Below are 53,826 nucleotides of genomic sequence, written 5' to 3' on the forward strand. Positions count from 1 at the left end.
CGAGGAGCCGAGCCAGGAGCCGAGCGAGGAGCCCAGCCAGGAGCCGAGCGAGGAGCCCAGCCAGGAGCCGAGCGAGGAGCCCAGCGCGCCGGTCGACGGCGAGGGTGAGGCGGCCGAGGACGACAGTGGGCAGGAGGAACTGGACGAGCTGGACGGGATGGATCACGTGGTGATCCGCGACCTGACCCTGTCGTTCAACCATGTCCGCCTGCGGGCCCGCAATCAGCAGGGCCCCGGCGTGCCGACCACCGCCAGGGTCTACCCCGGCCAGATCGTCGAGCCTGGCGTTCCCATGGATGTGGGGATCGAGTCGGCCGACAAGCAGCTCACGGTCACCTTCCTTCCGAGCCCGCAGCCGGCCGACGGCTTCGAGGTGCAACTGGCGGACGAGGGCCCTTGGATGCCGCTGACCCTGGACGGCGCCAAGCGCGGCGGACGGCTGGGCGGAGTCGTCGGCAACCTGGTCAACGGCACCGCCTATGCGGTACGGGTCCGCGGCTTCAACAAGATCGGACCCGGCGAGGCGACCGAGCCGGCGACCGGCATTCCCGCGCGCCCGCCGTCCGCGCCGAGCCAGCTGGAAGCCACGGCCGACGCCACCTCGGCCGTGCTGAGCTTCCGGCCGTCGGCCGACGACGGCGACGACCCGGACCATCTGACGTACGAGATCAGCTTCGACGGCGGCGAGGATTGGACGCCGCTGACCACCACACTGGGCAACGACGGCGTCCTGGTCGCGACGGTGTCCGACCTGACGGTCGAGGACAGCTTCGGGCTCCTGCTGCGGGCCCGCAACGGCGGCGGCGCGAGCGACTACCTCTCCGTCACCGTCACCGTCACGCCGGCAACCGCCGCACCGACCAGCCGGCCCACCGAGACGCCGACGACGCCGGCCACGACCGCCCCGACTTCTGCGCCGACCACGACGCCGCCGACCACGACACCGCCGACCACCGAGCCGACCACACCGGCCCCGACGGCCGCGCCGCCGACGACGGACCCGACCACCGCGCCGCCCACGACAGCCCCACCGACTACGCCCGCGCCGACCACGCCCGCGCCGAGCTCCGCGCCCACCTCGGCCGCACCCACAAGCGCGCCGACCAGCGCCGCCCCGATCGTTCCGAACGCGCCCACCGGTGTCACCGCCACGGCCGGCCTGAACTCGATCACCGTGTCGTGGACCCCGTCCGCCGACAACGGCGCCGTGATCACCGGCTACCGCGCGACGGCCACACCCGGCGGCGCCAGCTGCACGACCACGGGCACGAGCTGCGTAGTCGGCGGCGAAACGCGCAGCGCCTACACCTTCCGGGTGGTGGCCCTCTCGGCCGCCGGCGAATCCCGGAACTCGATGTCGTCGAACCCCGTGACCCCGAACGAGCTGACCGTGCCCACCGCCCCACCCGTCACCGACCTGCCGCTCGAGATGCCCGACGGCCCAGTCACCTCGGCGGCGCCGGGCGGACGGCTGAAGATGGCCGGCAAGGGCTACGCGCCGTTCTCCGTGATCACCTTGGCGGTGTACTCGGAGCCCACGATCCTCGGCACGGTCACGGCCGACGCCGACGGGGCCTTCGAGACGGAGATCGACGTGCCGGACAACCTGAGCCTCGGCACCCACTCGTTCGTCGCCGCCGGCGTCGACAAGAACGGCAAGTTCCGGGCCCTGCGCCTCGACCTGACCGTCGCCGAGCCCGCCGACACCGGCGCGACCCTGCCGGTCACCGGATCGGCCGTGCTCTGGCTGGCCGCCGCCGGCTTCGCGAGCGTGGTGACCGGCATGGCCGCGCGGAGGCTCGCCAGGCCGCCGGCCTGACGCGCCGGCGCCAAGGGGATCACGGCCGTCTCAACGAACGGCGGAGGCGGGGGACAGGATCGGGACGCGGCGCAGGTGGAGGGACAGGAGGCCGCTGACGGTGACGAACAAGGAGGCCAGCAGAACGACGCCCGGCCAGGCGCCCAAGGACCAGGCGGTGCCGGCCAGGCTGCCGAACAGCGACGAACCCGCGTAATAGGCGAACAGGTAGAACGACGCGGCCTGGGCCGGGGCCACGTCGCCCGCGTGGGCCCGGACCGGGACCCAGCCGCTGGCCACGCCGTGGACGCAGAAGAAGCCGGCGGTCATCACGGCCAGGCCGGCGACCACGACGAGCAGCGCGCCGGAGAGGGTGAGCAGCAGGCCCAGGGCGGTGAGCGCGCAGCCGAACGGCATGACCGCGCGGCGGCCGTAGCGGTCGGCCAGCCGTCCGGAGAGCGTCGAGCTGAGGGAGCCGACCGGGTAGACCAGGAAGACGGCCGCGGCGGCGCCCACGCCCAGGCCGAAGTCGGAGGTCAGGCGGAAGCCCATGGCGTTGTAGACGGCCACGAACGCACCCATCGCGCAGGCGCCGATCGCGTACAGGCTGAGCAGCGCGGGGTCGGTGAGGGCGCGCCGGGTGACGAGGGCGGACGGGCGCGGCACGAAGTTGCGGGAGCGGGGGAGCAGCACGGCGGCCAGCGCGGCGCACAGCAGACCGAGCACGGCCACCGCGGCCAGAGCGACCCTCCACCCGTACGCCTCGGAGAGCGCCCCGGTGAGGAGGCGCCCGGCCATGCCGCCGAGCGCGGTGCCGCCGATGTAGAGACCGGCGGCCCGGGCCTGGACCGTCGAGTCGAGTTCCTCGCGCAGGTAGGCGGTGGCGACCGCCGGCAGGCCGGCCAGCGCGACGCCCTGCAGCAGCCGCAACCCGAGCAGCGCGGGCCAGCCGGGTGCGACCGCGCAGGCCAGGCCGACCAGCGCGGACAGGGTCAGGGACAGGTGGATGAGACGCGTACGCCCGGCCTTCTCCGACAGCGGGCCGGTGATCAGCAGCGTTGCGCCGAGGCCGATCGTGGCCATGGACAGCGACCACGAGCTCTGCGCCGGGGTCACGTCGAAGGCGGCAGCCAGCTCGGGCAACAGCGCCTGCGTGCTGTAGAGCGCGGCGAACGTGGCCACGCCGGCCGCGAACAAGGCCAGGCAGACGCGGCGGTATCCCGGCTCCCCGGCCCGATATCCGGTTTCCATGCCCCCACTGTTCGCCGCGCATCTCCATGCGTCCAATGCATAGACATTATCGATGTGATGCGCTGACCGTATGATGAGCGTCGTGCAGATCGAGGATCTCCGGGCCGTCATCGCGCTGGGTGACCACGAACACGTCACCGAGGCGGCCGCGGCGCTCGGCACGACCCAGCCCACGCTGTCGCGGCTGCTTTCGCGGGTCGAGGCCGAGCTCGGTGTCCGGCTGTTCGAGCGGGACGCCCGGGGAGTGCATCCCAACCCGTACGGGGAAATGGCCTTGACCGCCGCCCGTGAGCTGGTCGACCGGCACGATCGTCTGCGCCGGGACCTGGCCGGGCTGCTCGACCCCGAATCCGGCACCGTCCGGCTGGCCTTTCTCGATTCGATGGCGACGTCGCTGGTGCCCAGGATCCTGCGCGCGGTCCGCCGGGACGCCCCGCACCTGCGCATCGAGCTGCGCCAGGAGCCGGCCCACGAGATCATGCGCGACGTCGACTCGGGCGCGGCCGAGCTTGCCCTGGTCTCCCCGCGGCCCGACGGCCCGTACGGATGGCTGCCCCTGCAACGGCAAGGTCTGTCGCTGATCGTGCCGCCCGGTCACCGCCTGGCCGCCCGCCGCCGGGCCCGGCTCGCCGAGGTGGCGGGCGAGGACCTGGTCACGGTTCCGTCCGGGTTCGGGTTCCGGCGGCTGGTCGACGACCTGTTCGCCGCGGCCGGGGTGAGTGTGCGCGTCGCGCTGGAGATCGGCGATCTGGCCACGGTCGAGGGGCTGGTCGGGGCCGGTCTGGGCGTGGCCGTGGTGCCCGACCAGTTCGTCGGCGCCACCGGCACGCACGGGCTGCCGCTGTCCGCGCCCGGCGCCGAGCGTGTCGTCGGCCTGGCCTGGCGTTCCGACCGCCGACCGGCCCCGGCCGCCGAACGTTTCCGCGTGCTGGTCGAGCAGTCCGGCCCGTACGACTGAAGCGTGCTGGTCGAGCAGTCCGGCCCGTACGACTGAAGCGTGCTGGTCGAGCAGTCCGGCCCGTACGACTGAAGCCGGCTTTTCGGGGGTAAGGCAGGCGTTGTGACAGAGCGTCGAATTGCCGTGGTGACCGGGGGAACCGCCGGTGTGGGCCGAGCCGTCGTGCGTGAGCTGGCGGCCAACGGGTGGGATGTGGCCGTCCTGGCCCGGGGCCGCGCCGGTCTGGACGCGGCCACCGATGAGGTCGCGGCGGCCGGGGGCCGGGGCCTGGGGATCGAGACCGACGTCGCCGAGCCGAAGCAGGTGAGCCGGGCCGCCGAACGCGTCGAGCAGGAGCTGGGCCCGATCGCGCTGTGGGTCAACAACGCGTTCGCCGGTGACCTGCGGTATTTCTGGGACATCCCGGAGGACGAATACCAGCGGATCACCGAGGTCACCTACCTGGGACAGGTGAACGGCACCCGCGCCGCCCTCGAGCACATGCGTCCGCGCGACCGCGGTGTGATCGTGCAGGTCGGCAGCGCGCTCGCCTTCCGCGGCATCCCGCTGCAGGCGGCCTATTGCGGTGCCAAGCATGCGGCCAAGGGGTTCACCGAGAGTGTGATCGCCGAGCTGAAGCACACCGGGAGTTCCGTACGGGTGTGCATGGTGCAGTTGCCGGGTGTGAACACCGTGCAGTTCGACTGGAACGCCACCGACTACGACGAGCACCCGCAGCCGGTGCCGCCGATCTTCCAGCCCGAGATCGCCGCCCGGGCGGTGCGGTTCCTGGCCGATCATCCGCGCCGCAACATGTGGGTGGGGTTCTCGACGGCCAAGACGATCCTCGGCAACCGGATCGCGCCCTCGTTCCTCGACTGGTATCTGGCCCGCAAGGTGGTGGACGGGCAGCTCTCCGATCAGGACGGGCCGCGTTACGGCAGCAACGTCTTCGAGCCGCAGGACGACCGGGCCGATCGCGGGTCGCACGGCATGTTCGACGACCAGGCCAAGACGCGCGACGCCTGGTCGTGGGCGTCGATGCATCGGTGGGCGTTGACCGGGGTAGCGCTGGGCGCGGTGGCCGGTGCGGCCGTGGTGGGCCGGCTCCGGAAGTGAAGCGTCAGGACCAGGCCAGGCCGGCCCGAGTCGTCCAGTAACGGTCGGGGGTCTCGGCCAGAGCGCTCAGGCGGTCGAGATGCTCCGGCACAAGATGCAACTGGGCGGCTTGCAGGTTCGAGGCCAGCTGGGCCCGGGTGGCCGCGCCGGAGAGGACGATCGTCGCCCACGGCTGGTGCAGGGCCGCGGCCAGCGCCAGGGCGTCGGGTGTGGTGGACAATTCGCCGGTCAGGGCCAGCGGGTGGGTGGCCAGGCGGCCGTTGGCCATGGCCTCCTTGACGATGACGGCGCACCCCGCGTCGCGGGCCTCGGCCAGCGCGGGACCGGCGCTGGTCTCCAGCAGGTTCCAGGTCGACTGCACGCTGCGGAACAGGCGGGCGCCGTCCACCTCGATCTCCAGGGCGGCGCGGATGGCGTCGGCCTGGCGGGGGCCGCTCGTGGAGAAGCCGACGGGCACGCCCAGGCCGGCCAGGCGCCAGTGCAGTTCCGTGTCGGTCAGGGCCGGGCTGCCGGGGGTCACCGAGTGGATCTGATAGAGGCCGAGGCGGTCACCGAGCAGGGCGCGGGTTTCGAGGATCTGCCGGTCGAACGTGGCCACGCTGTGGTCCTTCACCTCGTGCACGCCGGCGGTCACCGTCCAGCCGGCCGTGTAGGTGTAGCCCCACTTGCTGCCGGTGATCGCGCCGTCGTGACCGGGAAGCCAGGAGGCCAGGAACTCCTCGGCCCGGCCGTACGAGCGGGCCACGTCGAAGTAGCGCACCCCGGCCGTCCACGCCGCGGTGAGCAGGGTGTGCGCCCGCTCCCGCAGGGCCCCGACGCTGCGCTCGGCCGGCAGATCGGCGCCGCGCCCGAGGTTGATGTAGCCGGGGCGGCCCACGGCGGCCAGGCCGAGCCCGATGCGTGCGGTTCCGGTCAGGCCGTCGAAGAGCTCCATGGGCCCATCCAAACAGGTCACGCCGGCGGGGCCGGAGAGGCCTTCGATGGCGGCCGAGGGCCTCTCCGGCGTTCCGCCGTGGGGCGGCGGCGCGTCCACGGGCAGGAATCTGAGGGAGCCGCGCCCCGCCCACCGAACCGGCGGGCCGGGCGCGGACCCTGTGGGGGAGGGTTCGTTCCCGCCAGCCATGCTGCTGGGGCCCGATGGCGAACGGCCTCCGGGCATGTGACGGTTGCGTGACGAAACCCCGGTTTCCCACCACAGCCGTGTCGTACCGGGTCCGGCGCGGCATCATGCGGATATGAGTGCCGTGCTGTTGATCGAGGATGACGACCGGATCCGGCTGTCGCTGGCCATGGCCCTGGAGGACGAGGGCTATGTCACCCACGCCGTGGCCACGGCCGAGGAGGGCCTCGAGATGCAGCGCAGACATCCGGCCGACGCGGTCCTGGTCGACCTGATGCTGCCGGGCATGGACGGGTTCGAATGCATCCGGCAGCTGCGCCGCACCGACGACGTGCCGGTGATCGTGGTCAGCGCCCGCGACGACACCCACGACATCGTGGCCGGGCTCGAGGCGGGCGCCGACGACTACGTGGTCAAGCCGGTCGCCGTCAAGGAACTGGCGGCCCGGCTGCGGGCGCTGCGCCGGCGGGGGCGGGCCGCGCAGGCCGCCACCCCGTCGATGACCGTGCTGGCCTTCGGCGACCTCGAGATCCGGCCCGAGGCGGGCGAGGTGCGCCTGCACGGCGAGCCCGTGGCGGTCACCCGCACCGAGTTCCGGCTGCTGTGCGAGCTGGCCGAGCACCCGGGCCAGGTGCTTTCGCGCCAGCAACTGCTCAGCCGCGTCTGGGAGTACGAGATCGGCGACGAGCGGCTGGTCGACGTGCACGTGGGCCGGCTCCGGCACAAGATCGAGGACGACACCGGGCGGCCCCGGCACCTGGTGACCGTGCGCGGTCTGGGCTACAAGCTTCAGCCGTGAGACGGGCCGGGCTGCGGACCCGGGTCAGCGCGGCGTTCGCGATCGGCGCGCTCGCGCTGTCGGCCGGGGTGACGTTCGTGTCGTACGAGCTGATCAGCAACACGCTGTTCCGGGAGCGGGAACGTGCGGCGGTGCGGTCCACCTACTTCGACGCGGCCGTGATCAACGCGGGTCTGACCGGCGGCGACCCCGAGGTGGGGGAGCTGCTGCAGTCGCTGGACAGCGGCGCCGACCGTTACGTGCTGCTCTACTGGGAGGGCGACTGGTATTCGCGCAGCGCCGACGAGTCGGCCGGCTCGGCCGTGCCGGGGCGGCTGCAGGAGCTGGCCGCAACCGGTCAGGCCGGCGCCCAGCGCATCCGCCGCGACTCCGAGGCCGCCCTGGTCGTGGCCGTCCCGGTGCAGAGCGGGGGCGTCTTCTACGAGATCGTCTCGCTGGCCGAGCTGGAACGCACGCTCCAACTGCTGGCGCTGGTGCTGACCGCCGTGGCGATCATGGTGTCGGCCGGGGGAGCGGCGGTGGGCTGGTATGTCACCCGGCACGCCCTGCGCCCGCTGGCGGCCGTGGCCGAGGCGGCCAGCGGCATCGCCGACGGTGACCTCGACACCCGCCTCGACCCGGACGCCGAGCCCGAGCTGGGGCGGCTGACGGCCTCGTTCAACCACATGGCCGACGAGCTGTCCCGGCGGCTGCAGCGCGACCGGCGGTTCGCCGCGGACGTGAGCCACGAGCTCCGCTCACCCCTGCAGACGCTGGCCGCCGCGGTCAGCGTGCTCAACCGGCGGCGCGACAGCCTCGACGAGCGTTCGGCGGCGGCGGTCGGGCTGATCGCCGACGAGGTCGCCCGGTTCCAGGCGCTCGTCGACGACCTGCTCGAACTGGCCCGCAGCGACCAGCCGGTGCACCGCGAACCCGCCGACATCGGGCTGCTGGCCGGACGGGTGCTGCGCGACCGGGGACTGCCGCCCGGCCTGATCGAGGTGGTGCCGGGCACGCCGGTGGACTGGCTGGTCGACCGCCGCCGGGTCGAGCAGGCGCTGGGCAACCTGCTCGACAACGCCGTGCGGTACGGGGGCGGGCCGGTGGCCGTACGGATCGGGCCGGATTTCCTGGAAGTCGACGACGCCGGTCCGGGGGTGCCGGCCGAGGCCCGCCCGACGATCTTCGACCGCTTCGTGCGGGGACCGGCCGCCGGCTCGCGCGGGGGCGGCGACGGCACCGGCCTGGGCCTGGCGATCGTGGCCGAGCACGCGGCCGCCCACGACGGCCGGATCGTGCTGCTAGACCGGCCCGGCGGGGGCGCTCGTTTCCGGCTCGAGCTGCCGCACGAGTAGGGCCGCGTCGAGGTCGGGATAGAGGGTGAAGACCTGGTGCAGCTTCATCGTGTGCAGCACCGTCACGACGTAGCGCGACGGCGCGGCCAGGCTCAGCGTCCCGCCGCGGGCCTTGGCGTCGTTGTAGGCCCGCACGAGCAGGCTCAGACCGGCCGAGTCGATCGTCGGGGACGCGTGCATGTCGACGATCACGTGACGATGCTCGCGGACCGCCTCGGCCAGCGCCTCGCGCATCAGGTCGCCAGCGTCGGCGTCGAGATCGTGGGACGGGGTGACGACCGCGACGTCGTGGCGGACGGCAATCATCGCAGGCCTCCCTTGTGGGCCGGGGGACGGTGGGGGGAACGGCGGTCGGCGGTGGCGACCACCGCCGCGACCGCGGCCGCGGCGAAGAGCACCTGCAGGACCAGTTCGGTCAGGCTGAAACCGGTGGGCAGGTCGGCCGCTATCCGGGCGATCGTGGTGGCGAACACGGCGGCGCCGACCCCGGCCGCCGGCGGCAACCAGAACGGGACGCCGCGCCGGGCGAGGTGCCCGGCGACGCCCAGGGCGACGCCGACGGCGACGGCGGTGACCAGGCTGGTGACCGTCATACTTCGATGTCCTCACACGGGTGGCTCGACCGGAACACCCTCCACGGTGCTCCCGGGAGTTGGCGGAACCTGCCCGGCGATATGACAGTTCCATGACGTACGCCGGGTGGCGCGGCGACGCGAGGCATCATTCGGAGATGCGCAGGGTCTGGACGATCATGACGACGGCCGTGCTCGTCCTGGCCGGCTGCGGTGTCGGCGCCCAGGACGAGCCGCACCCGGTCAGTCTGCCCCGGCACGCGCTGACCAGCCCCGGCCCCGGGACGGCCGAGCCGGTCGGCGACGTGGCCCAGGTGATCTGCCTGGTCCGCGACACCAAGCTGGTGCAGCAGGTGCGCCGCACGAGGTCCTATCCCACGCCCCAGGCGCAGCTGAACAGCCTGGTCACCGGGCCCAACGACGCGGAGCGCAAGGCGGGGCTGACCACCGCGCTGTCCGGGCTCACCCTGACCGCGCGGGGCATCTCGGGCTCGGAGGCCACGGTGGAGTTCCCGGACGTCGAGGGCAGCAACGTCCGCGACAAGATCTTGGCGTACGCGCAGGTCGTGTGCACTTTGACCGCGCGCCCGGATGTGGCCGAGGTGCGGTTCACCCGGGACGGACAGCGTCTCGAGGTGCCCCGGTCGGACGGCACGCTGACCAGCGCTCCGCTGCGCAGCGGCGACTACGCCGACATGCTGCAACCGGGATGACCGCGCGGGTCAGCGGGAGCCGGCCAGCGCGGGGTGCCGCTTCTCCCACTCCTCGCGCACCTTGGCCGGCAGGTGCAGATGCCGCCAGATCCGGCGCAGGACCCCGGGGTTGAGCAGGTCGTTGATCTCGCAGCAGTCGGCGGCCCGGCAGAGCACCCTCTGATAGGCCTGGCGCTGCTGGGCCGGATCCTCCAGATTCAGCAGGCGCCGGCTGCGGTGCCCGGGGGCCATGTGGCGGGGCAGTTCGAGCACGCCGATGCTGTGGCCGTGCAGGTCGTCGAGGCGGTCGGGGACGCTGGGGGCCCGGTCTTGGCGGCCGCGCTGCTGGCGGCCGTCCCGGGTGGCGACGTACGGCATGGCACCCAGGCTAGGCTCGCCGGGGCGCCCCGGTCGCCGGGTCGGCCGGACAGGTTACCCAGGTGCCAAAAGGCCTCCTGAGGTGCCACGAGTGCTGCGAGGGAAACATGGACACACCGATGCTGCGGCGGCTGCGCGAGGGCTCGATCGGCACGGGCGCGGTGCTCGACGGGCCGTACGGGCCGCGCCGGGTGACGTACGCCGACCAGACCGCGTCGGGCCAGGCGCTCGACTTCATCGAGGACCACATCCGCCGTACGGTCCTGACCGGCTACGCGAACACGCACACCGAGGCGTCGTCGACCGGGGCGCAGACCGGCGCGCTGCGCGAACAGGCCCGCGAGGTCATCCATCGGGCGGTCGGCGGCGGCCCCGGCGACGTGGTGCTGTTCTGCGGCTCCGGGTCGACGATGGCGGTCAACAAGCTGGTCGCGCTGCTCGGCCTGCGCATCCCGGAGAACCTCGACGAGCGGTACGCGTTCACCGAGCGCATCCCGCCCGGCGCGCGCCCGGTCGTCTTCGTCGGCCCGTACGAGCACCACTCCAATGTGCTGCCCTGGCGCGAATCCATCGCCGACGTGGTCGAGATCGGCAGTGACGAGCGCGGCCACCCCGACCTCGAAGACCTGCGAAGGGCCCTGGAGGCGTACGGGCAAAGGCCGTTGCTGATCGGCAGCTTCAGCGCCGCCTCCAACGTGACCGGCCTGCTCACCGACGTCGAAGCGATCTCGAAGCTGCTCCACGAGCACGGCGCCCTGTCCGTCTGGGATTACGCGGCGGGCGGTCCCTACCTGCCGATCAGCATGGCCGGCAAGGATGCGATCTTCCTGTCGCCGCACAAGTTCCCCGGCGGCCCGCAGACCCCCGGCGTGCTCGTCGTCGGCAAGCATCTGCTGGTCAACAGCGTGCCCACGGCGCCCGGCGGCGGCACGGTCGCGTTCGTCGACCCCGACGGCCACCGCTATCTCGACGACCCGATCGCCCGCGAGGAGGGCGGCACCCCGGCCATCGTCGAGTCGATCCGGGCCGGTCTGGTCTTCCAGGTCAAGCAGACCGTCGGGGCCGAGGTGATCGCCGCCCAGGAGCACCGGCTGTGGCGGCGGGCGCGCGACCGCTGGGCCGCCGAGCCCCGCATCGAGATCCTCGGCGACCTCGAGTCCGACCGGCTGCCGATCGTGTCGTTCCAGATCCGCGTGGGCGAGCACTACCTGCACCACAACTACGTGGTCGCGCTGCTCAACGACCTGTTCGGCATCCAGGCGCGCGGCGGGTGCTCCTGCGCCGGCCCGTACGGGCATCGCCTGCTCGGCATCGGCCCCGAGCTCTCCCGCCGGTTCGAGAACGAGATCGAGGCGGGCTGGGAGGGCATCAAGCCGGGCTGGTCGCGCCTGAACTTCGCCTACTTCCTGTCCGACGCGGTCGCCGACTACCTGATCGAGGCGGTCGCGCTGATCGCCTCGCACGGCGCGCGCCTGCTCCCCGACTACCGTTTCGGTCCCCGTACGGGTCAATGGCGTCACCTCGAAGCCTCGGGGAGCCGGCCGCACCTGTCCGACCTGCGGCTCCACCCGGACGGCACGGTGACCATGCCCGAGTGCCCGGCGCCGGTCGGCGAGGACGCCCTGCCCGGTTATCTGGCCGAGGCCCGTGAGCTGATGGAGAGCCGCCCCGACCCGGTCGACGGGGGAGCGCGGCTGCCCGCCAACTTCGAGAAGCTGCGCTGGTTCCTGCTGCCGTCCGAGTGCCTTCCCGTTGCGTGAGCGACTTTTAGTTGACGAAACAAGTTTCTGGCGTAACCTGGGAGGTGGTTTACGCTTCAACTATTGCCGGGAGCTCCCATGACCAGCACGACCTCGGACGCCGACGCCCGCATTCCTGCTTCGCACCCGTTCGCGGCGCACGTGCGCCGGGCCGCGGCCGCCGAGGTGGCCGATCCGCACCGTGAGTGGACGCCGTCGGACGGGGCGATGCCCAGCCTGTACGTCAGCCACGGCGGCGGCCCGATGCCGTTCGAGAGCCCCGAGTGGCTCAACCCGCTGCGCCGCTGGGCCCGCTCGCTGCCCAAGCCGAAGGCGATCCTGGTGGTCAGCGCCCACTGGGAGTCGGCCCCGCTGTCGGTCAGCGCGGCCCGCCCGTCCGAGCTGGTCTACGACTTCGGCGGCTTCAACCCGATCTACTACGACTTCCGCTACGACACCCCCGACGCCGGCTCGCTGGCCGAGCAGGTCACGGCCATGATGCCCGACCGCGAGCAGGTGCACGGCCACCACAGCCGCGGCCTCGACCACGGCGCCTGGGTGCCCCTGAAGATCATGTACCCGCTGGCCGACGTCCCCGTGCTCCAGCTCAGCCTGCCCACCGAGGACCCCGACGAGCTGCTCGCCCTCGGCGCCCGCCTGCGGCCGCTGCGCGAGCAGGGCGTCCTGGTCATGGGCTCCGGCCACATGACACACGGCCTGCCGTTCCTGACCCGCGAGATGTTCACCGGCAACGTGGTCCCCGGCTGGTCGGCCGACTTCGACGCCTGGGCCGCCGACGCCCTGGACCGCGGCGACGTGGCCGAACTGGCCCGCTTCCGCAGCGCCGCCCCCGGCATGCCGTTCTCGCACCCGACGGTCGAGCACTTCACCCCGCTGTTCGTCACGCTGGGCGCGGCCACCGACCCCACCGCCCCGGTCATCACCAAGCTCGAGGGCTACTCGGTCGGCCTGTCCCGCCGCTCCTTCCAGGCCGCTTGATCGGCCCGGATAGGGTCGGCTCGACGTAGCGAATTCCTCTACCCCCGGGCGCGGCGCTATCCGCGCGGCGAGTACTCGGCCGAGGGCTGCTACTACGACACCCACGACTACGACTCGCTGAACCGGGTTCTGCTCGATCCGCTCGGTCCGGGCGGGGACCGCCGCTTCCAGCCCGCGGTCTACGACCACACCGCCGACACAGTGCTGTCGCCGCCGGTCCGGACGGCCCCCGCCGACGCAGTGCTGCTCTTCGACGGGGTCTTCCTCATGCGCCCGGAACTGGCCGGCCGGTGGGAACTGAGCGTCCTCGTCTCGATCGAGCTCGGGAAGACCGTGGACCGGGCGGTGATCCGGGAGCGCGGCGCGGCGTCCCGGGCTGCCGTCGAACGGCGCTGGCGCGAGCGTTACATCCCGGCTCAAGAGCTCTACTTCGCTACGGCGCGTCCGGCCGAGCACGCCGACTTCGTCGTCCACAACGACGAGCCCCACCAGCCGGTGTGGGAGTCCCGGACACGCTGACCCGCTTCTTGCGGGGTCATGACGGTGGTCTTACCGGCCGCTTACAAAGGCGGCCTAGCGTCGCCGGCATGACGGAACGCGCTCGGGTGTCGCACCTTCTTCGCCGGCTCGCCTTCGGGCCTACGACCGACGAGGTGGATGCGGCGGTCAGGGGCGGCTTCGACGCGACGCTCGTACGCCTCCTCGAGCCGGTCGCCGTGCCAACACCTCCGGATCTGGGTGCCGACCCGGTGTCCCGGCTCGGCCCGGACGCCTCCCGCGACCAGCGCCTCGACGCCCGCCGCGGGCAGCGGGAACAGAACGTGGCCGTCGCCCGGTGGTGGCTGGCCCGGATGGCGGCGGGCGGGGCGGCCGAGAAGCTCACGTTCTTCTGGCACGGGCATTGGGCGACCAGCGCGCAGAAGGTCCGCTCGGCCCATCTCATGCTCGTCCAGCAGCAGACGTTCCGGCGCTACGGGGCGGGAGACACCGCGCCGCTGGTCCGGGCCATGGTGCGCGACCCTGCCCTGATCCTCTGGCTCGACGGGCAGAAGAACACGCGCAAGGCGCCGAACGAGAATCTGGCCCGCGAGGTCATGGAGTTGTTCACGCTCGGACCGGGGGCGTACACCGAAGACGATGTGAAGGCCGGCGCGCGCGTGCTGACCGGGTGGCGAGTCGACCGCGCGACCGGCGCCGCGCGCCTCGTGCCGGCCAGACACGACCCGGGCCGGGTGACGCTGCTCGGCCGCACCGGCGTTCTCGACCTGGACGCGTACGCGGATCTGCTCGTCGGCCATGACGCCCACGTGCCGTTCATCGCCCGCCGCTTGTGGGCCCGCTACGCCGGACCCTCGGCGATGCCCGGGACGGTGGTGGCGGCCGGTCGGAACACCACGGCCCTGTTGCGGGCGGTGTGCCGTGCTCCCGAGTTCGCCGCCTCGGCCGGGACGCTGGTCAAGCAGCCCGTCGAGTGGCTCGTCGGCGCGGCCCGGCAGCTCGGAGTGCCGGTTCCGGAGGCCGTCCTCAAGGCCCTCGGGCAGGTGCCGCTGCGGCCGCCGTCGGTGGGCGGATGGCCGGCCGGTGCGGCCTGGCTGACCACGTCGTCGACGCTGACCCGCCTGCGCGCCGGGCAGAAGCTGGCCGCTCAAACCAAGGCGGACCCGCCGCGCGATGCCGAGGCGCTGGCCGCCCTGCTGGTCGTGGACGGCTGGAGCGACCGTACGTACGCCGTGCTGAAGGACACCGCGGATCCGCGCCGGCGGCTCGCCCTCGGCCTGGCCAGTCCCGAATACGCCGTTCACTGAGGAGGAGAGCCATGGACACCATCACCCGGCGCCGGTTCCTGATCGCCAGCGGGGTGGTCGCGGGCGCGGCCGCCTCCACGCTCGGGCTGCGCCAGATCCTGGACACGGCCGGGGACCGCGATCCGGCCGCGAAGACGCTGGTGCTGGTCACCCTCTACGGTGGCAACGACGGGCTCAACACCGTTGTCCCGTACGGGGATCCGGCCCTCGCCGCCGCCCGTCCCGACTTCGCGTACGGGGAAGACGAACTGCTCGATCTGGGCCAGGGGGAGGCGCTCAATCCCGGGCTGCCCGGCCTGCACCGGTTGTTCGGCCAGGGCAGGCTGGCGATCGTGCGCGGCGTCGGCTACCCGAAGCCCAACCGTAGCCACTTCCAGTCCATGGACATCTGGCAGACCGCCCAGCCCGGCCGCCCCGGCACCACGGGGTGGCTCGGCCGCTGGCTCGACGTGTCCGGCGGCGACCCGCGCCTGGCCATCTCGTTCGAGCCCGTGCTGCCACCCCTGCTCGCGGGGGCTCAAAGCGCCGGGGCGACGGTTCCCGGCGGCGAGCTCGAGCTGCCCGGCGGCGTGACCCCCGCGCTGCTGAACCGGCTGGGCACGCCGGCCGCGGGGGAGCCGGCCGCTCAGGCCCGGGCCGCCGCCTGCTTCACGGATCTGGCCCGCGTACGCGACCTGGTCTCGTCGCCGCTGCCCGCGAACGAGGATGACGGCGACGCCCCCGCGACCGCGACCGGTGGCGCCGCGCCGCCTCTGGACCAGCAGTTGTCGCTGGTGGCCCGCTGCATCGAAGCCGGCGTGGCCACCCGCGTCTACTCGGTGTCGCTGGGCGGCTTCGACCTGCACGCCGACGGTAAGGACGCCCAGAAGTCCCTGCTCATGAAGCTGGACAAGGCCCTGTCCGCCTTCGCCGCCCGGGTGGCCGGCCACGGTGTGGTCACGGCCGTCTATTCCGAGTTCGGCCGCCGGGTCAAGGCGAACGCCTCGGACGGCACCGATCACGGCACCGCCTCCGACGTCTTCCTGCTGGGCGACGGCGTGACCGGCGGCCTGCACGGCGAGCGACCGAGCCTGACCGATCTGGACGACGGCGACCTGAAGTTCACCACCGACTTCCGCGACGTCTACGCGACCCTGCTCGCCGGCGTCCTCGCCACCGACCCCGAGCGGGTGCTCGACGGCTGGGCGACCCGGCTGGACAACCTGGCCTGACGGCCGGTTACTTGGTGGCCCGGCCGGTCAGCTTGTCGCGGAGGCGGTCGACCAGGCCGACGCCGGGGCCGACCAGCTTGTGGAAGACCTCGTTGTTGGGGGCGCTCGGGTGCGGGCGCGTGGGGGCCAGCTTCTTGGCCGTCTCGACCTTGCCGGCCAGCTCGACCAGTTCCTCGCGCGGGATGTGCCGGCGCAGCTCGGGGAACTGGTCGGACTCCTCGTCCTGCACGTGGTCGACCAGGATGGCCTCCAGCTTGCGCAGGGCTTCCTCGAACTCGGGGCTCGACACGTCGACGTCCTCGAGGCGCTTCATCATCTCCTCCAGTTCCTTGTGCTCCTCGATGTCGTGCTCCACCGACTTCTCGCCCTCGGGCAGGTGCTTCTTCATGGCGGGGTAGACGTACATCTCCTCGGCGACCGCGTGCCGGACCAGCTCGCTGATCGCGGTGTCGGTCAGGTCGCGCCGGATCATCGGGTCGGTGATCGTCCAGATCTCGCCGATCAGGGCGGTCACGTCGCGGTGGTCGGCGGTCAGGATGTCGACGACGTCCCTGTCGGTGGCGCTGGTCATTACTGGCTCCTCACAATGCTTCGACGCTGACGGGCGGCCGGGTACCCGTGCCCGGCGGACTTATGCGTCAGCCCGAGACGTGCTCCAGAAACGCGTCGACCAGGGTGTGCGCCCGCTTGGCGGCCACCTCGCTCTCCTCGCGGGTGCGGGCCAGCAGCTCGCCGGGGTCGAAGCCGTGGGCGCGGGCCTCGGCGGCGGCGCCCTGGGCCAGCCAGCCCGCGAGCATGGCCGGGGTCAGCTCGGGGTGGAACTGGACGGCCAGGTTGCGCCGGAGCCGGAAGGCCTGGGACGCGGCCGGCGTGCGGGCCAGCTCGACGGCGCCGGGCGGCAGGGTCCAGCGGTCGTAGTGCCACTCGAACCACGGGCCGGCCGGGACGAACGAGTCGCTGGTCAGCGTCGTCCAGCCGATCTCCGGCCGCGGCGAGCGGGCGACCGTGCCGCCGTGGGCCGTGGCCAGCAGCTGACCGCCGAAGCAGATGCCCAGCACGGGCACGCCGGCCTCGTCGGCGCGGCGCAGCTCGGCCAGCTCGGGGGTGACCCAGCTGCCGACCAGGGAGTCGTACGTGGACCAGGGCGCGCCCATCGCGACGACGGCGTCGAACGCGGCGAACGACGGGAACCGGCTGATCACGCCGGGGGAGCCGAACCGGGACTCGGGGACGACCGGGTGGTGGACGATGTCGTACCCGTGCTGGGCGAAGCGGGCCGCCACCGGGCCGAGCGGCGAGACGTGGTCGTGCTGGACGACAAGCAACTTCACGGCGACGACTCTAGACCCCATCGTTCGGGTCCAAATAGTTAAAGGTGAGAGGAATATTCGCGGAACTCCCAGTCGGTCACCCACCGGGAGAAGCGCTCCAGCTCGTTGCGCTTGTAGGCCAGGAACGCGGCGACGAAGCGCGGCCCCAGCAGGTCGGTCAGTTCGGCGTCGCGCTCCAGGGCGGACAGCGCCGTGCCGAGATCACCGGGCAGGCGGCCCGCCTTGGTGGCGTTGTACCCATAGCCCTCCAGCGGGGCCGGCGGCTCCAGCTTGTCGCGCAGACCCAGATAGGCGGCGGCCAGCACGGCGGCGATCCCCAGGTACGGGTTGGCCGACGCGTCCCCGAGCCGCACCTCCAGACGGGCCGCGCGGCCGCGCTCGGGCGGGATCCGGATCATGGCGCTGCGGTTGTCCAGACCCCAGTCGATCAGCCACGGCGCCAGCGTGTCCGGTCCGAAGCGCTTGTACGAGTTGACCGTCGGATTGAGCAGCGCGGCCAGGGCCGGAGCGTGGGCCAGGATCCCGGCCACGGCCGAGCGCGCGACCGTCGACAGCCCGTCCTCGGCGGCCGGGTCGTCGAAGACCGCCTCCGACGACGCGGACCGGCACGAGAAGTGCACGTGGAAGCCGGAGCCGCCCTCGTCGTTGAACGGCTTCGCCATGAAGGTGGCCCGCTTGTCGGAAATCCGGGCCAGCTCCTGCACGGCCGTCTTGAACCGGAACGCCCGGTCGGCGGCATCCAGCGCGTCCGAATGCCACAGGTTGATCTCGAACTGGCCGGAGGCGAACTCGTGATTGGCCGCGACCACCTCCAGCCCGTACGCGTCGAGCTTGCGCAACCAGCTGATCAGCGTGTTGTCCGGATCGCCCTTGTAACCCGCGGTGTAGACGTTGCCCGGGCCCTCGCCGTACCGCTTCCAGCCGTGCGGCGCCTCCGCGGCCGGCTCGAGCACATAGAACTCGAGTTCCGGCCCGACCAGCGGCGTCATCCCGAGCGTCGCGAACCGTTCGATCACCCGCCGCAGCACGGTGCGCGGGCTCTCCCCGGCCGGTTCGCCGCCGGGATCGAAGACGTCGGCGATCACGTGCGCGACGCCGGGCTCCCACGGGACCTCCCGCATCGTGCTCAGGTCGGGGACCGCGATCACGTCGGGCAGACCGGCGGAAAGGCCGCCCTCGATGTCGACGACATCGCCCATCGGGGAGGTGCCGTAGACCGAGCGGCAGAACGCCACGCCGTCGCGGGCCGTGCGGGCGAACCGGCGTACGAGAAGGTCGCGTCCCCGCTCGGCGCCGATGAGATCGCTGTAGCCGAGCCGCACCACGTCGATCTGACGCGCCTGCAGCCGGGCCTGCGCCTCTTCCATGGCCTTCGCATCGACGACGAGCATGACCCCGGAACGTACCATCGTCGCCATGAAGGACCACCCGAACCTTGTCGAGACCGAGCGAGCCATGCGCCAGTACGTCGAGTCGCTCGGCCTCGACTTCGAGGCGGCGATGGCCGTGTCGAGCATCTACCGCGCCGCCAACGCCGTCCGCTCGTACGCCTCCAACGAAGTGCTGCGCCCCTACGATCTGACGTGGACCGGCTTCGTCGTGATGTGGGTGGTCTGGATCTTCGATGGCATGGAGACCCGCCACGCGGCCGAGGCGGCGGCGATCTCGAAGGCCACCCTGACCGGCGTGGTCAAGACCCTCGAAGGCAAGGGCTGGATCCGCAAGCAGGGCCGCGAGGACGACCGCCGCCTCGTCGAGATCCACCTGACCCCCGCGGGCAAGCAGCTCATGGAGGAGATCTATCCCCGGTTCAACGCGCTCGAGGCCAAGGTGGTCGCCGGGCTGCCGCGCCAGGGCCAGAACGAGATGACCGAGAACCTGCGCGAGATCGTCAAGACGATCGAGCAGATCGAGCGCGGCTGACCGGACCTATGCCCCCGGGCATAGGTGGTTCTCCACCGGTTGCCAGATGTGCGGGGCCCCGGCCCGCGGCCAGACTTCGGGGCATGCACAACACGTGGATCCGCCCCGTCGTCATCGGCCTGGCCTGCCTCCCGCTGGCCTCGGTCAGCATCCTGCACACGATGGGCCGCTCGGGCGACTTCGGCCTGCTCGGCGAGTGGTACGTGATGGTCCCGCTGACCCTGCTCGGAGTCCTGGCCTGGTTGCTGGTCGAGAAGACCGTCGAGTCCCAGGTGCCGTCATCCGAGCCGGCGCAGGACGAGGACGTCCCGGACCGCACGGACGTCTGACGCCTCGACGTCCTCGGTCATCGACCCGTAGCGGGCGGCGAGCTCCCACCGGTCGCCGGCGCGCTCGCACAGCTGATCGGCCGTCCAGTGCCGGGAGGGAACCACCTCGTCGCTTTCCACCTCGTCGCTCTCCACAGTCGAGCCGACGGTGAAGCGGACGCGGGTCTGCTCGATCCCGGTCACGGGGTCGTAGGGGTCGCCGGGCATACCCCACTGGGTGCGGACCACGATGCCGCCCGACTCGGCCGTCCAGTCCGGCCGGCCCTGGCCGACGCTGAGATCGACCACGAGCAGGCCGCCCGCGGTGAGATGCCGGCCGGTGTGCTCGAGAAAGGCCGCCATGGCCTCGTCGGTGAGCAGCAGGGCGGCCGAGTCCAGCATCAGCAGCGCGAGATCGAACCGGCGGCCGAGATCGAAGGCGGTCATGTCGGCCCGGACGACCTCGACGTCGAGACCGTCGGCCCGGGCCCTTTCCGCGCCCCGCGCGCACATGGCCGCCGACAGATCCAGCGCCGTCGCGCCCATTCCGCGCCTCGCGAACTCGAGGGCGTGATCGCCGGGCCCGGCGGCCAGCTCCAGCACGCCGCGGGGAAGCCCGCCGTGGTGGCGTGTGAACCACTTCAGCAGCAGGTCGGCCTCGGCCGGGATGTCGCGATAGCCGAACGCGATCTGATAGATATCGGCGGATTCAAAGATCCCGGCCATGGCCACTCCTGACATGCTTCCCCGGTGGACTACGCGTTCGAGGTGCTCCGCCGGGAGTTCGGCTCCGAGCCGGGCTCCTTCCTGCTGCGCCTGTACGCCGACCGGGTCTGGGACCGCGAAGCGTTCAGCCGCCTGGAACAGGCTATGCGTACGGCCTGCGAGGAGTGCGCGGACCGGGAGTCGCTGGACCGCTGGCTGGTCGAGGGCTTCCACTACGTCTCGACCTGGGTGCCCGACCATACCGCCCACGCCGATTTCCCGAGGCCGGAGCCCGCAAGCTACTACGAGGCCTGCCTGAACCGGCTGACCGACCTGGCCGACTGGTTCTTCCACGGCTGGCACACCTACCAGGAGCCGCACTACTGGGAGTTCCTGTGATCACGGCGGGTGTTTCCCGGGCGGAGTTGCGGGTAGATCTGCGCCGTGGCTGACCTGGATGACGACACCATCGCGTACGCGCACCGCATGTTCGACCTGGCGCGGTCCGGGGTCACCGCCGAGCTCGTCGAGAACGTCGCGGCGGGGCTGCCGGCCAACCTCACCAACGACAAGGGTGACACGCTGCTGATTCTCGCGGCCTACCACAATCACCCGGACACGGTGGCCGGGCTGCTGGAGCACGGCGCCGACCCGAACCGGGTCAACGACCGGGGGCAGTCCGCCCTGTCGGCCGCGGTGTTCCGCCAGAACGCGGCTACCGTCAAGACGCTGCTCGCGGCCGGCGCCGACCCGGACGGCGGCACGCCTTCCGCGCGGGCCACGGCCGAGTATTTCAAGCTGCCCGAGATGTCCGCGCTGCTGAGCGAGTAGTCCCGGCGGACTGCCGTCCCGGCCGTGTCGTCCCGGCTGGCCTGTCGTCTCGGCCAGCCCCCGTTCCGGCCTTGCTGCCGTCCTCGGCCGGCTCCGTTCCGGCCTTCCGTCCGTCCCCGGCCGGTCGTGCGCTACGGCCTTTCGTTGCACTCCGCTCGCAGCGGCAGCCGCCGAAGGCGGAGTTCGGCCCCATTGCTGTTGAGGGCGGCGACGAGGCGTACGTCTTCGTGATCGGCTTTTGCCCTGGTCAACCGATCTTTCGCCGCGAGCAAGAAACACCGGCGAAACATTGACGGGATGCAGAATGCATTCTATGTTGTGGGCTACGTCACCCAGTAGTTACCGGGCGTGACGGAATGTGCTGTACCCCTCGGTCGTCACCGCAGCATCGGACCACCGCACCGGCGTGCGGCGATGGAACGTGTCCGGAGCGGATGACCGGCCCCGAATCGCCAGGAGTCTGCCCATGTCCCAGCCGACCCAGGAGACCGCTACCGAGACCCGCAACGTTCCGCCGAGTGTGGACGCCGTCATCGTCGGCGCCGGCTTCTCCGGCATGTATCTGCTGCACAAGCTGCGCCAGCAAGGCCGCACGGCCGTCGTGTTCGAGGCCGGCACCGGTGTCGGCGGCACCTGGTACTGGAATCGGTATCCGGGCGCCCGCGTCGATGTCGAAAGCCTCGCCTACTCGTATTCCTTCTCCGAAGACCTGGAGCAGGAATACCCGTGGCAGGAGCGCTACCCCACGCAGCCCGAGATCCTCAAGTACGCCAACCACGTCGCCGACCGCTTCGACCTGCGCAAGGACATCGTTTTCCGGACGCGGGTGTCCGGCGCGACCTGGTCCGAGGACGACAAGGCCTGGCTGGTGCGGACCGAGCACGAGGACACGGTCCAGGCCCGGTTCCTGATCATGGCGACCGGCTGCCTGTCGTCGCCCAAGCTGCCCGAGATCCCGGGCATCGAGACGTTCAAGGGCACCTCGTACCAGACCTCGCGCTGGCCCCACGAGCAGGTCGACTTCACCGGCCAGCGGGTCGGCATCATCGGTACGGGGTCCTCCGGCGTCCAGTCGATCCCGGTGATCGCCGAGACGGCCGCCGACCTGACCGTCTTCCAGCGCACCCCCTCGTATTCGCTGCCGGCCCGCAACCGGCGCCTGCGCGACGACGAGATCGCCGAGATGCGCGCGAACTACCGGGCGTACCGCAAGGCCCAGCGGGAATCGGGGGCCGGCGTGCCCGTCGTGGTGCCGACCAAGTCGGCGCTCGAGGTGTCGGCCGAGGAACGCAACGCGGCCTTCGAGCAGGCCTGGGAGAGCGGCAGCCTGGTCAACCTGCTGTCCACGTTCACCGACTTCGCCACGAACCAGGCCGCCAACGACACCGCCAAGGCCTGGATCCACGACAAGATCCGCGACATCGTCAAGGACCCGCAGGTCGCCGAGGACCTGTGCCCGGACTACCCCGTCGGCACCAAGCGGCCCTGCCTCGACACGAACTACTTCGAGACGTACAACCTGCCGCACGTGCACCTGGTCAACCTGCGCCGCACCCCGCTGGTCGAGGTCACCGAGAAGGGCATCCGGACGTCCGAGAAGGAGTACGAGTTCGACGTCATCGTCTACGCGACCGGCTTCGACGCGATGACCGGCGCGCTGACCAACGTCGACATCCGCGGCCGGGACGGGCTCTCTCTCAAGGAGACGTGGAGCGCCGGGCCCCGCACCTATCTCGGCATCGGCTCGGCCGGCTTCCCCAACCTGTTCATGATCACCGGCCCGGGCAGCCCGTCGGTGCTGTCCAACATGATCGTGTCGATCGAGCAGCACGTCGACTGGGTGGCCGATGCCATCGAGCACCTCGATCGGCAGGGACTGCGCACGATCGAGGCGACCGCCACGGCCCAGGAGGCGTGGGTCGACCACGTCAACGAGCTGGCCGGCTACACGCTCTATCCGCGCGCAAACTCCTGGTACATGGGCGCCAACGTGCCCGGCAAGACCCGCGTCTTCATGCCCTACTGCGGCGGCGTGGGCGAATACCGCAAGAAGTGCGACGACGTGGCCGCCAAGGGCTACGAGGGTTTTTCGCTGGCTTCCTGACTCGAGGAGATTCGCATGTCCCGTCGTGAACTGATCGACCCCGAAGTCGCCGTCCCGCTCGACCAGCTGCTCGAGGCCCTGCCCGGCGGCTTCAACTCGGTGCCCGACATCGTGCAGCGCCGCGCCACCGTGCAGGCGATGCTGGCCGGCATCGAGATCCCCGAGAACCCCAACGTCGTCAAGGAGGACCGGACGGTTCCCGGTCCCGAGGGCGAGCCGGACATCACCGTACGGATCTACAAGCCGGTCAACGCCACCGGCACGCTGCCCGGCATCTTCTACATCCACGGCGGCGGCATGGTCCTGGGCAGCATCGACGGCGAGGACCCGAACGCCACCTACATCTGCGACGAGGTCGGCGCGGTCGTCGTCTCGGTCGAGTACCGCCTGTCGCCCGAGCACCCGCACCCGGCGCCGGTCGAGGACTGCTACGCCGGGCTGGTCTGGATGGCCAAGAACGCGGCCGAACTCGGTTTCGACCCCGACCGGCTGGCCATCTATGGCGCCTCGGCCGGCGGCGGCCTGACCATCGCGACCGCGCTGCTGGCCCGCGACCGCGGCGGCCCGCAGCTGAAGTTCATGATGCCGATCTACCCGATGATCGACGACACCAACACCACCACGTCCAGCCACGAGATCGTCGACATCGGCATCTGGGACCGGTCCGGCAATATCGAGGCCTGGGCCTGGTATCTGGGCGGCAAACCGGCCGACCAGTACGCGGCTCCGGCCCGCGCCGAGGACCTGTCCGGGCTGCCTCCGGCGTTCATCGACGTCGGCACGGTCGACCTGTTCCGCGACGAGGACATCGCCTTCGCCCAGCGCCTGATGGCCGCGGGCGTGCCGACCGAGCTGCACATCCACCCCGGCAGCTACCACGCGGCCGAGACGTTCGCGGCCGAGGCGGCCCTGTCCCGGCGCATCTGGGCCCTGCGCCTGGACGCCCTGCGTCGCGCGCTCGCCTAGCTGGCCGGCCCCCGGGACCAGCGAAGTTCCCGGGGGCCACTAGCGCAAATAGGTTTGCTGTGGAAACCTATTGCCATGACCACCGACTCGATGCCCGCGGCCGACGATCCGCGGCGGCTTCTCTCCGAGACCCGTGCGCTGGCCCATCGCGTACGCCTCGATCAGCGTCTGACGTGGGCGGCGCTGCTGGTGCTGGGCGCGGCGACCCTCGCGGCGATCCCGTTCGACTACTTCCTGCTGGTCGAACGCTGCACGGACAGCGGCTGCGCGTTCTGGCGGCGCGGCACGATGTTCTACTGGCCGCCGGCGCTCCTGGTGGCGTACGGGGCAATCGCCTTTGCCTATATGCGAGCCGCCCGCGCGCGCGGACTGGGCGCGAGGGTGCTGCCCTATGTGATCACCGGCGGGGTGCTGACGCTGCTGTCGCTGACCGCGTGGCTGCTGGCCTACACCTACTGGTGGGAGAACCCGCCCAGCGACCCGTTCCCGGCGTGGTTCATGGTGATCGACCGCCTGATCGCGCCCGCCGGCACCCTCGGCATAGCGCTGCTGGTGCTGAGCCGGCTCGAACGCAACGTCGCGCTGCTGGCCTTCACCGCCGCCTACCTGCTGGTGGTCCTGGTGCCGATCACCTTCGGCTGGCAGATGAACACGTCGACGGCAGCGTCGTTCGTCCCGCAACAGGTCATCAACGGCCTGGTCCTCCTGCTCGGCGCGGCCGGCTTCGCCCTGGCCCGGCGGCGGCCGTGACCGACGAACAGGTCGACCACCCGGTCAACGGCCTCGACGAGGTCGTGCACCAGCGGGTCCGCCTGGGCATCCTGACCATCGCGCACGAGGCCAAGCGGGTCGAGTTCGGCTACCTGCGCGGCCAGCTCGAACTGACCGCCGGCAACCTCTCCAAACACCTCAGCGTGCTGGAGGCGGCCGGCCTGGTCGACATCGAAAAGGGCTACGAGGGCAAACGTGGCCGCACCTGGATCACGCTGACCCCGGCCGGAAGCCGGGCGCTGGCCGAGGAGATCGACCGCCTGAAGCAGCTCATCACCCGCGTGGAGTCCACCGGAAACCGATGAGCCGCCGATCGGCTCAGTCGTGGTCGTAGACGGTGGTGCTGATGTCGCGGGCGCACAGGGTGGCCTGGATGAGTGGCTCGATGCGGGACCAGCGGCCGCCGGCCAGGCCGCAACCGATTCGGGGCATGTGGACGGTTGCGGCCAGGTGGGTGGCGTGGTCGGCCAGGGTGGTCAGGCAGCGCTCGACCGCCTCGTAGCGGATCGGCGGGCCGTTGCTGCCCGTGCGGGTGCCGCGCTGGGCGACCATATTCGCGACCCAGATGTCGGGGCGCACCTGCACGAGCTGGGTGGCGCCGAGCCCGAAGTCGTTGGTTGCGCGCTCGCGATGCCACTGGCGGTAGGCCTTCCCGGGCTCGGGCCAGCGGCGCGAGACGGCCAGCACGAAGCCCTTGCCCCAGCCGCCGAGATCGTTGCAGACGTGCGCGATCAGCTTCGGGCCCTTGTGCTGCGGACTGGTCGCGTCGCCCTTGATGATCCGCAGCGGTGTCACGGGGGTGATCGTGTCATCGCGCCGATCGGCGGTCGAGCGGTTAACCGCCCACCTCGGTGCCCGTGCGGGCGGCCCGAGCCAGGCCCCAGTCGTACATGGCCTGCAGGATCGGGATCAGGGTGCGGCCCTCGTCGGTCAGGTCGTAGTCGACGTGGGGTGGGACGGTGCCCCGGTCGCGGCGGGTGATGAGGCCGTCGGCCTCCAGTTCGCGCAGGCGCTGGGTCAGCATCTTCTCGCTGATGCCGGGGGTGAGGCGGCGCAATTCGCCATAGCGGTGCACGCCCTCCTTGAGGCGGGACAGCAGGACCGGGCGCCACCGTCCACCGACGACGTCGACGGTCAGTTCGACCGGGCAGCTGTATCGCTTGGGCACGCACCATTATGTGCGTACTTGCCGGTGGCCCGCCGCCCTGCTGAGCTGATCGGCATGACGGACACCCTGTATCAGTGGGCTGGTGGCTTCGAGGCGTTCGCGCGGCTGACCGACGCGTTCTACGCCCGCGTGGAGAAAGACGACCTGCTCGCGCCGCTGTTCGCGCACATGCCGCCGGAGCACGCGCGGCACGTGGCGGTCTGGCTGGCCGAGGTGTTCGGCGGGCCGGCCGACTACACGGCCTCGCACGGCGGCTATCCGCACATGCTGTCCAAGCACCTCGGCATGGCCATCACCGAGCCGCAGCGCCGGCGCTGGGTCAACCTGATCCAGGACGCCGCCGACGAGGCGGGACTGCCCGGCGACCCGGAGTTCCGGGCCGCGTTCCTCGCCTACGTGGAGTGGGGCACCCGGCTGGCCCGCGACAACTCGCAGCCGGGCGCCGAGGTGGCCCGGGCCGCCCCGGTGCCGCGGTGGGGCTGGGGAGAGGCACCCCCGTACCAGCCCTAGGCTGGGATCATGAGCCTCGACGTCGCCCGCATCCGGTCCGGTTATCCCGCGCTCGCCGAGGGGTTCGCGCACTTCGACGGGGCCGGCGGCACCCAACCGGCCGGGGCCGTGATCGAGGCGATCGGCGCGGCCATGCGTACGGCGGTGTCGAACCGCGGCACCGCGCACGATCCGGCCCGCCGCTCGGGGGAGATCGTGGCCGCCGCCCGGGCCGCGGTGGCCGACCTGGTGGGGGCCGACCCGGCCGGGGTCGTGTTCGGGCCCAGCGCCACCGCCCTGACCTACCTGGTGGCCCGCACCCTCGCGCAGGGCTGGGGTCCCGGCGACGAGATCGTGGTGTCCCGGCTCGACCACGACGCCAACGTGCGCCCCTGGGTCCAGGCCGCGGAAACAGCCGGGGCCACCGTACGGTGGGCCGACGTTGATCTGGCGTCCGGTGAGCTGCCCGCCGGGCAGTACGCCGAGCTGGTCGGCCCGCGCACCCGGCTCGTCGCCGTGACCGCGGCCAGCAACGCCATCGGCACCGTGCCCGCCGTCGGCGAGATCGCGGGCCTCGCACACGCGGCCGGGGCCCAGGTCTTCGTGGACGGGGTGCACGCCACCGCCCACCGGCCGACCGACGTGGCCGCGCTCGGCGCCGACTTCTATGTGACCAGCGCCTACAAGTGGTCGGGTCCGCACTACGCCGCGGTGGTCGCCGACCCGGCCGTGTGGGAGCCGCTGCAGCCGGTGAAGCTGATCCCGTCGCCGTCGGCCGCCCCCGACCGGTTCGAGTACGGGACGTTGAGCTTCGAACTGCTGGCCGGCGTGACCGCGGCGGTCGACTTCCTGGCCGGGCTGGCTGCGGGTGCGGGCAGCCGCCGGGCCCGGGTGCTGGCGAGCATGGCGGCGGCCGAGGAGTACGAGAACCGGCTGGCCGCCCGGCTGCTGGACGGGCTGCGGGCCAACGACAAGGTGACGGTGTGCCCGGCCGGGCGCGAGCGGTGCCCGACGATCTCGTTCCGCCTCGCCGGTCAGGCCCCGGCCGAGACCGCGCGGAACCTCGGCGAGCAGGGCATCTGCGTGTCGCACGGCGACTATTACGCGGTCGAGTACTTCGAGGCGGCCGGGCTGCGCGCGACCGGGGGAGCGGTGCGCGCGAGCCTCTACCACTACAACACCGCCGACGAGGTGGACCGGCTGCTCGCCGCGCTCGGCTGAGCCCGGCCGGTGGTGTTGGATGGTCCGGTGGTCGCTGATCAGTCGGTGGAGATCGACGGACGAGTCCTGCGTTACTGCGTCTACGGGCCCGCCGACGGGTTCCCGGTCATCGCGCACAACGGCACGCCGAGCACCCGGTGGCGGCGGCCGGACCAGATCGAGGCGATGAACCGCAGCGGCGTACGGGTGGTGATGCCCGACCGGCCCGGATACGGCGGCTCGACCCGCCGTCCCGGGCGCAGCGTCGCCGATGTGGCCGGGGACGTCCGGCGGCTCGCCGACGCCCAGGGCTGGGACCGGTTCGCCGTGTTCGGCGGCTCGGGCGGCGGACCGCACGCGCTGGCCTGCGCGGCACTGCTGCCCGAGCGGGTGATCCGCTGCGCCGTGCTGTCCGGCATCCGCCCGCCCAGCGACGGCCTCCACTCGCCCGCCGACGGCCTCCACCCGCCCCGCGACGGCATCCGGCCGCCCGGCGACGCGCCACCGCCGGTCGAGCAGACCCTGCGGCCCGAGCTCGAGCGGATCTCGCGCGACATCATGGCGATCGTCGCCGCCGGTGGGCCGGAGCATCCCAGCCTGGTCTCCGGCCCGCCGGCCCGCGACGACCCGGAGGCCATGGCCCGCCTGCGAGCCACCTTCGTCGACAGCTACGACGGCTGGGTCGACGACAAGATCGCCTTCGCCCGCCCGTGGGGGTTCGCCATGCCGGACGGTTCGGTGCCGGTCGGGCTCTGGTACGGCACCGACGACCAGAACGTCTCTGCCGACCACGCCCACTGGCTGCTGGCCAACATCGGCGGAGCGCAGGGTCACGAGTACACCGGCGGCCACGTGCCGGGCCCGGCGACGTTCGGCGAGATCTACGACTGGCTGCGCGGCGCGGGCCGCTGACTGCCATGGCCCGACCGGCCGCGTCTCATGACAGGAACTCCTTGGCGGCGTCGCGGGCCTGGGCGTGGGCCTGCCTGCGGCCGGTGTCGGCGTCGGCGGTGGCCAGGTTCGGGCGGAAGTGGATGCTGCGAATGTTGTCGATGCCCGCCCAGCGCAGCCATTCCTCGAAGTACGGGGCCTGGAAGTCGGCGCCGAAGGCCGGGCCGCGTTCGGGGCCGTACACGGCGCTGGTGTAGATCACGGCAGCGCGCTTGCCCGTCAGCAGGCCGCTGTAGCCCCGCTCGGGGTCGAAGCCGAAGACCAGGCCGGGCTGGCTGACGACGTCGATGAACTGCTTGAGGATGTACGGCACTCCGGCGTTCCACATGGGCACGCTGAAGACGTACCGGTCGGCGGCGTCGAAGCGGCGGAACGTGGCGATGGCGGCGTCCCAGGCGTCGGCGGCCGCGCCGCGGGGCTGTTCGCCGGCGAAGACGGCCATCTTGGCGGCCGCGGCGTCCGGGCCGAACGCGGGCAGGGTGCCGTCCCAGAGGTCGTACGTCTCGATCGGGGTGGAGGGGGAGACGTCGCGGAGCGTGTCGAGGAACGTGGTCGCGATCGCGAGGGACTCGGAGCGCGGGCCGCGCGGGGATGCGGAAAGGTGCAGAACCTTGGTCACTGTCTCGTCCCGTCGTCAGAAGAATGCGTGCGCACGCACATTCTTACTCCGATGCGTGCGCACGCACAAGAATTGGGTAGCCTGAGGTGATGGGCGACACCGACACGGCCGCGTGGGCGGCGCTGCTGCGGGTGCACGCGGCGCTGGTGCCCCGCCTCGACCGCGAGCTCCAGCAGCAGTGCGGACTGCCGCTGACCTGGTACGACGTACTGCTCGAACTCAACTCGGCCCCGGACCGGCGGCTCAGCATGGGCGAGCTGGGCGAGGTCGCGGTGGTGTCCCGCACGCGGGTCAGCCGGGTCGTCGACCAGTTGGTCGAGGCCGGGCTGGTGAGCCGGGCGGCCAACCCCGAGGACAAGCGTTCCGCGTACGCGGTGATCACCGACGAGGGGCGCAGGACGTTGCGCGCCGCCGCGCCGGTCTATCTGGCCGCGATCGAACGTCACTACACGTCACACATGACGGCCGCGGAGTCGCGCAGCGTGGCCGCCGCCCTCGAGAAGGTGCTGGCCGCCCAGCGTCAGTGATGGGCGATGAAGTCGCGGTCGTGATAGACCAGGCGACCGCCGGGCGGGCCCAGCAGCACGTCGTGGACCTCGGCGATGACGACCGTGGACGTGCCGACCGGCACGAGCCGCAGCGGGGTGCCGCGCAGCGAGGCCAGCGCCGAGGTCAGGACCGGCTCGCCGGTCGGCAGCGTCTCCCAGCCCTGGCCGGCGGCGAAGCGGTCGCCGTTCGGGCCGGCGAACGTGCGGGCCAGCGCGGCCGACGACGGGCCCAGCAGGTTGACCACGAAGCTCGGCGCGCGCAGCAGGGCCTGGGCCGACGGCGAGTCCATCACCGAGAACGACAGGGCCGGCGGCTGCACCGACACCGACGCCACGCTGGAGGCGGTCAGTCCGACCGGCCCGGCCGCGGTGATGATGGCTACGCCGGTGGGGTAGCGGCGGAACGCTGCCTTGAAACCGGTCTCGACACTGCTGAGCACCATCGAACCGTAGAACTTCAACCTTGGTTCACGTCAACGTGTGCAAGATCGCAATTGCCACGAGCGAGGGCATGCAGGCCAGGGTCGACAGGAAGACGGCGTCGCGCGCGAGCACCACGCCGCGGTCGAAGGCCTGCGCGTACAGGAAGACGTTCTGCGCGGCGGGAAGGGCGGCCAGGACCGTGACCGCGTACGTCTCGGTGGGGGTCAGGCGCAGGGCGAGCGCGAGCAGGAAGGCGATCAGCGGCATGATCACGGCCTTGAGCACCACCGCGGCGATCACCGGAATACGGTCGGGGCCGGGCTCGAGCAGGCGCCGGCCGGACAGCGACATGCCGAAAGCGACGAGCACGACGGGCGCGGCCGAGTTGCCCATCGCCGCGATCGGCTCGGTGAACACGGACGGCAGCCGTACGCCGGTGACCGAGACGATGATTCCGAGCAGGACGGCCACGGTGAGTGGGCTCCGCAGGGGCACGGTCAGCGACGTCCGCCACGAGCTGTGACCGGTGGTGGCGATCTCGAGCAGGGTCACCGTGACCGGCATGAAGACGAGCAGCTGCAGCAGGAAGATCGGCACCACGAGGGCGGTGTCGCCGAGCACGTACAAGGCGATCGGAATGCCGATGAAGGCCGCGTTCACGTAGCCGCCGGCGAGCGCGCCGACGATCCGGGCGCCGGGATCGCGGCCGCGCGTCGTGACCGTGTGCAGGCCGAAACAGACGATCGCCGCGGCGGCCGAGACGAGCAGCGGCTCCGTGAAGAGCTTGCCCGGGTCGGACGCCGCGGCGCTGGTGAACAGCAGGCAGGGCGACAGCACGGTGTACGCGAGCCGCCCGGCCACGGTCTCCGTCTCGGCGGGCAGCCGGCCCCAGCGACCGGCCACCCACCCGGCGACCACGATCACGCCGATGACCGCGAAACCGGAGAGCGCCGAAAACACGCCTTACGGGCGCGGGGCGGCGAGCTCGCGGTCGATCGCCGCGGTCAGACCGGCGTCGTCGGGGGTGACGCCGGGGGCGAAGCGGCCCGCGACCTCGCCCGTACGGGAAATCAGGAATTTCTCGAAGTTCCACTGGATGTCCTGGTCGCCGGCCAGCTCGGTGTAGAGCGGGTGACGGTCCGGGCCCAGCACCGTGATCTTGGAAAACATCGGGAACTGGATCGAGTACGTGCTGCGGCAGAACTCGGCGATCTCCTCGTCGGTGCCGGGTTCCTGGCCCGCGAAGTCGTTCGCCGGGAAGCCGAGCACGGCGAAACCCTGGCCGGCCAGGCTCTCGTGCAGCTTCTCCAGGCCCTCGTACTGCGGGGTGAGTCCGCACTTGGAGGCCACGTTCACCACCAGCAGCACCTGCCCCGCGTAGTCGCCGAGGGTGGCGTCCTCGCCGGTGATGGTCTTCAGCGGGATCTCTTGAATCGCCGTCATCGCAGTGCCGCTCCCTCTCGGGCCAACTTCCGGACCCGGCAAACGGTACATCCGGCCTGGCCGGGGTACGTGCCGAGGGTGACCGACCTCGGCGTGCCGCTGGCCCTGGACGACATCGACGCGCCGCACAGCGCCAGCGGCGAGAAGATCTGGACGCATGATCTCAGCGGGGTCGCGCCGCCGGCCCGGCCCGCCCGCCGCTGGACGCCCAAGCGCGTCGTGGCCACCCCGCCCGCGTACGACCATCCGCACGGCCGCCGCATCATGGCGCTGGTCGAGGCCCAGGGCATCGAGGTCGAGCGGCTCAAGTCGGCCCGGCTCACCGATGTCCGCGGCGAGAACGACCGGCAGACGTACGCCCGGGCGAAGTCGACCATGGCCATCGTGGTGAGCCCGCCCTCGCGCCGCAAACTGCAGCCGATCGCCCCGAGTGCGGACTGGCGCTTCGACCTGGCCGAGGGCTGCCCGGCCCACTGCCAGTACTGCTATCTGGCGGGCTCGCTCTCCGGGCCGCCGGTGACCCGCGTGTACGCCGACCTCGACGACATCCTCGACGGGCTGGCCGAATACGCCGGCCGGGGCACGGTGACCAGCCGCCGGGCCGCGCGCCGCGACGAGGGCACCACCTTCGAGGCGTCCTGCTACACCGACCCGCTGGCGCTCGAGCATCTGACCGGCAGTTGGAGCCGGGCGGTCGAGCACTTCGGGGCCTGGGACGCGCCGGTGCAATTGCGCTGGACGACCAAGTTCGCCGATGTGGGCGCCTTCACCGGGCTGGCGCATCACGGTCGTACGCGGGTCCGGTTGAGTGTCAACTGCCTGCCGGTCACCACCCGCATGGAGGGCGGCACCAGCCCGCTGCCCGAACGGCTGGCGGCGCTGCGCACTCTCGCGCTCGCCGGCTATCCCGTCGGTCTGACCATCGCGCCGATCATGCCGGTCGAGAACTGGCGGGACCGCTACGGCGAACTGCTCGATGCCGTAGCGGCCGCCGTCGACAAGGTGCCGGACCTCGACCTCACCGCCGAACTGATCACCCACCGGTTCACCCCGGGGAGCAAAGAGGTGCTGCTCGGCTGGTATCCGCGGACCCGGCTCGAGATGGACGAGGAGTCACGCAGCCGCAAACACGGCAAGTTCGGCGCGGTCAAATACGTCTACCCGCCGGACGTGATGGCCGAGCTGCGCGGCTGGTTCGAATCCCGGATCGCCGCGCGGCTCCCCGCCTGCCGGATCCTCTATTGGACCTGAGGCCTCACTCCCGCGGCGGGGAGTCCGGGCCATGCACTCCCGGTACGTCCCCCGGCAGCCCCGAGTCGTCCGGGTGGTGCTCCGGAATCCGGGCGGGCTGAGGCCGCTCACCCCGTTCCGGAAGATCGGTCAGATCGATGGGATGTTCGATTTCGGGCTGGGCGCTCGGTTCACGAACAGACATGCCGGCCTCCTCGTTGATTTCGGACGAGCCGTTCACTTCCGGCATACCCGCCCAAGACGATGCCCATGCGGGATTCTGGCCCCGAGGGGCCTTCCGGCTTCGAGACAACCGGAAGGCCCCCGTCCACTTCAGCTCGCGTACGTCTCGAACTCGGCCACCCGCGGCGCCGCGCTCGCGCTGGTGATCTCGAACGTGACCTTCTTGAGCGAGGTCGGCGTGAAACTGATGACGCCCGCCCCGGAGCCGGTCTTGAGCACCGCGCCCGTGTCACCGTTCAGGACCCGGTACGCGGTCACTGCGGACGACACCTCGCGGACGTTGATGCGGCCGACGGTGGTGGCCGCGCTCCACTTGATCGAGATGCTGCCGGTCGTGCCGCTGGGGGACCAGTACGTGGTCAGGCTGCCGTCCTTGACGTTGCCGTAGCTCGTGCCGCTCGCCTTGCTGGAACCGTCGGCGCCCCCGCTGAGGCTCAGGTTGGTGCCACTGGGCTGGGTCGGCGTGGGCGTCGGGGTGGTCGGGCCCGGCGTGGTCGGCGTGGGGGTCGGCGTTGTCGGCCCCGGCGTGGTCGGCGACGGGTTCGTCGGGGTGCAGCTGCCGTTCGACGTACGCAGGCCGGTGTTGGCGCCCGCGGTCGAGCGCACCGTGGCCGGCACGCAGGAGCCACCGTCCAGGCTGTACGAGTACGGCACGCTGACCGTGGTCGTCGACGTCAGGTTGGGCCCGGCCGGCTTGGTGTCGGTGCCCGGGCTCGACCAGGTCACGTTGTCGAGGACGTTGCCGGCGACCTGCCAGTAGCCCGCCGCGTCGGTGTAGAACGTGCCCAGGACGTCCTTCGAGTCCTCGAAGTAGTTGTTCTCGACCTTGGCCCGGGCGCCGGCGCGCGAGTTGATGCCCGATTCGTTGAGGCTGTAGTAGTAGTTGTTGTAGATGTGCGCGATGCCGCCACGCAGCAACGGCGTACGGGAATCAATGTTCGAGTAGTAGTTGTGGTGGAACGTGACGAAGCCGTTGGACGTGTCGCTCTCGCTCGAGCCGATCAGCCCGCCGCGGCCCGAGTTGCGCAAGATGCTGTACGACAGGGTCACGTACTGCGTGTTGTCCTTCATGTCGAACAGGCCGTCGTAGCCCTCCGACTCGCCGCCCGACGCTTCCAGCGTGACGTGGTCGACCCAGACGTTACGGACCGTGCTCTCCATGCCGATCGCGTCGCCGCCGTTGGACGTCGGCGAACCCGACTTCTTGACGTTCCGCACGGTCACGTTCTGAATGATGATGTTGCTCGAGTCCCGGATGTGAATGCCCAGCTGGTCAAAGACCGCGCCGCCCCCCACCCCGATGATCGTGACGTTGCTGATCTCCTTGAGCTCGATCTTGTCGGCCGCCGTGTTGCAGCTGCTGCCCGAGACCTTGGTCGTGTTGCCGTGGTTGATCGTGCCGGAAACCTCGATCGTGATCGGCGTGCTGCTGCTGGCCCGGCTACACAGTGCCTGGTGAATCTGGGTGCCGGTGGTGGCCCGCACGGTCGCGCCGCCGTTGCCTCCGGTCGTGCCACCGTTGCTGGACGCGTAGCCGGTCGCGGAGCCCACCGCGGCCGCACTCGCCTGAGGCAATGGCAGCGCCGCAACGATCGCCGCTCCCACGGCCCCCGTCGTCAGCGCCACAAGTGCGCGTTTGGCTGAACGTTTCATGGCTGTCTCGCTCCTCTGTCACCTAGCGGGCGCTGCCACTACGAACCGTTGTCTCCGACCCGCAACCTTGTTCCCGGCCACGACCCAGCCACCCACGCCGACCCGGCGATCCGTATGCAGGAAAGCGCTTACCTCAGCGAGAATAGAAACAAGTCAATAGCCAGAGCAAGCGTTTGCAGTGATTTGCATTTCAGTTGGGGGGAGCGCTCCCACCGGCCGGCCCTTCTCGCCAGGCCGAACCCAGCCTCAAACTCGGGGACCGTCAGTCCGAGTTCGACTTGGACCCGGCCCCCTGGGCCTGGGCCTGGGGCTGGCCTCGCCGCGACATGGCCGGGCCGGGCCGAGGCCTTGGTTTCGGTGTTGGCGTCGGAGGTGGCGTTGGTTTGGGCTGCGGCTTGGAGTGGGTCGGGGCTGGGGTCGCATCCGTCCGGGTCGGGTTCTGAGCGGAGCCGTCGTGCAGGTCGGCCGTCGTTGGCCCCGCCGTTGCCGGTCGGGTGTCGAGGCACCGGACACTCTTGGACTTGGGCTGCGGGCCACGCTTGAACTGGCCGGGCCGTGGCCTGCGCGAAGCCGTCGTTCAGGGATCGGATCGGGTTGGGTCCTGAGCGGAGCCGTCGTGCAGGTCGGCCGTCTTTGGCTCGGGCGTTGCCGGTCAGCCGTGGAGACACCGGACGAGCTTTAACTTGGGCTGGGGCAGGGGCAGGGGCTGGGGTCCGGTCCAGAGTCAAGCTGTCGTGCAAGTCGACGGTCTTCGCCTCCGACCTTTCCGCTCAGGCGTAGAGACGCCGGACGAGCTGAGGTTCTTGGCTGAGGGCTGAGGGCTGAGGGCTGAGGGCCTGGACTTGGAACTGGGCTCGACCCGGGCCCGGACCCGGACCCGGACCCGGAGCCGGAGCCGGAGCCGGAGCCGGAGCCGGAGCCGGCGCTGGGGCTGGGCTGGGGCCTGAGCTGGGACTGGTCTGGGTCTGGGCCGCGACCTGGCTTGGGCGTGGGCTTGCTGGGCCTGACCTGTCTGGCCTGAGCCTGGCTAGGTCCGAGATCGGGTGCCGACAGGAGTTCTGACAGTCGCAGCGGTCGCCACCTTGGCTGAGGCGCCGATTTTGTTTGTGTTTGCGCGCGCCGCTCTGCTCAACGCATGGCCCTGGTCGTCTTCCGGCGCCCCAGCTCGCCTCAGGCGACCACCACACCTGGCGATCCAGCTCAAGGGGGACCAGGCGATCCCTGCCATTGGGATAGCCCGAGCCGGCGTGAGGGCTGCCGCAGCTTCGGGCACGCCGCCCGGTCGACTCCGCTTCCATGCCAAGACGCCGAACCAATCGGAGGGTCGAGCAGACCGTGCGGCATACGCCTCCGCGGCACGACTGGCGCATCGCACCACGCACCCATGTGGCCTTTCGGCAACGATTACCGCTCCGCGCTCCCGCCCTCGAAGCGGTCCGAACTCATTAAAATTCGCCGACCGGAAATGTTCGAATTTCGGAAAATCTCTGACCTCGACCACAGCGCGATGAGTTTCCCGCACCCGACGCCTGAATGCGGCATCGAGTGTCACCGCAGCCACCCCCGAACAGTAACCAAAGAAATGCAATAAACCACCATCCAAGCTCCGTTCTCTAACCGCAGAACCTGTACCCCGACCCCGCGAACGGACGGTTTGAACCCGGGCCTGCGGGGCAGCCGTCGAAGCCGGCCGCGTCTGCTGAACAGGCTCCGGCGCGGGCATGACGGGCTGACTGGCCTGCTTCGAGGCGGGGACCTGCATAGATGACGCCAGGCCAAGTTCTTGCAGGCGCCGCATCTTCTCCGCATGCCGCCGCTTCAAGCCCCACGAACGATGCCGCTCATGCTCGCGCCGAAACCTCTCCCGCTCTGCCGAATAATTGCGCCCCAAGGTCCGATCGCGCATTGCAGCAGTCTCGGCCCGGCTGAACAACGACATCTGGCCCATGCTTAATTGTTCCGCACCCGAGCCGCGCCATGTCAGTATTGGATCATGCCAATCGCGCCATTGTATTGATCAATGTCCCAGCGCCTATGAATATCTTGCGATGTGCCGGAGCCATTGTGCAGCGGGCCCGTTTCGGCGGTGGTGCTGGATGTCGATGGCGCTGCGGGGCCGTATGCGGTAGGCGATTGCGGCATCTGGGGGAGCGCACCAACCGTGACCACGCCACACGCAGAGACCAAGCAGAATTCGAGATGAGTCCCCGTACGGGATGGTGCCGGGCGGTGCGGTTCACCGTGCTGCGCCGACGCGTGTGGATGGCGTTGCGAGGTCGCGGAACGGATGGGGTGCAGCCCGGGCGGACGGAGGGTGGACGCCGACTGGACAGAGGCGCGATGGTTCGGTGCGAGATGCAGTGGGCGTGGCGCGGCAGGTCGCAGGGCGAGGCCGAATGGGCACGCGCGGCGAAGCAGTTCAAGGAGCAGCGCGGAGGTGGATCGCAGACTGCAAATTGGAGCGGCTGCCCCGGTGAGTCGAAGCCGCCGAAGTCAAGGGGTGATTGGAGCTATGGACGGCATATTCGCTCTTCGGCCGGCCACCCAAAACGACGCCTTCCTGCTGGCCGACATCGTCATGCTGGCCACCAAGGCGCAAGCCCGCTGGCCCGCGATGACGCCGGCCGAAGAAGCGGAGTGGCGGGACGGTTTCGCCGATTGGACGCGCCGCACCCTTGGCGACGTCGTGGTGGAGGGTGACGACATCATCGGCCGGTTGCGGGTGGTTCGGGGTGACGGCTTTCTCCGGCTCGCCGGTATTCAGCTTCTGCCGTCCGTGCAGAACCGCGGAATCGGCACCGCCATCATCCGCGCGCTTCAAGAGCGTGCCCGCACCGAAGATGTTCCCCTGCTGATCGGCGTCGAGAAGGACTACCCCGGCACGCAGCGGTTCGACTTTGTGCTCTTGGGGAGGAGGTTGACGCTGGGTGGCGCCTATTCCAGGAGGCTTCGCGCCACCTGCAGATCGGTGATGAGAACGTTGACCCAGCCGCCCCGGACGGCGGCCCGGATGGCGTTTTTCTTGCGCAGGCCGCCGGCCACGGCCACCCGCCGGGGGACGCGCATCAGCGTGGCCGGGTCGATGCCTAGGACGCGTTCGTCGAAGGCCGACTCGATGTGCCCGCCCTCGGCGTCGAAGAAGCGCATGCACACGTCGCCGACGGCGCCGGCTGAGCGCAAGCCTGGCAGCTCGCTTTCGGCGAACGCGTTGCCGCTTTCGCGCAGCAGCGGGGACGGTTCGATGCTGCCCACGCCGACCAGCGCCATGGTCAGGTCGTCGCACGCCTTCAGCACCGGCTCGATGTTGGGGTCCGTGACGAACATCTGCCGCATGTCGCCCGACGCCAGCAGGCCGGGCGCCGGCAGATAGACGGCCTGAGCGCCGGTCAGGGCGGCCAAGCGGCCGGTGATGCGGGTCGCCTGGGTCTGCGCCGTCACGTTGCCGACGCCGCCCAGCATCTGCACCACCTGGTCGGCGACCGGGGTGGGCCGGGGATGCATGGCCTCGACCGTGGCCAGGATCGTCGAGCTCCACGATGACACCCCGATCCGTTCGCCGCCCATCAGCGTCGTCTCGAGGTGGACCGCCGCCGCCGAGCCGAGGGCCCGCATCACGTGGCTCTCGTCGGCGTGGTCGTCGGTGTCGGCCACGATCACCTCGGTCAGCCCGTACGCCTGCTCGATCTGTTCCTCGAGTTCCGCGTAGACCCCGCGCGGCGCGGTCACCGTCGTGCGCACGATGCCCAGGTCGACCGCGCGTTTGAGCAACCTGGACACGCGCGGCTGGGAGATGTGCAGCTGCTGGGCGATCTGGGGCTGGCGCATGCCCCGCTCGTGGTACATGCGCGCCACCTTGGTCAGCAGCCGGATCTGCTCGGGGGCGACCTCGTCCACCGCGTAGCGCTCTGCCACTCCGACCTCCCGTTGTGCATGTCGCGACTCCGAAGAATATCCATTCACCGCCGCCGGGCGGCCAGCGGAGAGCGGCGAAGCGAGAGCGGAACAACCCGTTGACAAGCGTGACATCCACCATTCACAGTGGTGGCATGCCCAATCGCCTATGAATGGATATTCAACATGACGGTGATCACGCGCCGATTGCTTGCGGCGGCGACGACGCTGGCGCTCGCCTCGGCGGTGACGGCCTGCTCCAAGGTGCCGGGCGTCTACGTGTACGAGAAGGACGGGCAGGCCGCGGCCGAGTCGAACGCCACCGACCCGGCGACCTACGTGAACGACAACTGGGCGCAGAAGATCGTCCCGGCCGTCCACGACAACGCCAAGGACGTCACCGAGGTGGCCGCCGCGATCAAGGAGGACCCGGAGGCGGCCGGCCGCGAGCTCGGCAAGCAGGCCGGCACGGGCAGCCCGTACGCGTTCATGGTCAAGGGCACGGGCACGGTCACCGAAGTCGACACCTCGGTCCCCACCGGCCCGATCACCGTCGAGGTGCCGCAGGCCGGCGGCCGCCCGCTCAAGCTGACCATCGCGAGCGGCCCGGTCATCGCCGGCACGGCCGTGCGCGACGCCGTCGGGTTCATCGCGTTCGGCGACTTCACCAACCAGATCGACTACGCCGAGGTCGCGAACCAGATCAACGACAAGGTCAAGACCGACGTCATCGCCAAGGTGGACCGGGACACGCTGAAGGGCAAGAAGGTCAGCTTCTACGGCGCGTTCTCGTCGCTGACTCCCGGCACGATCTTCCTGGTGCCGACCGAGCTGGCGGTGCAGTGATGCCGGAGATTCTCGAGGCGCGCAACATCAGCAAGAACTACGGCGGCGTCAAGGCGCTCAAGGATGTCACCTTCACCGCGTACCGGGGGAAGGTCAATGTCCTGGTCGGCGAGAACGGCGCGGGCAAGTCCACGCTGATGAAGATCCTGTCCGGCAGTGAACAGCCGACCAGCGGCGAGATCCTTCTCGAGGGTGAGGCGGTGCAGCTGCCCAACCCGCGCGAGGCGCAGAAGCGCGGCATCGGGATCATCCACCAGGAGCTCAGCCTCTTCCCCAACCTGACCATCGCCGAGAACCTCTTCGCGGGCCGTGAGCTGCGCAAGGGCGGCCGGTTCGTCGACGCCGCCGGGCAGCGCCGCCGCGCCCGCGAGGTCCTCCGGCGGCTCGGCCAGGACAAGGTCGACCCGGACACGCTCGTCGGCGACCTGCCGATCGGCCAGCAGCAGCTCGTCGAGATCGGGCGGGTGCTTCTGGAGGACGTACGGGTGCTGATCATGGATGAGCCGACGTCGGCGCTGTCCAACCACGAGGTCGACGTGCTGTTCGACGTGATGGGCGATCTGCGCCGGGACGACGTCACGGTCATCTACATCTCGCACAAGCTCGACGAGTTCCGCCGCATCGGCGACTGGGTGACGGTCTTCCGCGACGGCAGCCTCGTCGCCCACGAATCGATGAGCCGCACCGACACCGGCTGGATCGTGCGCCAGATGGTCGGCCGGGACCCCGATTCCCTGTACGTCCGCAACAGCTCCCCGGCCGGTGACGTCCTGCTCGACGTGCGCGGTCTGACCGTCCCGGGCACGGTCAAGGTCGACGACGTGTCGCTGACCGTGCGGGCCGGCGAGGTGGTCGGCATCTACGGCCTGATGGGCGCGGGCCGCACCGAGCTGGTCGAGACGCTGATGGGCATGCGCAGGGCGAGCGCCGGCGAGGTTCTCGTGCGCGGAACCCGGGAGCCCAAGGGCACGGTGCAGGCCCGGATGGCGGCCGGTCTGGCCCTGGTGCCCGAGGACCGCCAGCGCGACGGTCTCGTGCAGACCATGTCCGTACGGGAGAACATTCTGCTCGCGACCCTCGCCCGGATGACCCGCGGCGGGCTGCTGAACGGCGGCGCGGAGCAGCGCACGGCCCGGGGCAAGGTCGGCGAGCTGGCCATCAAGATCCCCGGGCTGGGCGCGCTCGTCACCTCGCTCAGCGGCGGCAACCAGCAGAAGGTCGTCCTGGCCCGCGCCCTGCTCACCGACCCGGTCGTGCTGCTGCTGGACGAGCCGACCCGCGGCATCGACGTCGGCGCCAAGTCGCAGATCGCCTCGCTGATGGCCGACCTGGCCGCCCAGGGCTTCGGGGTCCTGTTCATCTCGTCCGAGCTGGCCGAGGTGATGGCCATGGCCGACCGGGTGCTGGTGATGGCCCGCGGCCGCGTCACCGCCGAGTTCACCGCCGAGAACGTCACCGAGGAAGCGCTCGTCACCGCTTCCGCATCCGAAAGCGTCCTGGAGGCCGCAAATGACTGACACGTCGGGCAGCGTCCCGGAGGGCAGGACACCATGACCGACACGCACGTGGCTCCGCCCCGGGAAGCCGCCGCGCCTCAGCCGGACGAGCCGAAGAACACCGCGCCGGCCCGGGCCGCCCTGCTGCTCCTGCGCGGGCGCACGCTGGTCGTCCTGGTCATCCTGGTGATCATCTTCAGCTCGATCTCGTCGGAGTATCTGACGCAGAGCAACCTGATCCTGATGACCAAGCACGTGGCCATCAACGCGATCCTGGCCATCGGCGTCACCTTCGTGATCCTGACCGGCGGCATCGACCTGTCGGTGGGCTCGATCGCGGGCCTGGCCAGCATGGTCGCGGGCGGTCTGCTGTTCAAGGGCTTCGACATGCCCGGCGGCACCATCTTCTTCTCGGTGGCCGTGGTCATTCTCATCGGCATCGTGGTCGGCGCGCTGGTCGGCGCGGTCAACGGCGTGCTGATCACCCGGTTCAAGGTGGCGCCGTTCATCGCCACCCTCGGCATGCTCTACGTGGCCCGCGGCGCCGCGCAGTTGCACAGCGACGGCGGCACCTACCCCGACCTGGCCGGCACCGAGGCGCGCGGCAACACCGGCTTCGGGTTCATCGGCGTCGACAGCATCCTGGGCATCCCGGTCGCCGTCTGGATCATGGTGGTGGTCGCGGCGGCGGCGATCGTCGTGACCACCAAGACCCCGTTCGGCAAGCGCATCTTCGCCGTGGGTGGCAACGAGCGCGCGGCGGTGCTCTCCGGCATCCGGGTCACCAGGATCAAGATTGCCGTGTACGTCATCTCGGGCGCGTGCGCCGCGCTGGCCGGCCTGCTGCTGACCTCCGAGCTGGGCGCCGCCTATCCGGACACCGCGACGACGTACGAGCTCAACGCGATCGCCGCGGCGGTGCTCGGCGGCACCGCGCTCAGCGGCGGCCGCGGCACGATCATCGGCACCGTCATGGGCGCCTTCGTCATCGGCTTCCTGAGCGACGGCCTGGTCCTGGTCGGCGTCTCCACCTTCTGGCAGTCCGTGGTCAAGGGCGCCGTCATCGTCTTCGCCGTCATCACCGAGCAGGCCCAGCAGCGCCTGCAGTCCAACCTCGCCAAACGCACCACCTGATCACCCGCACCGCCGAAACTCCCCCGCTCCATCGCTTGTGAAGGGACAAATCCCATGAAATACCTCCCCTCCCGGAGAGCTTTTCTCGCCGTCGGCGCCGCCTCGGTGCTCGCCCTGGCCGCCTGTGGTGGCGGCGACGACGAAGGGTCCTCGTCGTCCGGCGAGAGCGCGGCCCCGGCCGCGTCCAAGCTGATCGTCATCATCACGCCGTCGCCCGACAACGTGTTCTTCAAGGCCGAGCAGGACGCGGCCGACGCGCAGGCCAAGAAGCTCGGCTACGAGACGCTGGTGCTCAGCCACGACGACGACCCGACCAAGCAGAGCCAGCAGTTCGACACGGCGATCTCGCGCAAGGCAGCCGCGATCATCCTGGACAACGCGGGCGCGGACGCCTCGGTCACCGCCATCCAGCGGGCCAAGGACGCCAGCATCCCGACGTTCCTGATCGACCGGGAAATCAACAAGACCGGCGTCGCGGTCGCCCAGATCGTCTCCAACAACGCCCAGGGCGCCGGCCTCGGCGGTCAGGAGTTCGCCAAGCTGATGGGCAGCAAGGGCGAGTACGCCGAGCTGCTCGGCAAGCCCACCGACACCAACGCCGGGGTCCGCTCGAAGGGCTACCACGGCATCCTCGACCAGTACCCGGACCTCAAGATGGTCGCGCAGCAGAGCGCGAACTGGGACCAGGCCGAGGCGCTGCAGAAAACTCAGACCATTTTGCAGGCGCACCCGAACATCAAGGGCATCATCGCCGGCAACGACACGATGGCCCTGGGCGCGTACGCGGCGGTCCAGGCCTCCAGCAAGAAGGACATCATCGTCGTCGGCTTCGACGGCAGCCCCGACGTCGTCTCCTCGATCCAGAAGAAGGCGATCAAGGCGACCGTCCTGCAGCCCGCCAGCAAGATCGCCGAGATGGCCGTCGACCAGGCCGACGCCTACCTCAAGGCCGGCGGCAAGACCGACCAGCCCGAGAAGCAGTCGATCGACTGCGTGCTCGTCAACCCCGACAACGCCGGATCGGTCAAGAACTTCGCCGTCGAAGGCTCCTGAACACCGGGGCGGGCCCGCCGAGGCCCGCCCTTCACCACCGCAGAAAGGCACACCATGCTGGTCGCCGACCCCCGTACCGCCGCCGCCTGGCGCCTATTCCGGCAGGAGTTCACCGACGCCGGTCCCGAGCGCCGACGCGAGATGCTGCGGGAGCGGGCCAACCAGTCCCGTACCACCGACCTGCACATGATCGGCCGGGCCGGCCTGGGTCACGTGGGCGGCGACATGTCCGTCCTCGACATCCTGACCACCCTGTTCTTCGCCGTGCTGCGGATCGACCCCGAGAAGCCCGATTGGGCCGACCGCGACCGGCTCGTGCTCAGCAAGGGCCACACCGCCGGGGCGCTCTACACCACCCTGGCCGCGGCCGGGTTCTTCCCGTCGGCCGAGCTCGACACGTTCGCCGGTCCGCTCTCCGCCCTCAACGGTCACCCCAACCGGGTCAAGGTGCCGGGCGTCGAGACCAACACCGGCCCGCTCGGTCACGGCCTGCCCGTCTCCGTCGGCATGGCCGTCGCCGCCCGGCTCTCCTCCTCGTCGCGGCACGTTTTTGTGGTGCTCGGCGACGGCGAGCTGCAGGAGGGCAGCAACTGGGAGGCCGCGATGACCGCCGGGCACCGCCGCCTGTCGAACCTGACCGCGGTGATCGACCGCAACCGTTTGCAGCAGGGCGCCCGCACCGAGGAGACGAACACGCTCGACCCGCTCGACGACAAGTTCCGCGCGTTCGGGTGGGACGTGCTCGAGGTCGACGGGCACGACCACCTCGCGCTGCTCGACGCGTTCACCGGGCCGCGGGGCGACCGGCCGATGTGCGTCATCGCCAACACGACCAAGGGAAGGGGCGTCTCCTTCATGGAGGACCGGGTGGAGTGGCATCACAAGGTGCCGTCGGCCGAGCAGATCGTCACGGCGGCGGCGGAGCTGGCCCGATGAGCGCGCCCGTCCGTGAGCTCTTCGACTGCCGGGTCGCGTTCGCCGAGGAACTGAGCGCCCTGGCCCGCGAGGACGAGCGCATCGTGGCGGTGTGCAACGACTCGGTCGGGTCCAGCAACCTCGTGCAGTTTCAGAAGGAGTTCCCTGACCGGCTGATCAACGTGGGGATCGCCGAGCAGGACATGGTCGGAGTCGGGGCCGGTCTGGCGCTCAGCGGCTACATCCCGTTCGTCTGCGGCGCCTCACCGTTCCTCACCGGGCGCGCGCTCGAGCAGATCAAGGCCGACGTCGCGTACAGCCAGTCGCCCGTCGTCCTGTGCGGCATGAGCCCCGGCATGGCGTACGGGGAACTCGGCCCGACCCACCACTCGATCGAGGACCTCTCGTGGTTGCGGGCGATCGCCGGACTCGACGTGGTCGTGCCGGCCGATCCGGCCGAGACCCGGTCGGCCGTGCGGTGGGCGGCCCACGCGGCCCGGCCCGCCTTCCTGCGCGTCGGCCGTTTCAAGGTGCCCGCGGTGACCGGTGACCGTCCGTTCACCTTCGGCGCGGCGACCACGCTGCGCGACGGCACGGATGTCACGGTGGTGGCGGCCGGAACCATGGTCTCCCGCGCGCTCGAAGCGGCCGAGGAGGCCGCCGATCAGGGAGTGTCCGTGCGAGTGCTGAACATGTCGACGATCGCGCCCCTCGACGAGGACGCGATCCGGCGGGCCATGACCGAAACCCGGGGGATCGTCACCGCCGAGGAGGCCACCACCACCGGCGGCCTGGGCGCGGCGGTCGCGGCGGTCGTCGTCACCGGGCGCGCCCCGGTGCCGATGCGCCTGCTCGGCATCGACCGCGAGTTCGCGCCCACCGGCACCACCGAGTTCCTGCTCGAGCACTTCGGGCTGACCGCCGGCGACATCCGGCAGGCCGCGATCGGGCTGGCCCGCCCCGATGCCTGACGACCTCGTCCTCGCGGTCGACCAGGGCACCAGCTCCACCAAGTGCCTGCTGGTCGACCCGTCGGGCGCCGTGGTCGGCAGCGGGTCGGCGCCCGTGCCGATCCGGTACCCGCGGCCGGGCTGGGTCGAGCAGGACGCGGACGAGATTCTCGACAGCGTGCTGACGGCGGCCGCGGCCTGTCTCGCGGGCATCGACCGGGCGCGGGTCACGGCGGTCGGGCTGAGCACCCAGCGCGAATCGGCGGTCGTGTGGGACAAGCGGACCGGCGAGCCGGCCGGGCCGGTGCTGGGGTGGCAGGACCAGCGGGCCCAGCCGATCTGCGACGCCCTGCGGGAGAAAGGACAGGCTTCCCGCGTACGGGAGATCAGTGGTCTTCCCCTCGACCCGATGTTCAGCGCGGCCAAGCTGCGGTGGCTGCTCGACCGGACGCCCGGCGCGGTGGCCGGAACCGTCGACTCGTGGTTGCTGTTCGCGCTGACCGGAAGCCACCAGATCGAGTCGGGCAACGCCTCCCGTACGCAGCTGCTCGACGTCCGGGCCGGGTCGTGGAGCCCGGAACTGCTCGGCCTGTTCGGGATCCCGCCGGCCGCGCTGCCGGCCGTGACCCCCTCGTCGGGGCCGCTCGGCGTGATCGGCCCGCGCGGGGGAGCGCTGGCCGGGCTGCCCATCACCGCCGTGCTCGGGGACTCGCACGCGGCGCTCTACGCGCACGGCCCGCTGATCGAGGGCGGCGTCAAGGTCACCTACGGCACCGGGTCCTCGGTGATGCGGCTCGGCGCCACCGATGACACCGGTGTCTGCCTCACGGTCGCCTGGAACGACGCTCTGGCCGCCGAGGGCAACATCCGCTCGTCCGGCGCGACCGTCGCCTGGCTGGCGTCGTTCCTCGACGTCGCAGTGGACCGGATCGGGGAGATGGCGGCCGGGGCGTCCAGCGACGGCGTCCACCTCGTGCCGGCGTTCGGCGGACTGGCCGCGCCCTGGTGGGACGACACCGCGGTCGGCGTGATCAGCGGCCTCACCCTCGGCACCCGGCCCGCCCAGCTCGCCCGGGCCGCCGTCGAGTCGATCGCCCACCAGGTCACCGATGTCATCGACGCCATGGGTCCGCCCGACCGGGTGCTGGCCGACGGCGGCGCCAGCGGCAACGACGTGCTCATGCAGATCCAGGCCGACCTCACCGGCGTGCCCGTCCGGCGCGCCCGCACGACCAACCTCTCCGCCCTCGGCGCCGCGTTCCTGGCCGGGGGCTTCACCCCGCCGATCTCGTACGACGAATTCCGTCCCCAGCCCGCCGGCACCGCCGCGCTCCGCTCCGCGTGGCGGGAAGCAGTCGGCCGGGCCCGCACCCCTCGTGATGGGAGCACCGCATGACCGACTACCCCCGCTTCGGCGCCGGCCTCTGGCACTTCGCCACCTACGTCGACCGCTACGCCAGCGACGGCTACGGGCCGGCCCGCACCACGCTCGACGCCATCGAGCTGGCCGGGCAGGTCGAGGACCTGTCCGTGGTCGACCTCAACTACCCTTTCACCCCCGGCGTCGGCCTCAGCGAGGTCAAGGACGCGCTGGCCGCCCAGGAGCTGACGGCCATCGGCATCACGCCGGAGATCTACCTGCGCCGGTTCAGCCGGGGCGCCTTCACCAACCCCGACCCCGGCGTACGGAAGGCCGCTCTCGATCTGATGCACGAGGCCGCGGGCATCGTGCGCGAGCTCGGAGCCGACTACGTCAAGATCTGGCCCGGTCAGGACGGCTGGGACTACCCGTTCCAGGTCGACCACCGCACGCTGTGGAAACTGGCCGTCGACGGCATGCGCGAGCTGGCCGGGGCGCACCCCGACCTCAAGTTCGCCATCGAGTACAAGCCGCGCGAACCCCGCGTCAAGATGACCTGGGACTCGGCGGCTCGCTCGCTGCTGGGCATCCAGGAAATCGGGCTGGACAACGTCGGCATCCTGCTCGACTTCGGTCACAGCCTCTACGGCGGGGAATCGCCGGCCGACGCGGCCCAGCTGATCATCGACCACGGCCGGCTCTACGGCATGGACGTCAACGACAACCTGCGCGGCTGGGACGACGACCTCGTGGTCGGAACCGTCCACCTGACGGAGATCTTCGAGTTCTTCCACACGCTGCGCAAGAACAACTGGGACGGGGTCTGGCAGCTCGACCAGTTCCCGTTCCGCGAGGACAGCGTGGACGCGGCGAACACGGCGATCGGCACGCTGAAGCGGATCCACCGGGCCCTCGACCGGCTCGACACCGCGGGGCTGGCCGAGGCGCAGGAGCGGCAGGACGCGATGGCCGCCCAGCGCATCGTGCAGACCGCGCTCTTCGGGGAGCTGTGATGCGCCGGGTGATCGCTCTCGCCGCCGCACTCGGTCTGGGCGCCAGTCTCTTGTCCGCGTCGCCGGTTGCGGCGAGCTCCGGGCACGATGCCGGCAAGCCGCGGACGGTCGTCACCACCGACATGGAATCCGACGACATCGCCTCGCTCGTGCGTTACATGCTCTACACCAACGAGCTCGACACCCAGGGCATCATTTACAGCAGCAGCAAATTCCACTGGGCCGGCGACGGCCGGGGCACCGAGTTCTTCCTGCCCAACCGCGAATACACGACCCCGCAGACGTCCTGGCGCTGGACCGGCTCGACGACGATCGAAGACCAGATCCTTCCCGCGTACGCGAAGGTCTATCCGAATCTGCGCAGGCACGACCCGGCCTATCCGTCCCCGGCCCGCCTGAAGTCCCTGGTGCGGCTGGGCAACATCGCGTTCGAGGGCGAGATGGCGTCGGACACGCCCGGCTCGAATCTGATCCGGGATCTGCTGCTCGACCACGACCGGCGGCCGCTCTATCTGCAGGCGTGGGGCGGGACGAGCACGATCGCGCGGGCTCTGAAGTCCATTGAGGTGCGCTATTCCGGTACGCCCCGATGGGCTTCCGTGCGCGCTGCCGTCTCGAAGAAGGCCGTCATTCTGGCCAGCGGATTCCAGGACGAGACGTACGCGAACTACATCTCCAAGGCGTGGCCCGCGGTGCGCGTCGAGGAACTGTCGGCCGGTTACGCGACGTGGGGATTCAACTGCAACAACAACGGCCGCGGCAATGTACGCGGTCTGCCCGCCGACCGGGTCTACTTCACCGGCGCCTGGATCCGCGAGAACATCCAGGTCGGTCCGTGGGGTTCGCTCTACCGTTCCTGGCTCGACGGGCAGACCACCCCCGGCGACCCGCTCGACGTCTTCGGCGACCCGGTCAAGGCGCCCGGCGGCTGGTGCAAACCGATGGGCCCGTACGACTTCCTGTCCGAGGGCGACAACGTCGTGTTCAACCAGCTTCTCCGTACGGGCCTGCAGAACCCGGCAAACCCGGCCACCGGCGGATGGGGCGGCCGCGCCTACCAGGTGTCGTCGTCACCCGACCTGTGGAAGCTCGTCCCCACCGAGAAGGACGCGACCGGCGCCGACGTGGCCAACCTGACCACGCTGCGCTGGGCGGCCGCGGCTCAGAACGACTTCGCGGCCCGCATCCGGTGGACTCTGACGCCGCGCCGGTCCCAGGGCAACCACCCGCCGTCGGTCCGGATCGCCGGCGGCGACCTCGTGCGGGCCCGCCCCGGCTCCACTGTGGCGCTGCGCGCGAAGCTCGCCGACCCGGACGGCCGCCGGGTGACCGCCTCGTGGTGGCAGTATCGCGAGGAGGGCACCTATCCCGGGCCGGCCGGCATCACGACCCACGGTTCGTCGGCGTCGGTGAGGGTTCCGGCGGACGCCCAAGCGGGCCAGACGATCTCGGTGATTCTGCAGGGCACCGACAGCGGCACGTTCCCGCTGACCCGCTACGACCGGGTGACCATCCGCGTGCTGTGAGCGCTGCACGGCGCGGCCCTGGCTCATCGGCCGGGGCCGCGCCGGCCCCGATCAGGGCGCCGGTCGTTCGTAGCCGCACTCCTCGTAGACCCAGCGGTCGAGGTAGGCGGCCGCTTCGCCGGGGGAATCGACCACCTCGAGCCATTCGGTGGCCGCCTGCCGCATGTGCCGGACCGCGGCGGCGTCCTGTTCCGGCGAGCCGCGGCCGGGGGCGTCCATCTCGTCGGTCAGCGAACCCCAGACCAGGCTGAGCGCTGCCGGGAACTCGGCGATGTACTCGCCCTCAGGGGTCGCCCCCATGGCCCGCCCGGCCAGGCCGGCGAAGTCCATGCCCGCGTCATATGTAGCCTCGGGGCCGTCCGCCGCGAGCACCCGGCGGGCGTGCTCGGCGGCGGCGGCCAGAAACCCCGGCGGGCCGCTCTGCCCATGCCATCCGGTTGTCACGCCGGCCGACCCTACGCCTACGGGAGACGCGCGTAGCGTCCAGGCATGGAGCTTCGAGACGTCTACGAGGATCTGCATCGTCACCCGGAACTGTCGTTCCAGGAGCATCGGACGGCGGGCATCGCGGCCGCCTGGCTGCGCGACCATGCGTACGAGGTCATCGAAGGTCTCGGCGGCACCGGGGTCGCGGGAGTGCTGCGCCGCGGGGACGGGCCGGTGGTGTGGCTGCGCGCCGACATGGACGCGCTGCCCGTCACCGAGGAGACCGGGCTGCCGTACGCCAGCGAGGTCGACGGAGTGTCCCACGCCTGCGGCCACGACATGCACGTCACCTGGCTGATGGGGGCGGCCGCCGAGCTGGCCGCGGACGACGGGTGGCACGGCACGGTGGTCGCGATCTTCCAACCGGCCGAGGAACTGGCCAAGGGCGCGCAGGCGATGGTCGAGGACGGTCTCGTCGCCCGGGTCCCGAAACCCGGCATCGTGCTCGGGCAGCACGTGGCGCCGCTGCCGGCGGGCGTCGTCGGGCTGACCCCCGGGCCGATGTGGGCGGCCTCCGACTCGCTGCGGGTGACCATCCATGGCCGGGGTGGGCACGGCTCCCGGCCCGAGACCACCGTCGACCCGGTCGTGATCGCGGCGGCGACCGTGATGCGACTGCAGACAATCGTTGCCCGCGAGGTGTCGACGACCGAGACGGCGGTGGTCACCGTGGGCGCGATCCAGGCCGGGACCAAGCACAACATCATCCCCGACTCGGCGACGCTGCTGCTCAACGTCCGCACCTACGACCCGGAGGTGCGCGACCGGGTGCTGACCGCGATCGAGCGCATCGTGACGGCCGAGGCGGCGGCGGCCGGCGCACCCCGCGACCCGTCAATCGTGCTCGAGGAATCCGCGCCGACGCTGGTCAACGACGTGGCCACGGCCGCACGGACCCGCCGCGCGCTGGAATCGGTGACCGGCCCCGGCCGCGTCGTCGACCCGGGACCGTTGCCGAGCAGCGAGGACGTGCAGGTGCTGGCCACCGCGGCGGGCGCGCCGATCAGCTACTGGCTGCTCGGCGGGGCCGACCCGGCCCTGTACCGCGAGGCCACCGGCGTCGAGCAGCTGATCGAGGTCGCGAGCCGGATCCCGTCCAACCACTCGCCGCTCTATCACCCGGTGCCCGACCCGACGATCAGCGCCGGTGTGGCTGCCCTGGTCGCGGCGGCCCGGGAATGGCTGCGGACAGATCCCACACGCTGACCGGCGCTTCCGGGCCGGTCAGCGGGTGCCAGGCCGGATGCATGGGAAGGGTGGCCATGAGCACGCGCCGGGCCGGTGCGGCCGTGACCGTGTGGATCGGCAGAATGCCGGCGGCGGTGGTGCGTACGGTGGCCGCTTCGGTGTGCCGGAGAACGAGCCGTAGGGTGTCGAGGCCGTCCGGGCCGCCGCCCTCGTGCAGGTGCCGCTGGTCGGGTTCGACCGCCTCCAGCGTGGACGCGGGCCGCTGCGGCGGGTTGACGGCGAGCAGGTCCGCGTCGAGGCCGGCCAGCTCCCGGAAATCGAGTTGCCGAGCCTCCAGGCGGGCCAGGTCGTCCACCGTCCTGGCCACGTTCCGCCGGGTCAGCTCGACGGCGGCCGGGTCCGAGTCGATGGCCACCACCTGCCGGGCCCCGGCCCGCAGCGCCGCGATCGTGATCAGCCCCGCCCCGCAGCCCGCGTCGATGACCGTACGGCCACGGCAGTCACCCATGGCCGCCGCGAGCAGGGCCGAGAACCGCGAGGGCGCGTGGACGCCCGGGGCCAGGGACAGGGCGGCGCCGAACTCGAACCAGGACTCCCAGCCGGTCACCGTGCCGCCAGCCTCTGCTCCAGTTCGGCTCGGCAAGCGGGCCACTCCGGCGCGATGACCGAGAACATCGCCGAGTCGCGTAACAGCCCCTCCTCACCGGGCGCCCACGAACGGGACCAGCGGCGCAGCACCCCCTCGAACGTGGCGCCGGTGGCCGCGATCGCCGCCCGGGAACGGGCGTTGCGCGCGTCGGTCTTGAGGTCGACCCGATCGACCCGCCACTGCTCGAAGGCGTGCGCGAACAGCAGCAGCTTCGCCTCGGTGTTGACCCCGGTGCCCTGCGCCGCGGCGCCCAGCCACGTGAAGCCGACCTCGATCGCATACAGCTCGCCGTTCTCCGGCCGCCGTCGCGGATCCCAGTACGCCGTGGCGCCGACCGCCCGCCCGCTCCGCATCTCGATCTGCGCGTACGGCGTCATCTCCCCGCCGGCGGCCCGCGCCAGCTGCTGGTCGATGTAGTCACCGACCTGCTCGGGAGCCGGCACCCAGGTCCAGCCGAACGAATCCCGGTCGTGCGCGACCGCCGCGGCCAGATCACCGGCGTGGTCGTGGGTCAGCGGTTCGAGGCGTACGAGCGAGCCCTGAAGGACAGGCCTGGGCAGAATCACGGAACACTCCCGGTCGTGTCTTGCCCGGCACCCCGCGCGCCGGACCTGGTCATCACCCGGAGCACCCACCCACGACGAGGGGGTTGCCGGCCAGCAAGCCGGGGCTTCGCACTGGCACTCGTGACGCATCGGACGGTATCAAAGGCGCCGCTTACCGCGAACGGCCTTTTCAGCTCGCTGCGGTGAGCCCGACCCGTCGCGCCTCCGGCCGGTCAGCTCGAGCAGGACCGCCAGCAGCACGCCGATGAAGAGGCAACTGTCGGCGATGTTGAAGATCGGAAAGTAGCGGGCGTCCGGGCCGAAGACGCTGATCATGTCGACCACATGGCCCTGGAACATGCCCGGATCCCGGAACAGCCGGTCGGTGAGGTTGCCGAGCGCCCCGCCCAGCACGAGACCGAGCGCAACCGCCCACGGCGCCGAGCGCAGGCGTAGTGCCGTCCAGCCGATCCATCCGGCGACGGCGATGGCGATCACCGGGAACACCCACGTGTGTCCGCTGCCGACACTCCAGGCGGCGCCGCTGTTGCGCCAGAGGGAGAGATAGACCAGGCCGCCGAGGATCCGGACCGGTTCGTTCCCGGTCAGCCCGTTGGTCGACAGCTCCTTGACGATCTGGTCGAGAGCGATCGCCAGCACTGCCACGACGCCGAGCACCGTGACTGCCCGACCGGATGCGGCCGGGTGGGGGGCCTTGGCCCCGTGGGTGTCCGACATCGTGTCATCCTCTGCTCGTCGCCGACCTGGGCACCGCAGCGGTCGACGCCCACAAATACCACACGGAAGGCCGGCGCGAACGTCACCTCATGGCCGGTGGCCCTTGCGGCGGAGCAGGACGTCGGCGGCCCAGGCGAGCAGGCCGACGCCGAAGAGGGCGGCCAGCCAGCCGGCCACCTCGACGAGGACGACGGCGGCCGTCACGGTGAGCACGGCGATCCGGGCGACGACCGCCGCGGGGGAGGATCGGCGGGTGCTCCGGGCCGGCGAGGTGGCCAGGCGGGCGGCCAGCTCGCCGAACTGGCGGGCCTCGCGCAGGCGGGTCTCGCCGTCGGCGACCGTGAGGGCGTCGCACAGGTCGCGGACGCCGGGGAGCCGGCGCACCTCGCCGAGCAGGGCGTCGTGGACTTCCGGGCTCTCCACCCGGCCGGTCAGGATGGGCACGCCGTTCTGCACCTGGACAGCCAGCGGCTGACGCCGGAAGCGGTCGTCCGCGGCCAGGGCCTCGGCGATGCGGCGGGCCAGGGCGGCGTCCGCCGGCGAGGGTGGCGGTGGGATGCCGAAGGGCTCCATCGTGGCCCCCCTCACCGTCGGTCGCCGGCGTTGCGGAGCTCGTCGACGACCAGCTTGTCCTCGCGGGCCAGGCCCGCGCGGTAGCCGGCCCGGCCGATCATGTGGGCGGCCACCGGGGCCGTGGCCATGCTGAACACGGCGACCAGCAGCAGCGTGGTGATGTCGACGGCGTCGCGCAGGCGCAGCGCGCAGCCGGTCAGCACGAGCAGCAGGCCCAGCACCTGCGGCTTGGTTGCCGCGTGCATGCGGGAGAGCAGGTCGGGGAAGCGCATCAGCGCCACCCCGGCCGACAGGCTCAGCAGCGCGCCGACGATCAGGCAGAAACCGGCGGCGACGTCGAGAAAGCCGTTCATCGCGGGTCCCGCCGGATCGCGAAGCGGGCCACGCTGACCGCGCCGGTGAAGCCCAGGATGGACAGGACGGCCAGCACCGGCAGGACCGTGGCGTCGCGCGAGAACGCGGCCTCCGCGGCCAGGGCCATGACGATGACGGCCAGCAGCACGTCGGTGGCGACGATCCGGTCGAGCACCGACGGGCCGCGCACGATGCGGATCAGGGCCAGGCCGGCGCCGATGGCGAGCAGGGTGGTGACGACCACCGCGACGACAGTCATGCGGAGACCTCCTCGAGGACGCGGCGCTCGGCGGGGGAGCCGAACGCGCGGATGATCCGGCCTTCCAGTTCCAGGACCCCCAGCCGGAATTGCTCGACGGAGGCGGCGTCGGCCACGCCCAGCACGTGTACGTAGAGAATTCCGCGCTTGCGGTCCACGTCGACGATCAGGCTGCCCGGAACCAGCGACA

At 71.1% G+C, this 53,826-nt stretch carries 59 protein-coding genes, 2 pseudogenes and 1 riboswitch (1 of these 62 only partly in view); of the genes and pseudogenes, 35 read left to right on the top strand and 26 right to left on the bottom strand.

What is annotated here, in order from left to right:
• Positions 1-1,819 (top strand): fibronectin type III domain-containing protein (locus ACZ3I4_RS41520; RefSeq protein WP_465387631.1); only part of this gene is annotated, 1,819 nt, incomplete at its 5' end.
• A gap of 30 nt (positions 1,820-1,849) precedes the next feature.
• Here the strand turns inward: ACZ3I4_RS41520 and ACZ3I4_RS41525 are convergent.
• Positions 1,850-3,049, bottom strand: a complete 1,200-nt coding sequence (locus tag ACZ3I4_RS41525) for an MFS transporter (protein WP_465387632.1) — start codon at positions 3,047-3,049, stop codon at positions 1,850-1,852.
• Between the two features lie 73 nt (positions 3,050-3,122).
• Between ACZ3I4_RS41525 and ACZ3I4_RS41530 the strand changes: the two genes are divergently transcribed.
• Both ACZ3I4_RS41530 and ACZ3I4_RS41535 read left to right on the top strand, forming a co-directional pair.
• Positions 3,123-4,007 (top strand): LysR family transcriptional regulator, encoded by an 885-nt coding sequence (locus ACZ3I4_RS41530; RefSeq protein WP_465387705.1) that lies wholly within the window; start codon positions 3,123-3,125, stop codon positions 4,005-4,007.
• 102 nt (positions 4,008-4,109) lie between these two features.
• A complete protein-coding gene (locus ACZ3I4_RS41535; protein WP_465387633.1) occupies positions 4,110-5,105 on the top strand; it encodes an SDR family oxidoreductase in 996 nt (331 codons plus the stop codon).
• A 4-nt stretch (positions 5,106-5,109) separates the two neighbouring features.
• Here ACZ3I4_RS41535 and ACZ3I4_RS41540 read toward each other — a convergent pair whose 3' ends face one another.
• Positions 5,110-6,039 carry an aldo/keto reductase gene (locus ACZ3I4_RS41540; protein WP_465387634.1) on the bottom strand — a complete coding sequence of 310 codons (930 nt, stop codon included), beginning with the start codon at positions 6,037-6,039 and terminating at the stop codon, positions 5,110-5,112.
• Positions 6,040-6,340: 301 nt separating this feature from the next.
• Here ACZ3I4_RS41540 and ACZ3I4_RS41545 point away from each other — a divergent pair, with 301 nt between their 5' ends.
• Together ACZ3I4_RS41545 and ACZ3I4_RS41550 are read left to right on the top strand one after the other, a co-directional pair.
• Positions 6,341-7,024, top strand: coding sequence for a response regulator transcription factor (locus ACZ3I4_RS41545; RefSeq protein WP_465387635.1), 684 nt, complete (start codon positions 6,341-6,343; stop codon positions 7,022-7,024).
• Complete coding sequence (locus tag ACZ3I4_RS41550) at positions 7,021-8,358, top strand: ATP-binding protein (protein WP_465387636.1); 1,338 nt, start codon at positions 7,021-7,023, stop codon at positions 8,356-8,358. The genes ACZ3I4_RS41545 and ACZ3I4_RS41550 overlap by 4 nt, the downstream gene beginning before the upstream one ends.
• Here the strand turns inward: ACZ3I4_RS41550 and ACZ3I4_RS41555 are convergent.
• Both ACZ3I4_RS41555 and ACZ3I4_RS41560 read right to left on the bottom strand, forming a co-directional pair.
• Positions 8,305-8,664 (bottom strand): STAS domain-containing protein, encoded by a 360-nt coding sequence (locus ACZ3I4_RS41555; RefSeq protein ID WP_465387637.1) that lies wholly within the window; start codon positions 8,662-8,664, stop codon positions 8,305-8,307. The genes ACZ3I4_RS41550 and ACZ3I4_RS41555 overlap by 54 nt on opposite strands.
• Positions 8,661-8,951: a GlsB/YeaQ/YmgE family stress response membrane protein gene (locus tag ACZ3I4_RS41560; protein WP_465387638.1), complete on the bottom strand. Its 291-nt coding sequence runs from the start codon at positions 8,949-8,951 to the stop codon at positions 8,661-8,663. Before ACZ3I4_RS41560 ends, ACZ3I4_RS41555 begins: the two co-directional genes overlap by 4 nt.
• 137 nt (positions 8,952-9,088) lie before the next feature.
• On the opposite strand from ACZ3I4_RS41560, the gene ACZ3I4_RS41565 reads away from it, so the two are divergent.
• Complete coding sequence (locus tag ACZ3I4_RS41565) at positions 9,089-9,643, top strand: GerMN domain-containing protein (RefSeq protein ID WP_465387639.1); 555 nt, start codon at positions 9,089-9,091, stop codon at positions 9,641-9,643.
• 9 nt (positions 9,644-9,652) lie between these two features.
• Here ACZ3I4_RS41565 and ACZ3I4_RS41570 read toward each other — a convergent pair whose 3' ends face one another.
• On the bottom strand, positions 9,653-10,000 hold the full coding sequence (locus tag ACZ3I4_RS41570; RefSeq protein ID WP_465387640.1) for a hypothetical protein: 348 nt from the start codon (positions 9,998-10,000) through the stop codon (positions 9,653-9,655).
• Positions 10,001-10,107: 107 nt separating this feature from the next.
• Between ACZ3I4_RS41570 and ACZ3I4_RS41575 the strand changes: the two genes are divergently transcribed.
• The 5 genes and pseudogenes from ACZ3I4_RS41575 to ACZ3I4_RS41595 all read left to right on the top strand — a co-directional run bounded on the left by ACZ3I4_RS41575 (position 10,108) and on the right by ACZ3I4_RS41595 (position 15,754).
• Positions 10,108-11,760, top strand: coding sequence for an aminotransferase class V-fold PLP-dependent enzyme (locus ACZ3I4_RS41575; RefSeq protein ID WP_465387641.1), 1,653 nt, complete (start codon positions 10,108-10,110; stop codon positions 11,758-11,760).
• 78 nt (positions 11,761-11,838) lie between these two features.
• Complete coding sequence (locus ACZ3I4_RS41580; RefSeq protein WP_465387642.1) at positions 11,839-12,738, top strand: dioxygenase family protein; 900 nt, start codon at positions 11,839-11,841, stop codon at positions 12,736-12,738.
• 30 nt (positions 12,739-12,768) lie between these two features.
• Positions 12,769-13,257, top strand: a pseudogene (locus ACZ3I4_RS41585) (nucleoside/nucleotide kinase family protein); the annotation flags it as partial.
• Positions 13,258-13,325: 68 nt separating this feature from the next.
• Entirely contained in the window at positions 13,326-14,543 is a 1,218-nt protein-coding gene (locus tag ACZ3I4_RS41590) for a DUF1800 domain-containing protein (protein ID WP_465387643.1), read from the top strand.
• 11 nt (positions 14,544-14,554) lie between these two features.
• On the top strand, positions 14,555-15,754 hold the full coding sequence (locus tag ACZ3I4_RS41595; RefSeq protein ID WP_465387644.1) for a DUF1501 domain-containing protein: 1,200 nt from the start codon (positions 14,555-14,557) through the stop codon (positions 15,752-15,754).
• Between the two features lie 7 nt (positions 15,755-15,761).
• On the opposite strand, the gene ACZ3I4_RS41600 is transcribed toward ACZ3I4_RS41595, so the two are convergent.
• From ACZ3I4_RS41600 to ACZ3I4_RS41610, 3 genes are all read right to left on the bottom strand, one after another.
• Positions 15,762-16,325 carry a hemerythrin domain-containing protein gene (locus ACZ3I4_RS41600; protein WP_465387645.1) on the bottom strand — a complete coding sequence of 188 codons (564 nt, stop codon included), beginning with the start codon at positions 16,323-16,325 and terminating at the stop codon, positions 15,762-15,764.
• Between the two features lie 67 nt (positions 16,326-16,392).
• Entirely contained in the window at positions 16,393-17,085 is a 693-nt protein-coding gene (locus ACZ3I4_RS41605) for a type 1 glutamine amidotransferase (RefSeq protein ID WP_465387646.1), read from the bottom strand.
• 38 nt (positions 17,086-17,123) lie between these two features.
• Complete coding sequence (locus tag ACZ3I4_RS41610) at positions 17,124-18,503, bottom strand: glutamine synthetase family protein (RefSeq protein WP_465387647.1); 1,380 nt, start codon at positions 18,501-18,503, stop codon at positions 17,124-17,126.
• Here ACZ3I4_RS41610 and ACZ3I4_RS41615 point away from each other — a divergent pair.
• Both ACZ3I4_RS41615 and ACZ3I4_RS41620 read left to right on the top strand, forming a co-directional pair.
• Entirely contained in the window at positions 18,502-19,008 is a 507-nt protein-coding gene (locus ACZ3I4_RS41615; RefSeq protein WP_465387648.1) for a MarR family winged helix-turn-helix transcriptional regulator, read from the top strand. The two genes, ACZ3I4_RS41610 and ACZ3I4_RS41615, sit on opposite strands and share 2 nt — an antisense overlap.
• Positions 19,009-19,091: 83 nt before the next feature.
• The gene (locus ACZ3I4_RS41620; RefSeq protein WP_465387649.1) at positions 19,092-19,337 is read left to right on the top strand and encodes a hypothetical protein; all 246 of its coding nucleotides are present in this window, start codon (positions 19,092-19,094) and stop codon (positions 19,335-19,337) included.
• Here the strand turns inward: ACZ3I4_RS41620 and ACZ3I4_RS41625 are convergent.
• Positions 19,287-20,042, bottom strand: coding sequence for a class I SAM-dependent methyltransferase (locus ACZ3I4_RS41625; RefSeq protein ID WP_465387650.1), 756 nt, complete (start codon positions 20,040-20,042; stop codon positions 19,287-19,289). The two genes, ACZ3I4_RS41620 and ACZ3I4_RS41625, sit on opposite strands and share 51 nt — an antisense overlap.
• A 24-nt stretch (positions 20,043-20,066) precedes the next feature.
• Between ACZ3I4_RS41625 and ACZ3I4_RS41630 the strand changes: the two genes are divergently transcribed.
• The 6 genes from ACZ3I4_RS41630 to ACZ3I4_RS41655 all read left to right on the top strand — a co-directional run bounded on the left by ACZ3I4_RS41630 (position 20,067) and on the right by ACZ3I4_RS41655 (position 24,998).
• Positions 20,067-20,420, top strand: a complete 354-nt coding sequence (locus ACZ3I4_RS41630) for a hypothetical protein (RefSeq protein ID WP_465387651.1) — start codon at positions 20,067-20,069, stop codon at positions 20,418-20,420.
• A 45-nt stretch (positions 20,421-20,465) separates the two neighbouring features.
• Entirely contained in the window at positions 20,466-20,852 is a 387-nt protein-coding gene (locus tag ACZ3I4_RS41635) for an ankyrin repeat domain-containing protein (protein WP_465387652.1), read from the top strand.
• 466 nt (positions 20,853-21,318) lie between these two features.
• Entirely contained in the window at positions 21,319-22,956 is a 1,638-nt protein-coding gene (locus ACZ3I4_RS41640) for a flavin-containing monooxygenase (protein ID WP_465387653.1), read from the top strand.
• A 15-nt stretch (positions 22,957-22,971) separates the two neighbouring features.
• Complete coding sequence (locus ACZ3I4_RS41645; protein WP_465387654.1) at positions 22,972-23,922, top strand: alpha/beta hydrolase; 951 nt, start codon at positions 22,972-22,974, stop codon at positions 23,920-23,922.
• 75 nt (positions 23,923-23,997) lie between these two features.
• Positions 23,998-24,672, top strand: a complete 675-nt coding sequence (locus tag ACZ3I4_RS41650; RefSeq protein WP_465387655.1) for a hypothetical protein — start codon at positions 23,998-24,000, stop codon at positions 24,670-24,672.
• Positions 24,669-24,998 carry a transcriptional regulator gene (locus tag ACZ3I4_RS41655; protein WP_465387656.1) on the top strand — a complete coding sequence of 110 codons (330 nt, stop codon included), beginning with the start codon at positions 24,669-24,671 and terminating at the stop codon, positions 24,996-24,998. The genes ACZ3I4_RS41650 and ACZ3I4_RS41655 overlap by 4 nt, the downstream gene beginning before the upstream one ends.
• 13 nt (positions 24,999-25,011) lie before the next feature.
• On the opposite strand, the gene ACZ3I4_RS41660 is transcribed toward ACZ3I4_RS41655, so the two are convergent.
• A complete protein-coding gene (locus ACZ3I4_RS41660; RefSeq protein ID WP_465387657.1) occupies positions 25,012-25,488 on the bottom strand; it encodes a macro domain-containing protein in 477 nt (158 codons plus the stop codon).
• 40 nt (positions 25,489-25,528) lie between these two features.
• Positions 25,529-25,861, bottom strand: a complete 333-nt coding sequence (locus ACZ3I4_RS41665; protein ID WP_465387658.1) for a winged helix-turn-helix transcriptional regulator — start codon at positions 25,859-25,861, stop codon at positions 25,529-25,531.
• 54 nt (positions 25,862-25,915) lie between these two features.
• Between ACZ3I4_RS41665 and ACZ3I4_RS41670 the strand changes: the two genes are divergently transcribed.
• From ACZ3I4_RS41670 to ACZ3I4_RS41680, 3 genes are read left to right on the top strand one after another with little or no spacing between them, the layout of a single operon-like run.
• Positions 25,916-26,371, top strand: a complete 456-nt coding sequence (locus ACZ3I4_RS41670; RefSeq protein WP_465387659.1) for a group II truncated hemoglobin — start codon at positions 25,916-25,918, stop codon at positions 26,369-26,371.
• Positions 26,372-26,380: 9 nt separating this feature from the next.
• Positions 26,381-27,571, top strand: a complete 1,191-nt coding sequence (locus tag ACZ3I4_RS41675) for a cysteine desulfurase-like protein (RefSeq protein WP_465387660.1) — start codon at positions 26,381-26,383, stop codon at positions 27,569-27,571.
• Positions 27,572-27,598: 27 nt separating this feature from the next.
• Positions 27,599-28,462 (top strand): alpha/beta fold hydrolase, encoded by an 864-nt coding sequence (locus ACZ3I4_RS41680; protein ID WP_465387661.1) that lies wholly within the window; start codon positions 27,599-27,601, stop codon positions 28,460-28,462.
• A 25-nt stretch (positions 28,463-28,487) separates the two neighbouring features.
• On the opposite strand, the gene ACZ3I4_RS41685 is transcribed toward ACZ3I4_RS41680, so the two are convergent.
• Positions 28,488-29,120, bottom strand: coding sequence for an FMN-dependent NADH-azoreductase (locus ACZ3I4_RS41685; protein ID WP_465387662.1), 633 nt, complete (start codon positions 29,118-29,120; stop codon positions 28,488-28,490).
• An 89-nt stretch (positions 29,121-29,209) separates the two neighbouring features.
• Between ACZ3I4_RS41685 and ACZ3I4_RS41690 the strand changes: the two genes are divergently transcribed.
• Positions 29,210-29,647: a MarR family winged helix-turn-helix transcriptional regulator gene (locus ACZ3I4_RS41690; protein WP_465387663.1), complete on the top strand. Its 438-nt coding sequence runs from the start codon at positions 29,210-29,212 to the stop codon at positions 29,645-29,647.
• Here the strand turns inward: ACZ3I4_RS41690 and ACZ3I4_RS41695 are convergent.
• From ACZ3I4_RS41695 to ACZ3I4_RS41705, 3 genes are read right to left on the bottom strand one after another with little or no spacing between them, the layout of a single operon-like run.
• A complete protein-coding gene (locus ACZ3I4_RS41695; protein ID WP_465387664.1) occupies positions 29,641-30,108 on the bottom strand; it encodes a flavin reductase family protein in 468 nt (155 codons plus the stop codon). The two genes, ACZ3I4_RS41690 and ACZ3I4_RS41695, sit on opposite strands and share 7 nt — an antisense overlap.
• Positions 30,109-30,136: 28 nt before the next feature.
• A complete protein-coding gene (locus ACZ3I4_RS41700) occupies positions 30,137-31,051 on the bottom strand; it encodes an AEC family transporter (RefSeq protein ID WP_465387665.1) in 915 nt (304 codons plus the stop codon).
• A 3-nt stretch (positions 31,052-31,054) separates the two neighbouring features.
• The gene (locus ACZ3I4_RS41705) at positions 31,055-31,534 is read right to left on the bottom strand and encodes a glutathione peroxidase (RefSeq protein WP_465387666.1); all 480 of its coding nucleotides are present in this window, start codon (positions 31,532-31,534) and stop codon (positions 31,055-31,057) included.
• A gap of 78 nt (positions 31,535-31,612) precedes the next feature.
• On the opposite strand from ACZ3I4_RS41705, the gene ACZ3I4_RS41710 reads away from it, so the two are divergent.
• Complete coding sequence (locus tag ACZ3I4_RS41710; RefSeq protein WP_465387667.1) at positions 31,613-32,785, top strand: spore photoproduct lyase family protein; 1,173 nt, start codon at positions 31,613-31,615, stop codon at positions 32,783-32,785.
• 4 nt (positions 32,786-32,789) lie between these two features.
• Here the strand turns inward: ACZ3I4_RS41710 and ACZ3I4_RS41715 are convergent, their stop codons facing one another.
• Together ACZ3I4_RS41715 and ACZ3I4_RS41720 are read right to left on the bottom strand one after the other, a co-directional pair.
• Positions 32,790-33,014: a hypothetical protein gene (locus ACZ3I4_RS41715; protein ID WP_465387668.1), complete on the bottom strand. Its 225-nt coding sequence runs from the start codon at positions 33,012-33,014 to the stop codon at positions 32,790-32,792.
• 83 nt (positions 33,015-33,097) lie between these two features.
• Complete coding sequence (locus tag ACZ3I4_RS41720) at positions 33,098-34,660, bottom strand: pectate lyase family protein (protein ID WP_465387669.1); 1,563 nt, start codon at positions 34,658-34,660, stop codon at positions 33,098-33,100.
• 2,614 nt (positions 34,661-37,274) lie between these two features.
• Here ACZ3I4_RS41720 and ACZ3I4_RS41725 point away from each other — a divergent pair.
• Positions 37,275-37,481: pseudogene (locus ACZ3I4_RS41725) on the top strand (GNAT family N-acetyltransferase); the annotation flags it as partial.
• A gap of 113 nt (positions 37,482-37,594) precedes the next feature.
• Here ACZ3I4_RS41725 and ACZ3I4_RS41730 read toward each other — a convergent pair.
• Positions 37,595-38,572, bottom strand: a complete 978-nt coding sequence (locus ACZ3I4_RS41730; RefSeq protein ID WP_465387670.1) for a sugar-binding transcriptional regulator — start codon at positions 38,570-38,572, stop codon at positions 37,595-37,597.
• A gap of 165 nt (positions 38,573-38,737) precedes the next feature.
• On the opposite strand from ACZ3I4_RS41730, the gene ACZ3I4_RS41735 reads away from it, so the two are divergent.
• Genes ACZ3I4_RS41735 through ACZ3I4_RS41775 form a run of 9 tightly spaced genes read left to right on the top strand, consistent with a single transcriptional unit; the run spans position 38,738 to position 48,844 of the window.
• Positions 38,738-39,397 (top strand): DUF2291 family protein, encoded by a 660-nt coding sequence (locus ACZ3I4_RS41735; protein ID WP_465387671.1) that lies wholly within the window; start codon positions 38,738-38,740, stop codon positions 39,395-39,397.
• Positions 39,397-40,914: a sugar ABC transporter ATP-binding protein gene (locus tag ACZ3I4_RS41740; RefSeq protein ID WP_465387672.1), complete on the top strand. Its 1,518-nt coding sequence runs from the start codon at positions 39,397-39,399 to the stop codon at positions 40,912-40,914. Before ACZ3I4_RS41735 ends, ACZ3I4_RS41740 begins: the two co-directional genes overlap by 1 nt.
• A gap of 33 nt (positions 40,915-40,947) precedes the next feature.
• Positions 40,948-42,027 carry an ABC transporter permease gene (locus ACZ3I4_RS41745; protein WP_465387673.1) on the top strand — a complete coding sequence of 360 codons (1,080 nt, stop codon included), beginning with the start codon at positions 40,948-40,950 and terminating at the stop codon, positions 42,025-42,027.
• Between the two features lie 54 nt (positions 42,028-42,081).
• Positions 42,082-43,080 (top strand): substrate-binding domain-containing protein, encoded by a 999-nt coding sequence (locus ACZ3I4_RS41750; RefSeq protein ID WP_465387674.1) that lies wholly within the window; start codon positions 42,082-42,084, stop codon positions 43,078-43,080.
• Between the two features lie 54 nt (positions 43,081-43,134).
• Entirely contained in the window at positions 43,135-44,016 is an 882-nt protein-coding gene (locus ACZ3I4_RS41755) for a transketolase (RefSeq protein ID WP_465387675.1), read from the top strand.
• The gene (locus ACZ3I4_RS41760) at positions 44,013-44,966 is read left to right on the top strand and encodes a transketolase family protein (RefSeq protein WP_465387676.1); all 954 of its coding nucleotides are present in this window, start codon (positions 44,013-44,015) and stop codon (positions 44,964-44,966) included. Before ACZ3I4_RS41755 ends, ACZ3I4_RS41760 begins: the two co-directional genes overlap by 4 nt.
• Positions 44,959-46,341: an FGGY-family carbohydrate kinase gene (locus tag ACZ3I4_RS41765; protein ID WP_465387677.1), complete on the top strand. Its 1,383-nt coding sequence runs from the start codon at positions 44,959-44,961 to the stop codon at positions 46,339-46,341. Before ACZ3I4_RS41760 ends, ACZ3I4_RS41765 begins: the two co-directional genes overlap by 8 nt.
• Entirely contained in the window at positions 46,338-47,318 is a 981-nt protein-coding gene (locus ACZ3I4_RS41770; protein WP_465387678.1) for a sugar phosphate isomerase/epimerase family protein, read from the top strand. Before ACZ3I4_RS41765 ends, ACZ3I4_RS41770 begins: the two co-directional genes overlap by 4 nt.
• Positions 47,318-48,844 carry a DUF1593 domain-containing protein gene (locus ACZ3I4_RS41775; RefSeq protein ID WP_465387679.1) on the top strand — a complete coding sequence of 509 codons (1,527 nt, stop codon included), beginning with the start codon at positions 47,318-47,320 and terminating at the stop codon, positions 48,842-48,844. Before ACZ3I4_RS41770 ends, ACZ3I4_RS41775 begins: the two co-directional genes overlap by 1 nt.
• Positions 48,845-48,895: 51 nt before the next feature.
• On the opposite strand, the gene ACZ3I4_RS41780 is transcribed toward ACZ3I4_RS41775, so the two are convergent.
• Entirely contained in the window at positions 48,896-49,288 is a 393-nt protein-coding gene (locus tag ACZ3I4_RS41780; protein ID WP_465387680.1) for a hypothetical protein, read from the bottom strand.
• A 45-nt stretch (positions 49,289-49,333) separates the two neighbouring features.
• On the opposite strand from ACZ3I4_RS41780, the gene ACZ3I4_RS41785 reads away from it, so the two are divergent.
• Positions 49,334-50,536 carry an amidohydrolase gene (locus tag ACZ3I4_RS41785; protein ID WP_465387681.1) on the top strand — a complete coding sequence of 401 codons (1,203 nt, stop codon included), beginning with the start codon at positions 49,334-49,336 and terminating at the stop codon, positions 50,534-50,536.
• Here the strand turns inward: ACZ3I4_RS41785 and ACZ3I4_RS41790 are convergent.
• The 7 genes from ACZ3I4_RS41790 to ACZ3I4_RS41820 all read right to left on the bottom strand — a co-directional run.
• Positions 50,469-51,125 carry a 50S ribosomal protein L11 methyltransferase gene (locus tag ACZ3I4_RS41790; RefSeq protein ID WP_465387682.1) on the bottom strand — a complete coding sequence of 219 codons (657 nt, stop codon included), beginning with the start codon at positions 51,123-51,125 and terminating at the stop codon, positions 50,469-50,471. The genes ACZ3I4_RS41785 and ACZ3I4_RS41790 overlap by 68 nt on opposite strands.
• Positions 51,122-51,733, bottom strand: coding sequence for a GNAT family N-acetyltransferase (locus ACZ3I4_RS41795; protein WP_465387683.1), 612 nt, complete (start codon positions 51,731-51,733; stop codon positions 51,122-51,124). The genes ACZ3I4_RS41790 and ACZ3I4_RS41795 overlap by 4 nt, the downstream gene beginning before the upstream one ends.
• An 11-nt stretch (positions 51,734-51,744) precedes the next feature.
• Positions 51,745-51,859, bottom strand: a riboswitch (SAM riboswitch).
• Positions 51,860-51,871: 12 nt separating this feature from the next.
• Positions 51,872-52,450, bottom strand: coding sequence for a signal peptidase II (gene lspA / locus ACZ3I4_RS41800; protein ID WP_465387684.1), 579 nt, complete (start codon positions 52,448-52,450; stop codon positions 51,872-51,874).
• Between the two features lie 87 nt (positions 52,451-52,537).
• Positions 52,538-53,023, bottom strand: a complete 486-nt coding sequence (locus ACZ3I4_RS41805) for a BON domain-containing protein (protein WP_465387685.1) — start codon at positions 53,021-53,023, stop codon at positions 52,538-52,540.
• A gap of 11 nt (positions 53,024-53,034) precedes the next feature.
• Complete coding sequence (gene mnhG / locus ACZ3I4_RS41810; RefSeq protein WP_465387686.1) at positions 53,035-53,376, bottom strand: monovalent cation/H(+) antiporter subunit G; 342 nt, start codon at positions 53,374-53,376, stop codon at positions 53,035-53,037.
• Positions 53,373-53,636 (bottom strand): monovalent cation/H+ antiporter complex subunit F, encoded by a 264-nt coding sequence (locus tag ACZ3I4_RS41815; protein ID WP_465387687.1) that lies wholly within the window; start codon positions 53,634-53,636, stop codon positions 53,373-53,375. Before ACZ3I4_RS41815 ends, mnhG begins: the two co-directional genes overlap by 4 nt.
• Positions 53,633-53,826: the 3' end of a Na+/H+ antiporter subunit E gene (locus tag ACZ3I4_RS41820; RefSeq protein ID WP_465387688.1), read on the bottom strand. It continues 343 nt past the right edge of the window; 194 of the gene's 537 nt are visible here — the last part of the coding sequence; the start codon falls outside the window, past its right edge — the gene reads right to left on this strand; its stop codon occupies positions 53,633-53,635. Before ACZ3I4_RS41820 ends, ACZ3I4_RS41815 begins: the two co-directional genes overlap by 4 nt.

The organism is Actinoplanes sp. NPDC021490 (assembly GCF_055562135.1).

Excerpts from the sequence above, each read along its gene's own strand:
- ACZ3I4_RS41580 (WP_465387642.1), top strand. The coding sequence starts at position 11,839 with ATGACCAGCACGACCTCGGACGCCGACGCCCGCATTCCTGCTTCGCAC.
- ACZ3I4_RS41575 (WP_465387641.1), top strand. The coding sequence starts at position 10,108 with ATGGACACACCGATGCTGCGGCGGCTGCGCGAGGGCTCGATCGGCACG.
- ACZ3I4_RS41600 (WP_465387645.1), bottom strand. The coding sequence starts at position 16,325 with ATGACCAGCGCCACCGACAGGGACGTCGTCGACATCCTGACCGCCGAC.
- ACZ3I4_RS41615 (WP_465387648.1), top strand. The coding sequence starts at position 18,502 with ATGAAGGACCACCCGAACCTTGTCGAGACCGAGCGAGCCATGCGCCAG.
- ACZ3I4_RS41815 (WP_465387687.1), bottom strand. The coding sequence starts at position 53,636 with ATGACTGTCGTCGCGGTGGTCGTCACCACCCTGCTCGCCATCGGCGCC.
- ACZ3I4_RS41675 (WP_465387660.1), top strand. The coding sequence starts at position 26,381 with ATGAGCCTCGACGTCGCCCGCATCCGGTCCGGTTATCCCGCGCTCGCC.
- ACZ3I4_RS41645 (WP_465387654.1), top strand. The coding sequence starts at position 22,972 with ATGTCCCGTCGTGAACTGATCGACCCCGAAGTCGCCGTCCCGCTCGAC.
- ACZ3I4_RS41690 (WP_465387663.1), top strand. The coding sequence starts at position 29,210 with ATGGGCGACACCGACACGGCCGCGTGGGCGGCGCTGCTGCGGGTGCAC.
- ACZ3I4_RS41740 (WP_465387672.1), top strand. The coding sequence starts at position 39,397 with ATGCCGGAGATTCTCGAGGCGCGCAACATCAGCAAGAACTACGGCGGC.
- ACZ3I4_RS41785 (WP_465387681.1), top strand. The coding sequence starts at position 49,334 with ATGGAGCTTCGAGACGTCTACGAGGATCTGCATCGTCACCCGGAACTG.
- ACZ3I4_RS41540 (WP_465387634.1), bottom strand. The coding sequence starts at position 6,039 with ATGGAGCTCTTCGACGGCCTGACCGGAACCGCACGCATCGGGCTCGGC.
- ACZ3I4_RS41525 (WP_465387632.1), bottom strand. The coding sequence starts at position 3,049 with ATGGAAACCGGATATCGGGCCGGGGAGCCGGGATACCGCCGCGTCTGC.
- ACZ3I4_RS41570 (WP_465387640.1), bottom strand. The coding sequence starts at position 10,000 with ATGCCGTACGTCGCCACCCGGGACGGCCGCCAGCAGCGCGGCCGCCAA.
- ACZ3I4_RS41560 (WP_465387638.1), bottom strand. The coding sequence starts at position 8,951 with ATGACGGTCACCAGCCTGGTCACCGCCGTCGCCGTCGGCGTCGCCCTG.
- ACZ3I4_RS41720 (WP_465387669.1), bottom strand. The coding sequence starts at position 34,660 with ATGAAACGTTCAGCCAAACGCGCACTTGTGGCGCTGACGACGGGGGCC.
- ACZ3I4_RS41715 (WP_465387668.1), bottom strand. The coding sequence starts at position 33,014 with ATGCCGGAAGTGAACGGCTCGTCCGAAATCAACGAGGAGGCCGGCATG.
- ACZ3I4_RS41735 (WP_465387671.1), top strand. The coding sequence starts at position 38,738 with ATGACGGTGATCACGCGCCGATTGCTTGCGGCGGCGACGACGCTGGCG.
- ACZ3I4_RS41705 (WP_465387666.1), bottom strand. The coding sequence starts at position 31,534 with ATGACGGCGATTCAAGAGATCCCGCTGAAGACCATCACCGGCGAGGAC.
- ACZ3I4_RS41770 (WP_465387678.1), top strand. The coding sequence starts at position 46,338 with ATGACCGACTACCCCCGCTTCGGCGCCGGCCTCTGGCACTTCGCCACC.
- ACZ3I4_RS41545 (WP_465387635.1), top strand. The coding sequence starts at position 6,341 with ATGAGTGCCGTGCTGTTGATCGAGGATGACGACCGGATCCGGCTGTCG.
- ACZ3I4_RS41530 (WP_465387705.1), top strand. The coding sequence starts at position 3,123 with ATGAGCGTCGTGCAGATCGAGGATCTCCGGGCCGTCATCGCGCTGGGT.
- ACZ3I4_RS41595 (WP_465387644.1), top strand. The coding sequence starts at position 14,555 with ATGGACACCATCACCCGGCGCCGGTTCCTGATCGCCAGCGGGGTGGTC.
- ACZ3I4_RS41590 (WP_465387643.1), top strand. The coding sequence starts at position 13,326 with ATGACGGAACGCGCTCGGGTGTCGCACCTTCTTCGCCGGCTCGCCTTC.
- ACZ3I4_RS41670 (WP_465387659.1), top strand. The coding sequence starts at position 25,916 with ATGACGGACACCCTGTATCAGTGGGCTGGTGGCTTCGAGGCGTTCGCG.
- ACZ3I4_RS41745 (WP_465387673.1), top strand. The coding sequence starts at position 40,948 with ATGACCGACACGCACGTGGCTCCGCCCCGGGAAGCCGCCGCGCCTCAG.
- ACZ3I4_RS41565 (WP_465387639.1), top strand. The coding sequence starts at position 9,089 with ATGCGCAGGGTCTGGACGATCATGACGACGGCCGTGCTCGTCCTGGCC.
- ACZ3I4_RS41555 (WP_465387637.1), bottom strand. The coding sequence starts at position 8,664 with ATGATTGCCGTCCGCCACGACGTCGCGGTCGTCACCCCGTCCCACGAT.
- ACZ3I4_RS41765 (WP_465387677.1), top strand. The coding sequence starts at position 44,959 with ATGCCTGACGACCTCGTCCTCGCGGTCGACCAGGGCACCAGCTCCACC.
- ACZ3I4_RS41610 (WP_465387647.1), bottom strand. The coding sequence starts at position 18,503 with ATGGCGACGATGGTACGTTCCGGGGTCATGCTCGTCGTCGATGCGAAG.
- ACZ3I4_RS41755 (WP_465387675.1), top strand. The coding sequence starts at position 43,135 with ATGCTGGTCGCCGACCCCCGTACCGCCGCCGCCTGGCGCCTATTCCGG.
- mnhG (WP_465387686.1), bottom strand. The coding sequence starts at position 53,376 with ATGAACGGCTTTCTCGACGTCGCCGCCGGTTTCTGCCTGATCGTCGGC.
- ACZ3I4_RS41750 (WP_465387674.1), top strand. The coding sequence starts at position 42,082 with ATGAAATACCTCCCCTCCCGGAGAGCTTTTCTCGCCGTCGGCGCCGCC.
- ACZ3I4_RS41805 (WP_465387685.1), bottom strand. The coding sequence starts at position 53,023 with ATGGAGCCCTTCGGCATCCCACCGCCACCCTCGCCGGCGGACGCCGCC.
- ACZ3I4_RS41760 (WP_465387676.1), top strand. The coding sequence starts at position 44,013 with ATGAGCGCGCCCGTCCGTGAGCTCTTCGACTGCCGGGTCGCGTTCGCC.
- lspA (WP_465387684.1), bottom strand. The coding sequence starts at position 52,450 with ATGTCGGACACCCACGGGGCCAAGGCCCCCCACCCGGCCGCATCCGGT.
- ACZ3I4_RS41625 (WP_465387650.1), bottom strand. The coding sequence starts at position 20,042 with ATGGCCGGGATCTTTGAATCCGCCGATATCTATCAGATCGCGTTCGGC.
- ACZ3I4_RS41775 (WP_465387679.1), top strand. The coding sequence starts at position 47,318 with ATGCGCCGGGTGATCGCTCTCGCCGCCGCACTCGGTCTGGGCGCCAGT.
- ACZ3I4_RS41640 (WP_465387653.1), top strand. The coding sequence starts at position 21,319 with ATGTCCCAGCCGACCCAGGAGACCGCTACCGAGACCCGCAACGTTCCG.
- ACZ3I4_RS41650 (WP_465387655.1), top strand. The coding sequence starts at position 23,998 with ATGACCACCGACTCGATGCCCGCGGCCGACGATCCGCGGCGGCTTCTC.
- ACZ3I4_RS41620 (WP_465387649.1), top strand. The coding sequence starts at position 19,092 with ATGCACAACACGTGGATCCGCCCCGTCGTCATCGGCCTGGCCTGCCTC.